The organism is Yaniella soli (assembly GCF_054782375.1).
Genome location: NZ_BAAGSP010000003.1, coordinates 113,746 through 171,416, shown reverse-complemented (window position 1 = coordinate 171,416; position 57,671 = coordinate 113,746). Strand labels below are relative to the sequence as shown.

54 protein-coding genes and 1 tRNA gene (2 of these 55 only partly in view) are annotated in these 57,671 nt (G+C 57.9%); 39 read left to right on the top strand and 16 right to left on the bottom strand.

Annotated features, from left to right (window positions below; genetic code table 11):
- From ACYVJT_RS02810 to ACYVJT_RS02765, 10 genes are all read left to right on the top strand, one after another.
- Window positions 1–465 carry the final stretch of a Dyp-type peroxidase gene (locus tag ACYVJT_RS02810; RefSeq protein WP_343958266.1) on the top strand. It extends 882 nt beyond the left edge of the window, so the window shows 465 of its 1,347 coding nt (coding positions 883–1,347); its start codon lies off the left edge, out of view; the stop codon is at window positions 463–465.
- A 17-nt stretch (window positions 466–482) separates the two neighbouring features.
- Complete coding sequence (locus tag ACYVJT_RS02805) at window positions 483–2,597, top strand: bifunctional copper resistance protein CopD/cytochrome c oxidase assembly protein (RefSeq protein ID WP_343958264.1); 2,115 nt, start codon at window positions 483–485, stop codon at window positions 2,595–2,597.
- Window positions 2,581–3,378, top strand: a complete 798-nt coding sequence (locus ACYVJT_RS02800; RefSeq protein WP_343958262.1) for a hypothetical protein — start codon at window positions 2,581–2,583, stop codon at window positions 3,376–3,378. Before ACYVJT_RS02805 ends, ACYVJT_RS02800 begins: the two co-directional genes overlap by 17 nt.
- A gap of 32 nt (window positions 3,379–3,410) precedes the next feature.
- The gene (locus tag ACYVJT_RS02795) at window positions 3,411–4,223 is read left to right on the top strand and encodes a metallophosphoesterase family protein (RefSeq protein WP_343958260.1); all 813 of its coding nucleotides are present in this window, start codon (window positions 3,411–3,413) and stop codon (window positions 4,221–4,223) included.
- Between the two features lie 4 nt (window positions 4,224–4,227).
- Window positions 4,228–4,857, top strand: coding sequence for an endonuclease III domain-containing protein (locus tag ACYVJT_RS02790; RefSeq protein WP_343958258.1), 630 nt, complete (start codon window positions 4,228–4,230; stop codon window positions 4,855–4,857).
- 105 nt (window positions 4,858–4,962) lie between these two features.
- A complete protein-coding gene (locus tag ACYVJT_RS02785; RefSeq protein ID WP_343958256.1) occupies window positions 4,963–6,474 on the top strand; it encodes a phytoene desaturase family protein in 1,512 nt (503 codons plus the stop codon).
- 24 nt (window positions 6,475–6,498) lie between these two features.
- Window positions 6,499–7,071, top strand: coding sequence for a hypothetical protein (locus ACYVJT_RS02780; RefSeq protein ID WP_343958254.1), 573 nt, complete (start codon window positions 6,499–6,501; stop codon window positions 7,069–7,071).
- A complete protein-coding gene (locus tag ACYVJT_RS02775) occupies window positions 7,068–7,946 on the top strand; it encodes an HTTM domain-containing protein (protein ID WP_343958252.1) in 879 nt (292 codons plus the stop codon). The genes ACYVJT_RS02780 and ACYVJT_RS02775 overlap by 4 nt, the downstream gene beginning before the upstream one ends.
- Window positions 7,947–8,120: 174 nt before the next feature.
- Complete coding sequence (locus ACYVJT_RS02770) at window positions 8,121–9,290, top strand: P-loop NTPase family protein (RefSeq protein WP_343958250.1); 1,170 nt, start codon at window positions 8,121–8,123, stop codon at window positions 9,288–9,290.
- Complete coding sequence (locus ACYVJT_RS02765) at window positions 9,281–11,026, top strand: ABC transporter transmembrane domain-containing protein (RefSeq protein ID WP_343958248.1); 1,746 nt, start codon at window positions 9,281–9,283, stop codon at window positions 11,024–11,026. Before ACYVJT_RS02770 ends, ACYVJT_RS02765 begins: the two co-directional genes overlap by 10 nt.
- On the opposite strand, the gene ACYVJT_RS02760 is transcribed toward ACYVJT_RS02765, so the two are convergent.
- Window positions 11,027–11,097, bottom strand: a tRNA-Gly gene (locus ACYVJT_RS02760).
- A gap of 171 nt (window positions 11,098–11,268) precedes the next feature.
- On the opposite strand from ACYVJT_RS02760, the gene ACYVJT_RS02755 reads away from it, so the two are divergent.
- A complete protein-coding gene (locus tag ACYVJT_RS02755) occupies window positions 11,269–13,314 on the top strand; it encodes an NHL domain-containing thioredoxin family protein (protein WP_343958246.1) in 2,046 nt (681 codons plus the stop codon).
- Between the two features lie 80 nt (window positions 13,315–13,394).
- Window positions 13,395–13,799, top strand: a complete 405-nt coding sequence (locus tag ACYVJT_RS02750; RefSeq protein WP_343958244.1) for a flavodoxin domain-containing protein — start codon at window positions 13,395–13,397, stop codon at window positions 13,797–13,799.
- Here the strand turns inward: ACYVJT_RS02750 and ACYVJT_RS02745 are convergent, their stop codons facing one another.
- Window positions 13,800–14,876: a hypothetical protein gene (locus tag ACYVJT_RS02745; RefSeq protein ID WP_343958242.1), complete on the bottom strand. Its 1,077-nt coding sequence runs from the start codon at window positions 14,874–14,876 to the stop codon at window positions 13,800–13,802.
- Between the two features lie 31 nt (window positions 14,877–14,907).
- Window positions 14,908–15,882, bottom strand: a complete 975-nt coding sequence (locus tag ACYVJT_RS02740; RefSeq protein WP_343958240.1) for an AEC family transporter — start codon at window positions 15,880–15,882, stop codon at window positions 14,908–14,910.
- Between the two features lie 59 nt (window positions 15,883–15,941).
- Here ACYVJT_RS02740 and ACYVJT_RS02735 point away from each other — a divergent pair, with 59 nt between their 5' ends.
- From ACYVJT_RS02735 to ACYVJT_RS02675, 13 genes are all read left to right on the top strand, one after another.
- Complete coding sequence (locus tag ACYVJT_RS02735) at window positions 15,942–16,136, top strand: hypothetical protein (RefSeq protein ID WP_343958238.1); 195 nt, start codon at window positions 15,942–15,944, stop codon at window positions 16,134–16,136.
- A 198-nt stretch (window positions 16,137–16,334) separates the two neighbouring features.
- Window positions 16,335–16,559 (top strand): hypothetical protein, encoded by a 225-nt coding sequence (locus ACYVJT_RS02730; RefSeq protein ID WP_343958236.1) that lies wholly within the window; start codon window positions 16,335–16,337, stop codon window positions 16,557–16,559.
- Window positions 16,560–16,679: 120 nt separating this feature from the next.
- Window positions 16,680–17,306, top strand: coding sequence for an SDR family NAD(P)-dependent oxidoreductase (locus tag ACYVJT_RS02725; protein WP_343958234.1), 627 nt, complete (start codon window positions 16,680–16,682; stop codon window positions 17,304–17,306).
- 40 nt (window positions 17,307–17,346) lie between these two features.
- Window positions 17,347–17,712: a hypothetical protein gene (locus ACYVJT_RS02720; protein ID WP_343958232.1), complete on the top strand. Its 366-nt coding sequence runs from the start codon at window positions 17,347–17,349 to the stop codon at window positions 17,710–17,712.
- A gap of 74 nt (window positions 17,713–17,786) precedes the next feature.
- Window positions 17,787–18,368 (top strand): dCTP deaminase, encoded by a 582-nt coding sequence (dcd, locus tag ACYVJT_RS02715; RefSeq protein WP_343958230.1) that lies wholly within the window; start codon window positions 17,787–17,789, stop codon window positions 18,366–18,368.
- A gap of 402 nt (window positions 18,369–18,770) precedes the next feature.
- Window positions 18,771–21,920, top strand: a complete 3,150-nt coding sequence (locus ACYVJT_RS02710; protein WP_343958228.1) for a Na+/H+ antiporter subunit A — start codon at window positions 18,771–18,773, stop codon at window positions 21,918–21,920.
- Window positions 21,910–22,416: a Na(+)/H(+) antiporter subunit C gene (locus ACYVJT_RS02705; RefSeq protein ID WP_343958226.1), complete on the top strand. Its 507-nt coding sequence runs from the start codon at window positions 21,910–21,912 to the stop codon at window positions 22,414–22,416. Before ACYVJT_RS02710 ends, ACYVJT_RS02705 begins: the two co-directional genes overlap by 11 nt.
- Before the next feature lie 5 nt (window positions 22,417–22,421).
- Window positions 22,422–24,083: a Na+/H+ antiporter subunit D gene (locus tag ACYVJT_RS02700; protein WP_343958290.1), complete on the top strand. Its 1,662-nt coding sequence runs from the start codon at window positions 22,422–22,424 to the stop codon at window positions 24,081–24,083.
- On the top strand, window positions 24,080–24,748 hold the full coding sequence (locus ACYVJT_RS02695) for a Na+/H+ antiporter subunit E (protein ID WP_343958224.1): 669 nt from the start codon (window positions 24,080–24,082) through the stop codon (window positions 24,746–24,748). Before ACYVJT_RS02700 ends, ACYVJT_RS02695 begins: the two co-directional genes overlap by 4 nt.
- Window positions 24,745–25,065 carry an MrpF/PhaF family protein gene (locus ACYVJT_RS02690; RefSeq protein ID WP_343958222.1) on the top strand — a complete coding sequence of 107 codons (321 nt, stop codon included), beginning with the start codon at window positions 24,745–24,747 and terminating at the stop codon, window positions 25,063–25,065. The genes ACYVJT_RS02695 and ACYVJT_RS02690 overlap by 4 nt, the downstream gene beginning before the upstream one ends.
- Window positions 25,062–25,463 carry a monovalent cation/H(+) antiporter subunit G gene (gene mnhG, locus ACYVJT_RS02685; protein WP_343958220.1) on the top strand — a complete coding sequence of 134 codons (402 nt, stop codon included), beginning with the start codon at window positions 25,062–25,064 and terminating at the stop codon, window positions 25,461–25,463. Before ACYVJT_RS02690 ends, mnhG begins: the two co-directional genes overlap by 4 nt.
- Window positions 25,464–25,480: 17 nt before the next feature.
- On the top strand, window positions 25,481–25,888 hold the full coding sequence (locus tag ACYVJT_RS02680; RefSeq protein ID WP_343958218.1) for a hypothetical protein: 408 nt from the start codon (window positions 25,481–25,483) through the stop codon (window positions 25,886–25,888).
- Window positions 25,889–25,933: 45 nt separating this feature from the next.
- A complete protein-coding gene (locus tag ACYVJT_RS02675; protein WP_343958216.1) occupies window positions 25,934–26,476 on the top strand; it encodes a mycothiol transferase in 543 nt (180 codons plus the stop codon).
- A 13-nt stretch (window positions 26,477–26,489) separates the two neighbouring features.
- On the opposite strand, the gene ACYVJT_RS02670 is transcribed toward ACYVJT_RS02675, so the two are convergent.
- Together ACYVJT_RS02670 and ACYVJT_RS02665 are read right to left on the bottom strand one after the other, a co-directional pair.
- Entirely contained in the window at window positions 26,490–27,308 is an 819-nt protein-coding gene (locus tag ACYVJT_RS02670) for an SDR family NAD(P)-dependent oxidoreductase (protein ID WP_343958214.1), read from the bottom strand.
- A gap of 4 nt (window positions 27,309–27,312) precedes the next feature.
- Complete coding sequence (locus ACYVJT_RS02665; protein WP_343958212.1) at window positions 27,313–28,017, bottom strand: mismatch-specific DNA-glycosylase; 705 nt, start codon at window positions 28,015–28,017, stop codon at window positions 27,313–27,315.
- Window positions 28,018–28,068: 51 nt separating this feature from the next.
- Here ACYVJT_RS02665 and ACYVJT_RS02660 point away from each other — a divergent pair, with 51 nt between their 5' ends.
- On the top strand, window positions 28,069–28,806 hold the full coding sequence (locus ACYVJT_RS02660; protein ID WP_343958210.1) for an aminoacyl-tRNA hydrolase: 738 nt from the start codon (window positions 28,069–28,071) through the stop codon (window positions 28,804–28,806).
- A gap of 11 nt (window positions 28,807–28,817) precedes the next feature.
- On the opposite strand, the gene ACYVJT_RS02655 is transcribed toward ACYVJT_RS02660, so the two are convergent.
- Both ACYVJT_RS02655 and ACYVJT_RS02650 read right to left on the bottom strand, forming a co-directional pair.
- A complete protein-coding gene (locus ACYVJT_RS02655) occupies window positions 28,818–29,096 on the bottom strand; it encodes a DUF4235 domain-containing protein (RefSeq protein ID WP_343958208.1) in 279 nt (92 codons plus the stop codon).
- 33 nt (window positions 29,097–29,129) lie between these two features.
- The gene (locus tag ACYVJT_RS02650; RefSeq protein ID WP_343958206.1) at window positions 29,130–31,730 is read right to left on the bottom strand and encodes an MMPL family transporter; all 2,601 of its coding nucleotides are present in this window, start codon (window positions 31,728–31,730) and stop codon (window positions 29,130–29,132) included.
- A gap of 142 nt (window positions 31,731–31,872) precedes the next feature.
- Here ACYVJT_RS02650 and cls point away from each other — a divergent pair, with 142 nt between their 5' ends.
- Window positions 31,873–33,372, top strand: coding sequence for a cardiolipin synthase (gene cls, locus ACYVJT_RS02645; RefSeq protein ID WP_343958204.1), 1,500 nt, complete (start codon window positions 31,873–31,875; stop codon window positions 33,370–33,372).
- 22 nt (window positions 33,373–33,394) lie between these two features.
- Here the strand turns inward: cls and ACYVJT_RS02640 are convergent, their stop codons facing one another.
- Window positions 33,395–34,030 carry a nucleoside/nucleotide kinase family protein gene (locus ACYVJT_RS02640; RefSeq protein ID WP_343958202.1) on the bottom strand — a complete coding sequence of 212 codons (636 nt, stop codon included), beginning with the start codon at window positions 34,028–34,030 and terminating at the stop codon, window positions 33,395–33,397.
- Window positions 34,031–34,270: 240 nt separating this feature from the next.
- Here ACYVJT_RS02640 and dnaK point away from each other — a divergent pair, with 240 nt between their 5' ends.
- From dnaK to ACYVJT_RS02610, 6 genes are all read left to right on the top strand, one after another.
- Window positions 34,271–36,124: a molecular chaperone DnaK gene (gene dnaK, locus ACYVJT_RS02635; RefSeq protein WP_343958200.1), complete on the top strand. Its 1,854-nt coding sequence runs from the start codon at window positions 34,271–34,273 to the stop codon at window positions 36,122–36,124.
- An 83-nt stretch (window positions 36,125–36,207) separates the two neighbouring features.
- The gene (locus ACYVJT_RS02630) at window positions 36,208–36,876 is read left to right on the top strand and encodes a nucleotide exchange factor GrpE (protein WP_425579879.1); all 669 of its coding nucleotides are present in this window, start codon (window positions 36,208–36,210) and stop codon (window positions 36,874–36,876) included.
- A 15-nt stretch (window positions 36,877–36,891) separates the two neighbouring features.
- Window positions 36,892–37,839: a DnaJ C-terminal domain-containing protein gene (locus tag ACYVJT_RS02625; RefSeq protein ID WP_343958196.1), complete on the top strand. Its 948-nt coding sequence runs from the start codon at window positions 36,892–36,894 to the stop codon at window positions 37,837–37,839.
- Window positions 37,839–38,375, top strand: coding sequence for a heat shock protein transcriptional repressor HspR (locus ACYVJT_RS02620; RefSeq protein ID WP_343958194.1), 537 nt, complete (start codon window positions 37,839–37,841; stop codon window positions 38,373–38,375). Before ACYVJT_RS02625 ends, ACYVJT_RS02620 begins: the two co-directional genes overlap by 1 nt.
- Window positions 38,376–38,473: 98 nt before the next feature.
- A complete protein-coding gene (locus ACYVJT_RS02615; RefSeq protein WP_343958192.1) occupies window positions 38,474–39,856 on the top strand; it encodes a GntP family permease in 1,383 nt (460 codons plus the stop codon).
- Window positions 39,853–40,965 carry a glycerate kinase family protein gene (locus tag ACYVJT_RS02610; RefSeq protein ID WP_343958190.1) on the top strand — a complete coding sequence of 371 codons (1,113 nt, stop codon included), beginning with the start codon at window positions 39,853–39,855 and terminating at the stop codon, window positions 40,963–40,965. Before ACYVJT_RS02615 ends, ACYVJT_RS02610 begins: the two co-directional genes overlap by 4 nt.
- Here the strand turns inward: ACYVJT_RS02610 and trmB are convergent.
- Window positions 40,962–41,906: a tRNA (guanosine(46)-N7)-methyltransferase TrmB gene (gene trmB / locus ACYVJT_RS02605; RefSeq protein ID WP_343958188.1), complete on the bottom strand. Its 945-nt coding sequence runs from the start codon at window positions 41,904–41,906 to the stop codon at window positions 40,962–40,964. The genes ACYVJT_RS02610 and trmB overlap by 4 nt on opposite strands.
- A 243-nt stretch (window positions 41,907–42,149) precedes the next feature.
- On the opposite strand from trmB, the gene ACYVJT_RS02600 reads away from it, so the two are divergent.
- The gene (locus tag ACYVJT_RS02600; protein WP_343958186.1) at window positions 42,150–42,755 is read left to right on the top strand and encodes a hypothetical protein; all 606 of its coding nucleotides are present in this window, start codon (window positions 42,150–42,152) and stop codon (window positions 42,753–42,755) included.
- Between the two features lie 54 nt (window positions 42,756–42,809).
- Here the strand turns inward: ACYVJT_RS02600 and ACYVJT_RS02595 are convergent, their stop codons facing one another.
- On the bottom strand, window positions 42,810–44,129 hold the full coding sequence (locus ACYVJT_RS02595; RefSeq protein ID WP_343958184.1) for a YihY/virulence factor BrkB family protein: 1,320 nt from the start codon (window positions 44,127–44,129) through the stop codon (window positions 42,810–42,812).
- Between the two features lie 132 nt (window positions 44,130–44,261).
- Between ACYVJT_RS02595 and ACYVJT_RS02590 the strand changes: the two genes are divergently transcribed.
- Window positions 44,262–45,086 (top strand): hypothetical protein, encoded by an 825-nt coding sequence (locus tag ACYVJT_RS02590; protein WP_343958182.1) that lies wholly within the window; start codon window positions 44,262–44,264, stop codon window positions 45,084–45,086.
- A gap of 114 nt (window positions 45,087–45,200) precedes the next feature.
- A complete protein-coding gene (clpB, locus tag ACYVJT_RS02585) occupies window positions 45,201–47,861 on the top strand; it encodes an ATP-dependent chaperone ClpB (protein ID WP_343958180.1) in 2,661 nt (886 codons plus the stop codon).
- A 75-nt stretch (window positions 47,862–47,936) separates the two neighbouring features.
- Here the strand turns inward: clpB and ACYVJT_RS02580 are convergent, their stop codons facing one another.
- Window positions 47,937–48,722, bottom strand: coding sequence for a hypothetical protein (locus tag ACYVJT_RS02580; RefSeq protein WP_343958178.1), 786 nt, complete (start codon window positions 48,720–48,722; stop codon window positions 47,937–47,939).
- Between the two features lie 269 nt (window positions 48,723–48,991).
- Between ACYVJT_RS02580 and ACYVJT_RS02575 the strand changes: the two genes are divergently transcribed.
- Together ACYVJT_RS02575 and ACYVJT_RS02570 are read left to right on the top strand one after the other, a co-directional pair.
- Window positions 48,992–49,198 (top strand): DUF3073 family protein, encoded by a 207-nt coding sequence (locus ACYVJT_RS02575; protein WP_343958176.1) that lies wholly within the window; start codon window positions 48,992–48,994, stop codon window positions 49,196–49,198.
- Between the two features lie 50 nt (window positions 49,199–49,248).
- Window positions 49,249–50,253, top strand: coding sequence for a Sir2 family NAD-dependent protein deacetylase (locus tag ACYVJT_RS02570; RefSeq protein ID WP_343958174.1), 1,005 nt, complete (start codon window positions 49,249–49,251; stop codon window positions 50,251–50,253).
- A 2-nt stretch (window positions 50,254–50,255) separates the two neighbouring features.
- Here the strand turns inward: ACYVJT_RS02570 and ACYVJT_RS02565 are convergent, their stop codons facing one another.
- Window positions 50,256–52,385, bottom strand: coding sequence for an HNH endonuclease signature motif containing protein (locus ACYVJT_RS02565; RefSeq protein WP_343958172.1), 2,130 nt, complete (start codon window positions 52,383–52,385; stop codon window positions 50,256–50,258).
- Between the two features lie 284 nt (window positions 52,386–52,669).
- Between ACYVJT_RS02565 and ACYVJT_RS02560 the strand changes: the two genes are divergently transcribed.
- Complete coding sequence (locus ACYVJT_RS02560; protein ID WP_343958170.1) at window positions 52,670–54,277, top strand: AMP-binding protein; 1,608 nt, start codon at window positions 52,670–52,672, stop codon at window positions 54,275–54,277.
- Here the strand turns inward: ACYVJT_RS02560 and ACYVJT_RS02555 are convergent.
- The 4 genes in view from ACYVJT_RS02555 to ACYVJT_RS02540 are tightly spaced (at most 22 nt apart) and all read right to left on the bottom strand, a layout consistent with a single transcriptional unit that may run on beyond the window.
- Complete coding sequence (locus ACYVJT_RS02555; protein ID WP_343958168.1) at window positions 54,274–55,053, bottom strand: enoyl-CoA hydratase; 780 nt, start codon at window positions 55,051–55,053, stop codon at window positions 54,274–54,276. The two genes, ACYVJT_RS02560 and ACYVJT_RS02555, sit on opposite strands and share 4 nt — an antisense overlap.
- Before the next feature lie 22 nt (window positions 55,054–55,075).
- Window positions 55,076–56,215 (bottom strand): phosphoribosylformylglycinamidine cyclo-ligase, encoded by a 1,140-nt coding sequence (gene purM / locus ACYVJT_RS02550; protein WP_343958166.1) that lies wholly within the window; start codon window positions 56,213–56,215, stop codon window positions 55,076–55,078.
- A gap of 1 nt (window position 56,216) precedes the next feature.
- Window positions 56,217–57,638, bottom strand: a complete 1,422-nt coding sequence (gene purF / locus ACYVJT_RS02545; RefSeq protein ID WP_343958164.1) for an amidophosphoribosyltransferase — start codon at window positions 57,636–57,638, stop codon at window positions 56,217–56,219.
- A 3-nt stretch (window positions 57,639–57,641) separates the two neighbouring features.
- Window positions 57,642–57,671 carry the final stretch of a hypothetical protein gene (locus ACYVJT_RS02540; RefSeq protein WP_343958162.1) on the bottom strand. The gene runs 408 nt beyond the window's last position, so the window shows 30 of its 438 coding nt (coding positions 409–438); its start codon lies off the right edge, out of view — the gene reads right to left on this strand; the stop codon is at window positions 57,642–57,644.

Here is a 57,671-nt window from a genome sequence, read left to right as displayed (position 1 = left end):
GCGATGAACGTTGATGAGTGGGATGAATTGGATCGTCCTGCGCAGGAGGATGTCATTGGACGAAAACTTGGTTCTGGTGCACCATTAACGGGTCAGAATGAGCATGATGAACCAGATTTTGAGGCCATCGGTCCTGCCGGTTTTCCAGTGATCTCCGATATTTCACATATCCGCCGTGCACGAACGAGTGACTCGGACGAGGCCATGATTCGGCGCAGTTACAACTATGATGAAGAACCGTCGAGTTCGGGCAACGAACTCTATGGTCAAACTGGGATCTCTGAAACCGGACTGATCTTCGTTGCGTTCCAATGCGACGTTGACCAGCAATACATCCCGGTACAAGATCGGCTCGCCGAATCTGACCACCTCAACCTGTGGACCATACCCGTTGGTTCCGCAGTATTTGCTATCCCTCCTGGTTGCCAAGAGGGTGGCTTTATCGGCGAAGAACTCTTCGCCTGATTGTTCAAGGAGCACCGTTGACGAAAACCGATAAACAAACCACACCTGCACCGAATTGGCTTTGGCCCGTCTCGGTGATCACCGGCGTGGTGGTTTTGATCGTCATCGGTATCCAATCGGGCGTCACCGGGGTCCAAGAACTCTCGGATCCCGGTGCACTGACCCGTTGGGCCCTGCCCGCGACGAAATCCATTCACAACATGGCCTGGGCGTTGACCTTCGGTGCGCTCATGTTTGCAGCGATTATATTGCCGCGTTGGACAAAAATGCCACGTCGCGGGAAACAAGCCGCCGACGACGCTGAAGAACACCCGGCGTACACTCGTAGCGTTAAAATCGCCAGCGTTTCAGCCGTCATCTGGACCCTTAGCGCGCTGGCTCAAATAGTTTTCACCTATTCTGATATAGCCGGTATGCCCGTCAACGTATCTGATGGTTTCTCGGACGGCCTGCTCGACTACGTGCTGGCCATCGCGGTTGGTCGCGCCTGGTTCTGGATGACCATCATTGCCGCCGTCGTGACGAGCCTAATTTTTGCTTTCCGTTCCACGACCGGCATGGCATGGGGTGCAGGACTCACCCTTGTCGGGGTGATTCCGTTAGCGCTGGTGTCTCATGACTCAGGCGGTGATGATCACTTCGCCGCAGTGAACTCCATTGGATTACACCTCCTAGGTGTGCTGTTGTGGATTGGCGGGCTGGTGCTGTTGGCTATGCTTGCCCCGACACTCACCGGCACGGCACAGCTGAAATCGAAGGCACAACAGAACAATACGCAACCATTGGTCTATACGGTCTTGAGCCGCTACTCTGCCGTCGCGGGTATTGCCATCGTCCTGGTGGCCGCATCAGGTATCGCCAACGCTGCCATTCGCATTGAAAGTCTCGATGACCTGTTGGTCCCGTATGGTCAATTGATCGTGCTGAAATCGGTGTTGACCATCGTGTTGGGGCTCATCGGTTTGGCACACCGAGCCCGTGTTATTCCAAGGTTGAAGACTGGTACAACCCAACCACCACAAAATGCTCGGAAAATACTGTGGCGGCTGATTGCCGTCGAAGTAGTGGTTATGGCGGCCGTCATGGTCACCGCCGTGCTGCTGGCCAATTCGGACCCACCGGTACCAGAAGAAATCCCGCCCGACGCCAGCCCGGCACGGATTACCACCCAATACGAGCTGCCACCCGAACTTACCGCTATCCGGTGGATCACCGAATGGCGATTCAACTGGCTCTGGATAGCGATCGTCATCTTTTTGGCGATCTGGTATCTGCGTGCCATCAAAAAACTGGCCGACCGCGGCGATAAATGGCCGATCAACAGGACGATCTTCTTCTTCATTGGCCTGGTCATTTTGTTGTGGGACACCTCGAGTGCACCAGCCATGTATGGGCTGGTACTCTTCTCGGCCCACATGGCCAATCACATGATTCTGACCATGTTGATACCCATCTTCTTGGTGCTGGGTGCCCCCATCACGTTGGCCATGCGCAGTATGCCGTCTCGCAAGGACGGGACGAAGGGCCCACGGGAATACATGTTGATCCTGTTGCAGTCCAAGTTCGCCAAGGTGGTCACAAACCCGATTTTCGCCGCTGTCAACTTCGCAGGCTCCCTGGTGATCTTCTACTTCACACCAGTCTTCGAGTTTGCGTTGAGCTATCACATCGGGCACGAGTGGATGAATACCCACTTCTTGCTGACCGGGTTCATCTTCGCTTCCGTGATGATCGGCATCGACCCGCTGCCCAATAGGCCAGCCTATCCATTGCGCCTGATCATACTGATCGCCACCATGGTCTTCCACGCGTTCATCGCTATTTCGCTGACCGGCGGAGAGTCCTTATTGCTTGCCGACTGGTTTTCATCCATCGGTAGAGACTGGGGTCCGTCGGCTCTAGAAGACCAACAACTTGGTGGTTTGATTATGTGGGGGACCGGTGAGTTCCCAACCGTGGGCATGGCCCTGATCGTACTGTACCGGTGGCGCCAAGACGACATGCAACGTACCAAACGTCGCGATGAACGCGTCGATCGGCTCGGCGATACAGACCTAGACGAACTCAACGACTACTTCGCACGCATGGCCGCCACCGAACAGGAGCCCGCTTCGCATGATCAAAACGGCTAGACTCACCACAACACTCGCCGTCGTCACGGTAGCTGTCCTGGGGCTCAGTGCCTGCGCGAACGACGATGAACCAGCAGCCAACGGGCAGAACAATCAGCTGGAACAGCTCATGGCCACCGACGCGAGCGGCGACCAGCGCGCCGCCGGTGGGGCGACCTCAATGGCAATGGAACTAGGTTTTGACCAAGTCCAGTCGGCCTCGGATGACGAGCTTGCCAGTGTTCGTGACAATGCCGAAGAGCGCGCTGGGACCGCAGACGATATGACGGTGGATCCACAATCCTGCGCAGCCCCGATTGCCGAACTGGATTGGTCGCCCATTCTCGCGAGCTCAGAGTCGATGACTCGCGTCGATTTTGGCACCTCGAACTTCATGGGTGCCGGCAGCATTGAAGTCGCCGGCATCACCGAAGAAACTGGCGGATCGGCACAAGCCGCAGACGAAGTGGCAGCCCACCAGCAGGCAGTCGAGGAAATCACAACCAACTGCAACGACATCACCATGATGTTGGCAGACGATTCTGAGCCGGACTGGGCAGAACTGGAATACACGTTCACCGCCGAGTCCGTCGAGACCGAAGCTGGTTCGGGCCTGCTATGGCAGCGCTATCCAACCGAAGATCCCGATAGCGGTCAGTCAACCACTGCCCTGACGCTGATGACCGAACACGAAGGCTACGTGCTCATGGTGGCCTTCATCGGCGGGGAAGAAATCGCGGACGAAGAATTCACCGACATTACCGAAGCGATCCTTTCATCGGCTACCGCGCAACTGGACTAAGGACGGGCTAAGCCGCCCGTTAGGATGAAAGCATGACCAAACCGTCTCCTACGCTACGACTCATCCAGCTCTCAGACCTACACCTCGTGGAAGAAGGCAAACTCCTACGCAAGGTGATGGACACTCCCACTCGCATGCGCGAAGCTCTGGACCAAATGCTCACGTTTGATCCGGCGGCCATTATTGTGTCGGGAGATATCGGACAGCGCAACCACTATGTGCACGATGACGCTGCCGCATACTTTGGTCACTTTCAAGATCAACTCGGTATTCCGTTCATTGCGGTGGGCGGCAATCATGATCCCATCGGTGGTGTCGGTACCGCATATAATCCGGCCAAAATCGCGCAGGGGCCCGAACTGTGCGACACCGTCCATGACGTCCAAGGACTCCGCATTATCGGCGTGGATTCCCACGGAGTAGGCCGCAACTACGGGCATCTGACGCATGAACAACGCCAATGGGTTGGTGACATGCTCGTTGAACCCGCCGAACACGGCACCCTGTTGATCAGCCATCATCCGCCCATCCCCGCGACCACGGTGTCGCAACGTGGATCGGGCCTCCAAGAAGCCGATAAGCTCTACGACGTGATCAAAGACAGCGACGTGCGGGCTATTTTATCCGGGCACTATCATCACCAAATTGCGGGTTCACTCGGGCATATTCCTGTGTGGGTGTCCGGGGCTGCCTCGTATAACTTCAACCTGTTCTCGGAGGCTGAGACATTGCAGGGGATGAACGACGGCTGGGCCACCATCGTCGATGTCTACCCCGAGACCGTAACCTTCTCCTCGGTCATCTTTACGGCCCGTGAAGAGGTGTTCACCAAACCCGTTGGCTAGTACCGTGGTCCCATCATTTCGTCAGCTCTACCAGCTCCTCGATGACGCCATTGATCCCGGCACATGGTGGCCAGCTGACTCGGATTTTGAAATTGGGATCGGCGCGATACTGACCCAAAATACCGCCTGGGTCAACGTGGCACAGGCGATCGCTGCGCTGCATGCCCACAACGTGTTGAATCCGGCAGCAATTGCCGATATCGACCCGGCGGAGCTCAAAATCCTGATTCGACCAGCGGGGTTTATGAATGCCAAAGCCACCTACGTGAAAAACTACGCCGCCTGGTTTATGGCTCATCACCAAGCGGCCGAAACTTTCTCGACACACCAGCTTCGTTCCAGCCTGCTGGCGGTCAAAGGTATCGGGCCGGAAACAGCCGATGACATGCTGCTCTACATCTACGATCGGCCGATGTTCATTTGGGACACCTACGCGCACCGGATGCTCACCGCGGCGGGATATGATCCGCCCACAGGATATGAAGCCATGCGACGTCGGCTGACCGCCACTATGCAGGAAGCGGACTTTACCTCGGCAGAACAACAGCGGTTCCACGGGCTCATTGTTGAGGCAGGCAAGCACGCAACCGCAGTCGGCGGCTGGGAACATTACTGGCAGCGGCTGCGGAAGTAAGCACACTCGGTCGATGATTCTCATCGCTGACTCATGGACGGCTCATGTTCCTCTCATCTGGATCAACAACGATGGGAAATATCACCCCAGACAAAGGAATGCAGCATGACCAGTCGACCACGTGCAACCCAGCGAGCCCGGCGTGCCATCGTGGTGGGATCGGGACCAAATGGTTTGACCGCGGCCGCGTTGCTTGCGCGTGATGGTTGGCAAGTCGACGTGTATGAACGCAACGCGCAGCCCGGAGGAGCGGCAGCATCCGCGCCCACGCTCGGTTCGGGCACGATCGTCGACCTGGGAGCAGCCGGACACCCATTTGGTGTGGCCAGCCCCGTGTTTCGAGATCTGGACCTGAGCGCTCATGGAATGGAATGGGTGCATAGTGAAGTGCCGATGGCCCACCCGCTGCCACATGGTGAAGCTGCCGTCTTGCACAGCGACCTCGAAACGACGGCCGAGGGTCTGGGACAAGACGCCAACCGTTGGCGTCGTATGCACCAGTACATGACACGCCACATCGATGAGCACCTGGAAAATATTCTGGCACCCATGCTCCGGTTCCCACCGCACCCGCTGCGGCTCGCCCAATTCGGACCACCGGCCCTGACACCAGCCTCCTGGCTGTCCAAGACACTCTTCGGTACGGAAGCGGCGCGGGCACTGTTTCTAGGGTCAGCTGCACATGCGATCGTGCCCTTATCGCAACCCTTCACGAGCGCATTCGGTCTGCTCTTTGGCGCCTTGGGCATGACCAGGGGTTGGCCTGCCGTACGAGGCGGGACCGGCCAAATCGTCCAAGCACTGCTGTCGGTGTTGCACTCATACGGTGGAGGACTCCACCTGAATCATGAAGTCACCGACGTGGCCGAACTGCCGCGTGCCGATGCGGTCATCTTGAACCTCACCCCGGCACAAGTGCTGCGGGTGACACCACAGGCGTCTGCGACCGATCGTATGCTGACGCCCTCGACACGTCGCCGGTTCGGCAAGTGGCGCTACGGTACTGCCGCCTACAAAGTAGATTTCCTCCTGGACGGTCCTATCCCGTGGACGAATCCGGCCGTCGCCACCGCTGGCACCGTGCATGTTGCCGGTAGCAGCAGAGAACTCGTGCAGGCCTCGGCCGATGTAGCCAGCGGAACAATGCCGCGCTACCCATTTGTGATGGTGTGCCAACAACAGGCAGCCGATCCGACACGGGCCACCGGAGAGGCTGACGGCAAGACCGTGGTGTGGGCCTACGCGCACGTACCGCACAGATATCAAGAGTGTGCACCGGGCGAGATCGCACAGTTGATCATGCACCAAATCGAACGCTTCGCTCCGGGTTTTCAAGCGCGAATCCGAAAGCAGGTCCACACTCCACCGACTGCATTAGAACACTGGAACCCCAATCTGATCGGAGGAGATATCGCCGGTGGTGCCATGACCGGTACACAAACTCTGCTTCGTCCAGGAATGACCTTGGACCCCTATCGACTCTCGGCCGCCGCAGGCACCGCCTCTGACAGACCACGGTTATACCTCGCATCATCCTCGACGCCACCCGGTGCAGGAGTGCACGGCATGCCAGGGGCATGGGCGGCGCAGGCGGTGAGTCGTGATTTTGCTGATTGACAGTCACAACAGAAGGTAAGCACCATGTCCGCTCCGCTCTCACATCTCAAGTCTCTTCTTCCCAAACGTGTCCCGCCCGTCACGGCAGGCGATCTTTGGGCTGTTGCCGGCTATGCTGCGTTTGCCGGTGTCCTGTTCTCACCGCTGCGTCACTACGTTGGTAGCCCCAAGCAGGTGAAACGCACCAAATTTGCCCAGGACTCGTTTCCGATATCTACCTATCCGATGTTCTCAGTCGATCGCAAAGGTCGAGTGACGGTGCCACACGTTGTGGGGATCACCGCCGATGAGCAGCGTGTTCCGCTGCATTACCGCCACTACGGCACCGGTGGACTCAATCAAGTGCGAAAACAGATTGCCCGCGGGGTGCGACGTGGCGATGCCGCAGACATTGCGCAACGCTATGCAGATTCTCTCGCGGCAACAGCGCGCCGTCGGGAAGCCAATATCGTGCGAGTGCTTGTCGTGCGCAGCAGGTTTCAGTTTGACCAGTACTTTTCTCACGACGCGCACGTCAAATTACCTGATCACGAAACAGTCCGCGCCCAGTGCCAGGTGGGCGGAACAGCTGAACTGCTCCAGGAGAAACCATCATGAAATCCCTCAACATTTTGCACCGCGTCGTTGACACCTTGAGGCCTGCTGCTCCGCCGAGCCGGCCGGCCGTGCTGCGGTTGGGAACCGGCGCGTTTACGGTATGGAACAACCTGCGACGCCGTGCCATGTTCCACAAACTGAATGCACAACACGAGACGGCGTTTGACCCGGTTGGCCCGGTGCGAGTTTTGCGTCGCCCGCTGCCGCCTCGAGTGGCGAATGCACTCTTCGACGCCGCTCAGGTGACCAACATGTTGACGACCTTGGGGGTCGCTCATCGCGTCACCGGGCCGGTCAATGCAGTCTTGCAGTTATGGACATTAAGTTACAGAAATTCGTGGGGCATGATTTTTCATCACGACAACATGGCATTGCTGCACCAGATGGTACTCGGTGTCACTCGTAGTGCGGATGCACTGTCCGTGGATGCCCTGGTACGTGAGAACACGCTGTGGCCGCGGCGTGTGGATCGGGCATACGGTGGTATTGCCTCGGCAATGAATGTCGCGACGTGTTCGGTGTATTTCATCTCCGGGGTCGCAAAAGTTCGGAGCCCACAAGGATGGAAGTGGGCGAGCGGCAACACGCTACGTGACCAAATTGCCGCCGATGCGATACGCAAAGAAGTCTTCGGCACCAAGGCCCCCGATAAGGCCCACGACTTATACAACGCCAGAGGGTTCTTCACGCTGGCCGGCGTCGGCGCACTGGCCATCGAACTCGGTTCGCCACTTTCTATGGTCCACAGACGCTGTGGGCAAGTCTTTTCGATCGCGGCATGGGGCATGCATATTGGTATCCGCTACATCATGGGCATCAAATTCCCATACAACACCTCCGGAGTCTCATATTTGCCGTATTTCCCGGTACGGTAAGGATTTTTTCATGAATTTTAGGTGAATTTCTCTGGCCGAGAACCGACGAGAAACCGCGTCATGTGGCCGATCACTCACGCTGGATGAGAACCTTCTCATGGAACCGTCATGTTGACCTCATCATGACTTGTTGAGCTGTACTTACTTGAACACGACGTATGAAAGGTCCACATTATGACTACCGTATCTGTGACTCCAGACACCGCCACCATTTCTGCAATGTCAGCAGTCGTCGATCAAGATACCTCGCTGAGACCGTCAACGATTCTCAAAACGAGCGTGCCGCCGCGGGTGCAGGCTTCTTACACGACCCGTCACGTTGGCGCTGCGTTCGATGAGCGACCTGCGGATTTTCATCTGCTGACCGGTCGCACCGTCGTGCCACGCAGTGGTGATGTGGTCATTGCACGCGTGACCGAGATTCTGAACCATAAGCGGGTAGAAACTCCAGAATCACGCAAAGCCATCCTGTTTGAGGGTGCGCTGATCATGCTTGCCTACGGCAACCGTTACGCGGCCGACCAGTTCTTAGCTCACGTACCGGATTCGCTTGAGCCATGCCACCTCGTGGCCGCCGGCGGCATTGCTGGCACGGTGACACAGGCGCACGAAAAGATGGACGACCCCACGATCATCGAACCGATCGGACTGTTGGCCGATCGGGATGGCGTCGTCAACATCGCCCACTACGCCCCGCATCACACCCCGGATCAGTCGGCTACGGTGCCAGCCCCTACCGCTAGGCAAGATCGACCAGAAGTGATTGCTGTGTTGGGCACCGCCATGAACTCGGGAAAATCCACGGTGATGGCGTGCCTCATCAACGGACTGACCCAATCCGGACGTCGCGTCAGTGCCGGAAAGATCACCGGTACCGGTGCGGGCAATGATCCGATGATTTATCACGATGCCGGTGCCAACCGCGTGCTGGATTTCACCGATTTCGGGTACCCCACGACCTTCCAGCTGAAGATGAGCGAGCTGCGGGCCCTGACCATCGGGCTGGTCGAGGAACTCTCCCAAGCCGATACCGACGTCGTCGTAGTTGAAATTGCCGACGGCATATACCAGGAAGAAACGGCACAACTGCTACGCGACGCGACCTTCCAGGGCACCATCGATCAGGTCGCGTTTGCTGCGTCCGACGCGCTGGGAGCGCGGGCCGGTGTCCAGGAGCTTCAGGCTGCCGGACTGCACGTCTCGGTGGCCTCTGGTGTGATGACTTCGTCCCCGCTGGCCACCCTTGAAGCTCGTGGGGTGCTGGGGTCGGTGCCGGTCATTCCAACCTATGACCTCACCTGTGACGAGCAGGCCACAGCACTGTTGGTGCGCTCATGTCAGTAACCACCCCAACTCAGACCATGCACACGAACCAGCAAGCCGAGAAGACCACGAAGAAACCACAGGAGAAACCGGTACGCATGCCCAAGGTATGGCGTGGCCGTCGTCGGTTGCTGCTGTTGGGATTAGTCGGCCTCGGCATCGTCCAAGCCGTGTTGGCACTTGTGATGGCTTTGACCGTGGATGCACTCTTGTCGGGGCTTCCGACGGCGAATGCCAGCCCACAGCTGGCACCACCCTGGGCCACGATGCTGGGGCTGGCCGCAGCCGTCATCGGGATCGGCGCAGCCCGCTGGATAGAACGCATCGTCGCCGAAGATCTCGGCCAAGACTACGTGTACGAGCAGCGTCGTCGCCTCATCACAGCCGCTCTACATAACATCGGGAACCGGTCGCTCGGCGTGGTCGTCACGCGTGCTTCCAATGACCTGACAGCGGTGCGCAACTGGATTGCCCAGGGCCTGGTGCCCATGCTGACCGGACTGCCGTTGGTCGTCGTCGTGGTCACCGTCTTGGGTTTCATCAACTGGCCCATCGCGATCGCGGTTGCCGTGCCGCTAGTCGTCACCGCAGTGGCGATGCCTTTTCTCGCGCGGATTGCACACAATCGGGCCCGCAAGGTCCGGCGCTATCGTGGCCGCATGTCGGCTCGCATTGCGGATGCCGTCCAAGCCGGTGAATCTGTTCAAGTGGCAGGAGCCGTCCGACGCGAGCTCAATGCCGTCGACCGCGACTCTTCGCGTGTGGTAGGTGCCTCCGTCAAGCGCGCTCGCATTACCGGGCTGATTCGTGCCTTGACGGTGACGGCGGCGAGCCTGTGTACCGCCGCGGTGGTGTTTCTTGCTGTGCTGGGGATCATCGACGTCGCCGGCGTAGCATCGATTATGACGCTGCTCGGTGTCATGGCCACCCCGATGAGCGATCTGGGACGAGTTGTTGAGTATCGACAAAATTACCGCGCTGCTTGGCGCATCCTGGCGCCTATTTTTCAGTCGGCCACGCAGGTCCAGCGTGCGGTCCGTGCCAAAGAGCGCGCCTGGAAAAACGAACACACCCCGCAAGATGCCGACGACACGGCAGCACCGTCGCATCCCGCTGAAGGCGTGGTCATCGAAAACCTCACCGTCGACCACACTGCCATGCCAGACTTGCATGCGCGTGCCGGTGAACGCATTCTGTTGGACTCTGCCGACCCGAACCGGATCAACGGCGTGCTCAAGGCCGTGCTAGTCGATGGGATCAACCCGCTGGAATCAGACCACGACGATGGGCCTGTTGTCGTCATTGACGGCACGGAATATGGGGCAGCTCCGGCTTCTTTGCGCCGCGAACTGGTCGGCATGGCATCGGTTCGACAACCGTTAGAACGTGGGTCGGTCCAGCGTCTTGTGTCCTACCGGTTGCCCAACACGTCCGTCGAAGATGCCAAAGCCATATTGCATCGAGTCGGACTCAGTCCGGTGTTGTATTTACATCACAAGGGTCTGAAAACCTTGTTGAAAAATGACGGGGAACCGTGGTCCAGAGCCGAGGTTGCCCTCCTCAAACTGGCCCGGGCACTGTTAGGCACTCCACCGTTATTGGTATTAGAAAATATTGATGCCGCACTTGATGAAGACGGGCTGGCTACGCTGCGTCGAATACTTTCCGATTATCCCGGGACCGTCTTGTTTTCGTCGTTCACCCCGGAGCGTCTCTTTGCCGATGCAGAAATACGACGCTGGAGCTTAGATCAGTAGAGCGGGTGACGGGAATCGAACCCGCGTATCTTGCTTGGGAAGCAAGCGCTCTACCATTGAGCTACACCCGCGCACCGACGACTGGAATTGTCCTATCGTTGACGGCACAAGGAATATCTTAACACTAGCCGGGTGTTCTAGGCGTGATTCTGACAATTCGGGCGATTTGCCCAAAGTGAAAGTGACTACTCTGTGTGACGTAATTCCTTGCGTTCATCCGGGGATAGGGAAGAATACTAGGCATGACTTCGGCACCATCGACACAACGTATCCGCGCTTCTGAACTGGTCGGCGAGACCTGGTTCAATATCGGCGATAAAGACCTGAGCCTCAAAGATCTTCGCGGCAAGATCGTCATTCTCGATTTCTGGGCGTTTTGCTGCGTCAACTGCTTGCACGTGCTCGATGAACTGCGACCGCTTGAAGAACAGTATTCTGATGTGCTGGTGACCGTAGGCGTGCACTCACCGAAATTTGAGTATGAAGCTGAAACTTCAGCCGTCGCCGCAGCCATTGAGTGTTACGACATTGCGCACCCGGTCATTAACGATCCGGAACTGATCACCTGGCAGGCCTACACGGCGCGGGCCTGGCCAACCCTGGTGGTCGTGGATCCAGAGGGCTACATCGTTGCCCACCTCACCGGTGAAGGCCACGTCTCCGGACTCTACTCGTTGGTCGACCAGCTGGTCGAAGAGCACGAAGCCAAAGGCACACTACACCGGGGCGAAGGTCCCTACGTCGCACCCGAACCGGTAGCTCGCGACCTAAAATTCCCCGCCAAAGCGATCGCATTGGGCTCCAGGGGGAGCCAGGAGAGCACGTTCTTGGTGGCGGACACCGGCCATCACCGATTGGTCGAAGTCGCCGATGACCTCGAAACTGTCATACAAACCATTGGTGGCAACGGCAGCGGCAACGCGATATCGGCTGAGACCGGCCAAGCTGAGCCCGACTCGATTTCGGTTCGCGGCTACGCCGATGGCGGCCGTGAGATTGCGCTGTTCAACGAGCCCCACGGTCTGGCACTTTTGCCGGCGGACGTTGCAGCACAAGCCGGTTACGACGTGTTGATCGCGGACGCGGTCAATCACCGTTTGCGGGCAGTGAACCTCACAACCGGTGGCGTCTCCACTGTTGCCGGTAACGGTATTCAACGCCTGATTGATTCAGAGCGTGTCCAAGACGAAACTGGACAGTCTGACGTCGTGGATCTTGGACCATTTGCAGCAGGCGCTTTGGAAACCTCGCTGTCCACCCCGTGGGATGTGCAGTACTCGGAAGCTGAAGGTGTCGCGATCATTGCGATGGCCGGCACCCACCAGCTGTTCTCCTATGACCCCGTGACCAAAGATCTTGCGGTCTATGCTGGCACAGCGCTCGAGGGCCTGGTCGATGGGCCAGCCGATGAAGCCTGGTTCGCCCAGTCCTCTGGCCTGTCCGTGGATGCAGAGGGCACCTTGTGGGTCGCCGATGCCGAAACGTCTGCGGTGCGCTACGTGGTTCCATCCACCAAAACCGATTCGAAGGAACCCGAGGTCGGCACCGTCATCGGTACCGGTCTGTTCGATTTTGGTTTCCGCGATGGGACCCCCGACGATGCCCGCCTGCAGCACCCGCTGGGCGTCACCAACCTGCCTGACGGTTCGGTGCTGATCGCTGACACCTATAACCATGCCATCCGTCGTTGGGCTCCCGACACAGTGAACCCCGACGGCACCACCAAAGCGGCCGAAGTCACCACCGTGGCACGAGATATTCAGGAGCCCTCCGACATCCTCGTCGAAACAGACGCTGATGGCCACGCCGTGTCCATCGTCGTAGTGGAAACGAACGCCCACCAGCTGATCCGCATCAACGTGCCGGAGAAGTTCCTCCACGTCGATGAAGGGGCCAAACAAGCACAGCGTCCCGCAACCAAACTGGTGGTCGGCGATGTGCCGATCAATATTTCATTTGCCGCCCCCAAGGGCCAGAAGCTCGATGACCGGTGGGGCGATCCAACGCAGCTGACCATCTCCTCGACACCAGAACATCTCTTGTTGGAAGGTGAAGGGCGTGACACCGGTCTGACCCGCCAATTGCGGTTGAACCCAGACGTGACGGAGGGTGTGCTGCATGTGACCGCGCGGGCCGCTGCGTGCGACGGTGAGCATGGCCAACCCATTCCAGATTCGGCGGCGTGCCACCTGTATCAGCAAGACTGGGGTATCCCGGTCACCCTGCATGCCGACGCTTTCGATGGCGCGCATACCACCCTGGATTTGGATTTGCGCGGCATCCACTAGATCAGCACTCAACAGCAGACGCCGATCGGGATAGACTGGGCACACGAACGTGTTGTCTATCCCGATCGGATTTGTGTTTCATGGCCACCCTCATCGCCCACAGCGCTGAAGCCTCAACGGTACGCTTCGCCAAACAACTGGCAGAAACCTTGGGGGACCATCGCGGGGTCACAACCGCCACAGAAGACTTCTCACGCGCAGGACGCTACGTCGATTCGGTAGAGGCCGTTGTGGTGGTAGCACCGGCAGGAGAACCGCACTTCCACCGTGGCGCCCGGAATTTTATGGCAGCACACTATGCTGATTTTGCTGGGAAATCCTTATTCATCGCAGCGCTGGGGACCAAAGATCAGCTCAGCACCTCCGAGCTCACCGCGATGGACGCGTTCAGCCCGCGCGACACCGCATATTTCCGCACAGATGACCTCGATGAAACCGCGCTGACCGAGTGGGTCACATTGATCACTACACGTGGCGCAGCCTAACTACTGCCAGTTCGGGGCCACCCGAAGATTTTCAGGTGTCAGCTCCAAGTCTGCCGACATCTCGAAAACTTCTTCGTACTCGGTTGCCGACTGTTCTCCCGAGCCAATATCAATCTCCTGAGCGTCCAATACGGCCGTTGCCATAATCCAATCGATTTCAGGCTCTGAACCGTTCCAAGAGTACTCAACATCGGGCACATCAAGGGACCACGAGACTGAATTTGGGACGACCCGGTTGGCGGTTTCATAGCCGAATGGACAACCCGCCGGTTTCAACACCGTTTGTTCTGTGCAACGCTCCAGCTGCTGTTGCACCTCTTGGGTAATCGCCTCATCAACCGCAGGGGTCAGCTCCACGTCGAAACTGAATTCCGCACTCGCCCCGGCTGCCAAAAGATCAGTGACGGCATAGTGCTGAGGTGCAGTAGCTTCGAGATAGGTGCCCTGATATTCCAGTTCAATCAATGACGGTGCAAAGGCTGCCAAAGTTGCCGGTTCGTCGCCCTCCCCTAAAAGCGGGGTGGACTGGCCATGCACCTGTGCCACGGGCGCATCCGCTGTAGCATCGGCCGGCATCGGCTCTGGAGCCAGCTCAACCTGCTGCAACGGCATCGGATGCATTTCCCACTCATTGAAAAATAGCCACGATGTCGAAACGTTATCGACGACGAGCGAGGTAGCCCGCGTGTTGTCCTCGGCATCTGTGTACCGAATTTCTACCACCTGCTGGGTGAGCTCGTCGTCCCGGTAACTTTCCGGGACATCGGCATCGACAGCTACAATCTCGGCGTCTTCGAGAAATGCTGTGGACGCGGCGAGACCATCGCCGTCCAGAAGCACCGTCGAGATGCTCGCGGGGGCGTCCTCGGACAGATATCCCTGGGAAAGTGCCAAGGCAGTTTCACCTTCCCCGGCACGCAGGGCCTCCACGTAGTCTTCGACCGCCGACTCAGCGTTATAAATCAGCGAGTTGAGGAGTGTGATCACCACGCCGGCCACTACGAGTACCCCAGCGATGATGATTCCCCAAAAGCCCGGTCGCTGGACAACCGACCGTATACCAGAAGTTTTGGGCACCGTTCATTCCTTCGACAAAGAGACAACGTTCCTAAGCTAGCAGACCCGCCACGGCAATCATGGCGGGGATAGCCAGAATAGTGGTGACAAATACGGTGTCCCGCGACACAATCAGGCCCGAGTTGTACCGTGATGCGGCCACGAACACGTTTTGAGCGGTTGGTAGTGAGGCCAAGACCGTGGCCACGAGCACGCCATTGGCATCGAGCTGGAAGACAAAAGCAGCCAACAGCCATGCGACAAGTGGATGAATGATCAGTTTGACGGCTGAGGCAAGCACGGTGTCCCGGCGGCGACCCTGCCGCTTATCCAATGGTTTGGATCCGACCAGCGAGATGCCGAACGCCATCAGCATCGCTGGGATGGCGGCACCGGCGATCAACGTGATCGATTCGTCCAGAGGCTCCCAGAGTTGCCAGCCGGTCAGGGAAAAGACCAGGCCGAAGGCAGAACCGATGATCAAGGGGTTGCGTAGGATTGTCGAAATAATCCGGCCAAGACTGCGCCAAAATCCCGGGCGCACAACTTTTGTCTCTGACAGTCCCTCACGGTTTTCTTTGGCTGTTTGGCTGTCCATCACGAATACGTAGATCGGCGTGTAGATCGCGAGTTGAAACAGAATGACCGGTGCCGCATAGCTTGCGTGACCCAGCACGTAGGCGGCTATGGGGAGCCCAAGATTGGCGGAGTTCATCAACGAGGCAGACAACGCAGCAATCATGCGTTCGGAACCTTTGCGCTTGGTCTGTAGAAAACGCGCAAGCAACAGGTAGACGACGGCCGCCACTCCGGCAGACAGTGCCGCAATCCATAGTTGTGGCCCGAGGACAACGAAGACATCACTGTCTGAAAGCGTGTTGAAGAGGAGCGCCGGGGACGCGACGAAGAATGCCACGCGAGACAGCACCGGTTGAGCGTTTTTGCCAAGTACATCGGTTCTTCCGACCCCGTAGCCGACGGCAATGATCAGCCAAATGATGAAGAAACCCGACAGTACTTGTGCCACTGGTGCCTTTCTGCAGTATATTTACACGTCACACGCTATTCGTTCAAGGGAAGGAAGCAATGGCTGAGCCACCGCGCGGACGAACCACAATATGGTTGCTGTCTGGAATGCTAGCTGTACTTGGTGCCAGCATTGCGCTCCTCGCCACAATGGAATACTTTACTGCAACCCTTGTGATGGTAGGTCTCGCTGCGCTGGTGACGGTGGGGCTAGGAATCGTGCTGAGTCGTCGTGAGAACCATGACCGATCATGATGATGTTGCGTAATTCATCGCACAGAAACCGCGGAATATCGCGCGTGTTTAGCTAAGCATAACCAATTAGCGCATGCGGTTCATTCGCTAATTTGGCAAGCCCAAGTTGCCTAGACGGCACCACCTGGTCGGGGTAAATTATGAGTAATTCAAAAAACAGTTTGGATTAAGTCATTCAAGTATCGGGAGGGAACAGCTTTGATAAACATCCAGCATAAGAACGCAATTGTTGGCGCACTGGTCGCTGTCGTCGCCGTCCTGTCTGCGTTGGTCATCGTCGCCTCAGTTACGCAGATGTACGCGCTCACCGTTGGTCTCATCGTTGCTCAATTGGCAAGCCTAGGCGCCGTAGCCTACGTATCGACGAAGACGCGTGAACAGAATAATGAGCTGTTCTGCGCGAGCTTGACAGTGACGAAGTAGCGGGCCACTTCGCCCCGGACCGCAAAACAGAAAAGTTTTCGCCCCTAGTGTTGAGTTTCAGCACTAGGGGCTTGGTATTCTTAGAAGCAGCCGGAATTTTCGGAAACGAAAGGGTTGCCCATGTCGAACAAGACAGAAGAAGCGCTCATCATACTTGGCGGAACAGGAAATCTTGGCCAGGAAGTTCTGCCCATACTGGCTGATGCCGGATACCATCTCGTCGTATTTACCCGCTCTGAAATATCGGGTGCACCATTTGAGCATCCCAATGTGACTGTCACGCGTGGCTCATTAGACGACCCGGATTTTATCGATTCTATGGTCAGTACAGCACTACAGCATGCGGACAGATTGCGTGGGGCGCTCTTTCTGAACGGTGGTTTCGGGATGGACAACGGCATCGGCGCGGATGGCTTTACCGAACAACTCCGGCAGCTACTCGAAAAAAACGTGTACCCAACGACAAAAGTCTTATCCCGCGTGCTTCCACACTGGGCCACCAATGGTGGTGGACGAGTCGTGCTGACGTCCGCGACCGTCGTCGAAAAACGCTTTGTAAAGGGCGGCGCGTATGCGACATCGAAGATGGCCGTCGATAGTTTAGCCCGACAAATTCAACGCGAATACGATCCAGAAGTCGTCGACGTGCACGTGTTGCGACCGAAGTTCATTGGCGAGAAACCCGGGCAAGATGCACCTGCGGACCTTGCTCAAGAGATGTTAGAAGCGGTCCAGCGCGAACCATAAGACTGGTGCGCTGGCTCACTGTCCCAGGAGGGGATCGAGTATGGCAAGGACACTGACGGCATCGGAACGCCAGCTCATTAGCGCCATGATGACCAGCGCCAAAGCAACAGACCCGGGCCAGTTCGAAGATCAACAGGCGTGGTATCAGTGGCGCCAAGAACTTCATGAGGGCCTTGACCGCATTACCGTTGGGGCACCGTGTGGCTGCGGGAAATGTCCTTCCGTGCAGCTGCTCGTGGACGGCCAGGCGGTTCCACCGGGAGCGTCTCAAGTGATTCTGGAGGCTTTCATCTCGGAGGGGATCGTGATGTTGTTTGTTGATGACGGGAAGCCGTCGTACCTCGAGGTTGCTCCGAACTTGGATAGCGCGGTCGAGCTGCCGGATGAAAGTGCACTCATTTTCTAGCTGCGTGCAGATTGCATGCCGTGGCGACTCGCCACAATCGCCGCGCAAGGGTTTTTGTAGGCTAGCGTTAACTTGTGCTTTTATCGGATCGTGATATTAAAGAATCATTGGAGTCGGGGCGGATCGGCCTGGATCCATTGGATGTATCTATGGTGCAGCCGGCCAGCGTCGACGTGCGCTTGGATCGTTTTTTCCGACTCTTTGACAACCATAACTACCCGTTCATTGACCCCTCTCAGGATCAATCCGGTCTCACCAGAATGGTTGACGTCGAGCCCGATCAGCCGTTTGTTCTGCACCCCGGTGAGTTCGTGCTGGGGTCGACCTACGAACAAGTGACGCTGGCAGATGATGTGGCAGCACGTTTGGAAGGGAAATCCTCTCTTGGTCGTTTAGGTTTGCTCACTCACTCGACAGCAGGCTTTATTGACCCGGGATTCTCAGGTCACATCACTCTGGAACTGTCCAATATGTCGACGCTGCCCATCAAATTGTGGCCCGGATCCAAAATTGGTCAAATGGCCTTTTTCACGCTGACCTCGCCGTCCGAACATCCTTACGGCACCGGGCCGAATTTGAACCGCTACCAAAACCAGCGCGGACCAACAGCGTCGAAATCCCACTTGAATTTTCACCGTTCAATGATCGACCGTTAAATTTGTTGCGCTGATAACAGAACCGGCGTTATTGTCGCCACAAAACGCAATGCCGTTGCCCTAAACCTTTGCTTGCAGACGTGGTGGGACTCCATGAAGCCCTATGCGATTCTTGCGCAGTTCCGCGATATTGCAGGGCACGTTTCTCTGATGGATCCTACGTATGCTGTGCTGCTTAGGCAGGAAACGCCGGCTAAAAGATCGAAGGACATTCAGAAACATAACGGTGATTAACGCAATGTTCTTTCTCAGGGTAGCGATGGATAAACCAAACTACATCCTATGAAACTTAACTTAAGTGTGAGAAGCTGCGTTATTGGATTGTCACAAGACTGTGCAGACGCCCACTTTCACTATGTACAGTTAAGCAGGTGACCGTCCCCTAGAACTGCGGAGGCAACCGTGCTAATTGTGCTGCTTGCACTATTCTTGGTTGCACTCGTCGCCCCAGTAATTATTGAAAGAACCGGACGGTCCGGTTTCTTGATTCTTGCGGCAGTTCCGGCCGCTGGTTTCGTGTGGTTAGCTGCTCAACTACCGAAGGTTCTTGCCTCGGAAGAGCTCTTAGCTTCGGGAGCCGCTGGGGACCGTCAAGATTCTGTTTTGGTACAAACCTGGGACTGGATTCCCCGGCTCGGCGTACAACTATCATTCCGACTCGACACACTCAGTGCATTTATGGGGCTGATCGTGTTGGGCGTCGGGGCCGCTGTGCTCGTCTATTGCGCCCGCTATTTCTTAGCCGATGAACGTCGCCTCGGGACATTCGGTGCCCAGTTCCTTGCCTTTGCCGGTGCCATGTTTGGTCTGGTGGTCACCGATGATTTGATGGTGCTCTTCGTTTTCTGGGAGATCACCACGATCCTGTCGTTTTTGATGATCGGCTATCAGGCGCACCGTGTCTATGCCCGTCGGTCGGCTACAACTGCATTGATTGTGACCACGTTCGGTGGGTTGGCCATGCTGATCGGGCTGGTGATGCTCGGGCATGCAGCGGGTACTTATCGGCTGTCTGAAATTATTGCGCAGGGCAGCGAGCTACTCACCGGAGAATTCGCCGGGTCCTATATGACCTGGGCAATCGGACTTGTCCTACTGGGCGCCATCACGAAATCAGCGCAAGTGCCCTTCCACTTCTGGTTGCCAGCAGCCATGGCTGCGCCGACTCCAGTTTCGGCCTACTTGCACGCCGCTGCGATGGTCAAAGCCGGCGTCTACTTGGTCGCGCGCTTTGCGCCAGCATTCGCTGGGGAAACGATTTGGCACATCATGGTGTTGGGCGTTGGTATGTGGACCATGCTGGTGGGCGGCTGGCGTGCACTGCGACAGACCGACATCAAACTCATACTCGCCTACGGCACGGTGTCGCAGCTTGGTTTCTTGATGATTGCCAACGGGCTGGGTACGGTCAACGGTGCCATCGCCGGACTGGCCATGCTGTTGGCACACTCCCTGTTCAAAGCGCCGCTGTTTATGGTGGTCGGTGCAATCGACAAAATCACCGGCACCCGCGATCTCAACAAACTCTCCGGACTGCGAAAATCACACGCCGCATTATTCTGGATTGCGGCGATTTCATCACTCTCGATGGCCGGTGTCCCGCCGCTGTTCGGTTTTGTTGCGAAAGAAACCGTGTTGCAGGCTTCGCTGGATTGGGCCACTTGGCGCAGCGAAGGCCACATCACCGGTGCTCTTGTCGAACAACCGACGTTCTGGGGAGCTGTATGGAGCTGGGCGCCACTGGTGGTCGTCGTCCTCGGGTCCATCCTGACGGTGGCCTACACTGCGCGGTTTATGTGGGCCTCCTTTGCAGAAAAGAAGCGTCAGACCGACGACGGCCTCGTCACGATGCCGCAAACTCGTGCCCTGCGCGGTTTCGGACGCGTCGGCATGATGCCAGCTGCCCTGTTGGCTGCGGCAGGCGTAATCGCTGCACTGGTGCCGGGCTGGGTCGGGGAACTCCCGTTTGCCTTCGGACAAACTTTCACACCTGTTGGCGGTGAAGAAGCGGCTCCACTTGCCCTATGGCACGGTTTCAGCCTTGTACTCGGTCTGTCCATGGTGATCATCGTGGGTGGTCTGTTGCTGTTCACTGCCAAAGCCCGCATTAGTCAAGCTCAGCAGAATGTTCCACATTGGATCGATGCGGCGAAAATCTATCGGTCGACCATGGCGAAACTCGATGACTTTGCGGTTTGGGTCACGGGTCGTACCCAGCGCGGTGACTTGTCGTTCTACCTCTACATCATCTTGGCCATGACGGTCCTCGCACCGATTTCGGTGCTGTTGTTCCCCACCAACGCCGATGAGTCGACGATTTCGCTACCCAATGCCGCCTTCTTTGGCGACTGGATGCTGAGCGGACATCCGGTGTTCTTACTGCTTGCCGTGGTCATGATCCTGGCAGCTATCGGAGCAATCCGGGCCAAACGGCGCTTCTGGGCCGTCCTATTAGTCTCAACTACCGGTTATGGTCTCGCCACGATCTTCGCATTTCAAGGCTCCCCGGATCTTGCGCTGACGCAGGTCCTCGTGGAATCAGTGTTGACCGTAGCTATGGTGCTGGGTCTTCGTGTCTTGCCGCCCAACATTCCAAGAATGCAAAAGAAGACCGACAACCAGTGGGCGCGTGCGCTCCTGGCCATTGGTTTCGGTCTGACGATGATGTGGGTTGCAGCCACAGTCATGGCGTCCAGGATGGCCGAACCCATCTCGATAGATATGCCCGATCTGTCCTATAACGAAGGTGGCGGTACCAATATCGTCAACGTCACCCTGGTCGATATGCGTGCCTGGGACACCTTCGGCGAGATCACGGTGTTGGCAGCCGTGGCAACCGGTATTGCATCGTTGGTCTTCATCGCAGAACGCGATCGTGGACGCAGACCGATCTCGGATATTGCCTCGGGGACCGTTGGACGTTATCACGTCGCTGAATCTGCAATGAATGCCTCTGAAGTCAAGAGCTTTGCGAACTTCTTCAAAGCAGACCGTCAACCGTGGATCGTTGCCGGTGCAACCATGGCACCGGAACGCCGTTCCATTATTTTTGAAGTGATTACTCGACTGATCTTCCATGCCATTATCCTGGTGTCGTTGTACCTGCTCATTGCAGGTCACAACCTGCCAGGTGGCGGTTTTGCGGGTGGCCTGTTGGCTGGGATCGCCTTTGCTATTCGGTACCTCACCGGTGGTCGCTACGAATTGGAACAGTCGGTCAATGTGCCCGCCGGGATCGTCTTGGGTTCTGGCTTGGCCATTGCCGCGATTGCAGGGGTAGTCCCGCTGTTTTTTGGCGGGCAGGTATTCCAGGCCTACGACGTGGAAGTCCTCTTGCCACTGTTTGGCCACGTGCACTTCGCCTCTGCGATGGTGTTCGACGTCGGGGTCTATCTGGTCGTCATTGGCCTGGTCTTGGACGTCTTGCGTTCGCTGGGCTCCGAGGTTGATAGCCGTCACGAAATCGAAACGCGTAATCGGGTCGAAGCAGAACAGCGCATGACTGCCGCTCGGGCAAGTGCTCAAACCCCGGGAGGTCACAGTGACGATTGATGCAGTGCTCTTAGTCATCATGGGCGCGATGTTCGCTGTGGCCGTCTATTTGCTGATGGACCGTACGCTCACGCGGATCATGTTTGGGCTCATGCTGTTTACCAACGGGGCGAACCTGTTGCTGATCATCATGGCCGGTCCGGCTGGGCTGCCACCCATTGTGCGTGATGGGGTAGCCGATGACGAATACTTCGACCCATTGCCCCAAGCGTTGACCCTGACGTCGATCGTGATCAGCTTCGCCGTCACCGCATTCCTACTGGCCCTGATCTATCGATCCTGGGTGCTGGCACGCCGTGATGAAGTGCAAGTCGATATTGAAGATATCCAGGTTGCAGAACAGCCTGCCTACGACGCCGAAGATGACGCGGAGCTCGCGGAAGAAGAATCCGAGTTCCTCGAAGACCACGAAGACCCCAATATCGACTATGAACTAACGACCCAAGACGATCCCACGGTCCGCCCACAAGATCCGAAAGAAGGTGACCGTCGGTGAATGATATCTCAGCCGTGACGCTGGCCCCACTGTCGGTGCTGCTACCCATTCTGGGTGCGGCTATCGCCTTCACCCTCGTGCGTCGCCCCGTGAGTCAGGTCGCCGTGACCTTGACCACGCTGGTAGCCACGATGGCGCTGGAAATTTGGTTGCTGGTCGACGTCTGGATCAACGGGGGAGCCGAGGCCGTCTTACTCGGCGGCTGGGAAGCACCCATTGCCATCACCTTGGTGGTCGACCGATTCTCAGCCATCATGCTGGTGGTCTCATCGGCGGTCGTCTTATCGGTGATGCTCTACGCATCCGCCCAAGGCATCGGTGACGACGAATCACCGCAACAACCGGTTTCCATTTTTCACCCGACCTTCCTGATCTTGACCGCGGGAGTCTCCAACGCGTTCTTGGCCGGCGACCTGTTCAACCTCTACGTTGGATTCGAAATCTTATTGACGGCCTCCTACGTGCTGCTCACCATCGGTGGCACCGGCCCCCGAGTGCGCGCCGGGGTGACCTATGTGGTGGTCTCGGTTGTCTCATCGGTTATCTTCCTGGTGGCCATCGCCATGATTTACGGGGCCACGGGTACCGTCAACATGGCGGATCTCGCGATGAAATTAGGCGATCTTGATCCAGATCTGCAACAACTGTTGCACCTGATGCTGTTGGTCGGTTTCGGTATTAAAGCAGCGGTGTTCCCGCTGTCATTCTGGCTGCCGGATTCCTATCCGACGGCACCCGCGCCTGTAACTGCGGTCTTTGCTGGCTTGCTCACGAAGGTTGGTGTATACGCCATCGTGCGCACCGAGACCCTGCTGTTCCCGGGGGATCGCGTCAACACGCTGTTATTGGTCGTTGCTGGGTTGACGATGATCGTGGGCATACTCGGCGCCCTGGTGCAGTTTGACATTAAACGTGTGCTGTCGTTTACGCTGGTTTCCCACATCGGCTACATGATCTTTGGTGCCAGCGTGGCCAACCAGATTGGTCTGACCGCCACCGTTTTCTATATCGTCCACCACATCACCATCCAAACTGCGCTGTTCTTGGTGACGGGACTCATCGAATATCGAACCGGTTCGGCCAATATTGAGCGACTGGGTTCGATGGCGAAAATTTCCCCGCTGGTGGCGGTGCTGTTCATCATCCCTGCGCTGAACCTCGGGGGTATCCCACCGTTTTCTGGTTTCCTCGGCAAAGTCGGGCTCATCGAGGGCGGCGTCATCAATGGCACACCGCTGGCGTGGGTGTTGGTGGCTGCCTCGATCATCACGTCATTATTGACGCTGTTGGTTATGATTCGTATTTGGACTCGCGTATTCTGGCGGCCAATTGAGGATGCCGAAGATCCGGCGATGCGCGGTACCGAAGAAGCCGAGCGGGTTGAGGCCGGCAGAAAACCGCTACGCACCGATTCCCCCGGTTTGGTCATGCCGACTATTGCACTGGTCACCGTGGGCGTCGCGCTCACTGTGGTGGCCGGACCGCTGTATGATTTCGCAGACAAAGCAGCCAACGATCTGATTCACCGCACCCCGTACATCGAGGCTGTCCTCGGCGAAGAAGCCGCCCAGGAAGCTCAGCGTGAAGCAGATGTACTCGAGGACTGGGGTATTTCGGGTTCCGATGGAGCCGGAACGAATCAGGGCTCGGAAGGAGGTTCGGGGTGAGTAACGAACCGCAACAACCGCGTCGAGAATCCGACCATCGTCCGTCGGCCATTGAAGACAAGCGTTCCCGTCTTTCGCAGTGGCCGATGATTCTCATGCTCACATTTGTGTGGGTCGCCTTATGGCAAGACCTGACATTAGGCACCATCGTACTGGGCGTAATTTTTAGTACCCTGGTGATGCTGTTGCTCCCGCTACCACCGGTGCCCTTCACGGGCCGTGTCAATATTCTGCACAGTTTTACCTTCGTATTGTTCTTCCTGTGGAAGATCACTGCTGCCACCTGGGATGTGGCCAAAAAGGCGGCTGTCCCGGGGCCGAAAGTCATCAACTCGGTGGTCGCAGTCAAATTGCGAACTCAAGACGACCTGTTGCTGACACTGGTTGGTCACGTGTATGCGCTGATCCCGGGATCGCTTGTGATTGATGTGGACCGGCCGTCATCGACGTTATTTCTCCATGTCATCGACAGACCGGATGAAGCATCGGCCGAAGCATTTCGTGCCGAATCGTTGGATATTGAAGCACGCATGATCCGCGCGTTTGGTTCAGCACGAGACTACGAGCTGGTCAGGGCAGAAGATCAGGCCCAGGATGGCGTGGTCCGTCGCCACTCGGAGATCGCACGACTCGAAGAAGATGAGCAGCAGGAGATAGGTTCATGAGTGTACTGGAGCTTGCCGGCTGGATCAGCCTATTCTTTGTCGCCGTGGGCGTGCTGGGTGCACTGTACCGGATTGTGCGCGGCCCAGCCCTGCTTGACCGTGCGATTGCGGTGGACGTCGTACTCATCGCGTTGTCGTCAGGTCTCACCGTGTGGATGGCACTTGCGGGACAACCCGACTACATCATGATCGTGGTCGTGGCATCGCTCATCGGGTTTATCTCCTCGGCGACGCTGGCACGGTTCACCGTTGAAGGCGCACAAGCCAACCAGTCAGAACCCGAACCAAAGCAAGGCCCCGGTGGTGCACGCTCATGACCATCACATTTGACTCCTGGACCGAAATCGTTGCGGCCATCCTGTTGGTACTGGGCACCTCGCTGACGGCAGTGGCCGGCTTCGGTCTGCTGCGTTACCCGGACGTATTATCCCGCATGCACGCAGCCACCAAACCCCAGGTGTTAGGGCTGCTTTTGGCATTAGCCGGACTCGGCGTGGCTCTAGAAACCTGGGCGGTGATCCCGGTGCTGATCGTTGCGTGGTTGGTGCAACTGATGACAGCACCGGTCTCGGCGCACCTCGTGGGGCGGGCGACGTATCGTTCGCATCACCTCGCGCCCGAAACAATCGCGGTGGACGATTTGGCGAAGGCCATTGAAGTTCAAGACCGGCTGGATGCCGAGCAAGAATACAACGACAACCCACGCCCGAAATAAGGCTGTAGGCTACTCCCATGGCCTGGACTCAAGCTCGACAAACATTCATCGATGCCAGACTGCGCAACCCTCAGAGCCTCCCGGCGCCCGTGAGCCTTCCCGAGCGCGTCGTTGGATCCGACGAAACCGTCTACGAATACTTGATCTGCACCGAAAAAGCCAGTTATTTCCCGGTGCTGGTGGTGACCAACCGAGGCATCGTCTACACCGAATACAAGACGATTCGCGGCTGGCGAGTAGCCGAACACGTGCCGGCCCAAGCGGTTGCCGGAGCCGCGTACGAGAAACGCTGGATCACCGGCAGGATCCATGTCTATCAGCACGACGGTGGCGGTTTCAGCGTGAAGACACGGCTCGGCGAGGAGAACGTTGAATGGGCAATGCACCTCGTCGACCTGATGAACCGATTATCTACAGCGCGGTGACTGCAGCCCTTGCACTCTGCCTGGTCACGGGTGCAGGGTTGACGTATGGATGCTATAGATATTTTGGAAGACCTGGTACAACGCCCGATGCAAGCCCTCGACTATTTTTGGGATGAGCTGGATCCGAGCCAGCTCAATAGTCATCCGGGTGGACACCCGAACTCGATTGCGTGGCTGCTGTGGCACACCGCCCGTGAAACGGATGCACAGATCGCACCGCTGGCAGGACATGACCAACTGTGGACAGTGGAGAACTTCGACTCCCGTTTCGGGCTGTCGGAGGTTGACCTGGGTATGGCCGATGTCGGTCTTGGACAGTCACCAGACGATGCGCGCGGCGTGACCGTTGAAGAGACTCAGCAAGGCAAAGACTTGTTGCGGGACTACCTTGAAGCCGTCTATGCGAAGACGGCCAGTTGGATTGCAATGCTGAGCGATGATGACCTTGACCGGGTCATCGACAATGATTGGGATCCACCGGTCACCGTTGGCGTACGCATCATCAGTGTGATCGATGACGCCGCACAACATATCGGTCAGGCGGCCTATGTGGCGGGAACCGTCGAGCTCCACGACCTGACATCCTAACCGATTACCGGTTTCAGAGCTGCACGCCGGTCAGCTCCTCAGTCAGCTTCCACAAACGTTGCTGAACGTCTGGGTCATAGGCTTGCGGATGGGCCTCGGCACGCTGTTGACCGGAAAAATACTGACCGGTTACTGATTCCAGGGCTTCAGACTCGATCAGATGCAGGACGGCATCGACCCCGGTCGCAAGGTCATCGACGGTGTGCCCGTAGCCCTCTTCAACCATCCGGGTCGGCATCAGCGTCGCGGGGTGCAGACTGTTGACGGTCACGACCTCGGCCGGCAGCTTATTGGCCAGGAAGAATCCCGTGGCGATCATGACAAATTTACTCTGTCCGTACGCGCGATCACCGGTGTAGTTGTGCTCAACCTGGGGGTCTTCAAAATCCAGGGGCTGTTGGGCACCGGAGGCGACATTGACGATGCGACTCGGTGCGCCCGTTTCAAGCAGCGGGAGGAGCCGCAGCGACAGGACGAAGGGTGCCAGATGGTTGACGGCGGTGCGCAGTTCGAAACCATCCGCTGATTCCTGGCGGGTGTCGGTGGCACCCTTGCCGATGCCGGCGTTGTTCACTAGCACGTCGAGATGATCGGTGAGTTCAAAGACCTTGTCGACCAGGTCATGGACTTGGGAGAGCTCATCCAATTCGGCGGTCACCAGCTCGATGCTGGCCTTCGCTGAGGACAACTCGGTGGCAAGCTCGTTGAGGCGCTCGGCGTCGCGCCCGTGCAGGATGAGCCTACCGGGCCGCTGGGCTACAGACTCTGCAACAGCGCGGCCGAGGCCACTGGTGGCTCCGGTGATCAGCACGGTACGGTCAGTGGTCTCCATGGGTTCACTCCTTGGTTGTTCGTGGATCGTTGCGGGTCTGCTGGTCGGTGGCACTCGAGGCCCAGACGGCTTGCCATTTTTCGGCAAGTGAGCTGACCGATTCGTGGGCGTTCAGCCCGCTGGGATCTGGCACGACCCACAGTTGGGTATCTTCGGGCCACCCGGCTATGTCGTGGGTATCTTGGACGCCGAGTTTGGCTTTGGGCTGCTCGAACGCGGTGCGAAACGCGGTGATTCCGGTAAAGGCGGCCGCGTGTGGACGCAGCATCCGAACCCGGGTGATGAGGTGGGAACGCCCGGCGCGCAATTCATCGCGGCTGAGCTCATCGGCGCGCGAGGAGGGTCGGGAGACGATATTGGTAATGCCGACGCCTCGTGTCGCGAGCATGTACTCATCGGCCCGGCTGAGGCCATTGGAATCGTTCACCAGCCCATCGGTGATTCCGGCCTCGTACAGTGACTTCCAGAATCGGTTGCCGGGGCGCGCGAAGGGTGCTTGCACGGCTGCCGCCCACGGGCTGGGGTTTGTGCCGACGATGAGCAGCCGCAAAAAGTGGGCGTTTTCTTCATCGGTGGGGTAGGGCAGGACATCATCGAGCTGCAGTCCGGTGGCCGCGGCTTCTGCCAGGTCGGTTTTGGTCGGACGGGCCTCGCCTAACGGGGACCTTCGCCGCCAGGGTTGCCAGTCGGGTGGAAGGTGGATCGACATATCTCCACCCTAGGATATTCAGTGCTGCAGGTGGTGACTAGAGTCGAGGTCATGAGTGAGCACCCTGAAAAAATGACTGATACAACTGCCCGCGCGACGGTGTCCCATCCGGATCATTCAGATCATGCGGATCCGTGGGCGATGCAATTGGTGATACGTCGCAATAAGCAGGACCCGGCGAGCCATATTGCGGTGCTTGAGGCTGCCGGGGCATCTGTGGTGAGGCTACTCGATGATCAACGAGTCACAGCCCATGACGGGCAGTGGGCGCAGGCTGTTGCGCATTGGCGTGCCGGCTGGATTCGTAAGGTTGCTCGGCGTGCGGAGAATAAACGCTGGGATGACGTACAGGCTCTGCCCGGTGTCAACGCTGGTTCCGAAAATGCGGAGGTCCGGGCTTTTGTCCCGGGCCCGTTGGCCCCCTTGCCACCCGAACTCAAAAAATTACAGGTTGGTGGCACAGAGTTCCCGCGCTTGCAGGAATCAGCACACCACGACGCGGTGGTCACCGTTGAGGTCACGCCTGAGGTGGAGCTTTCCACCGGCAAGGCTGCTGCCCAAGTGGGCCATGCGGCACAGCTGGCCTACGAACAGCTTATCCAGCGCGTCGCGGACAGGGACGCCACCGCGTTACAAGTCCTGACGTCGTGGCGTCATGACGACTTCCGCATTCGGGTGGCGGCCCCATCACTGACAGCATGGCGCGAAACAGATCGACCGGTGCGTGTCGTGGACGCGGGACTCACCGAAGTGGCCGGTGCCACCGAAACGTCACGAGCCTACTGGTGATCGTGGCGGGCTTAGACCTCGGCCTTGCCAAGTTGCTGAGCGTTCTTGTTTCCGGTCTTCTTCATGGCTTTGGAAACCGCGCGCTGGGAACCGATTTCTAGCAGTGCGGTCACGCCCGCTGAAATGGTCGTGAAGGCGACGAACTGCAGCATGGTGGCGTCATCGTCTTCGGCGTTTGGCGCATATTTGCCGGTGGTGCCTTCCCACACTTTTTCGACGACCTTGGCCCCGAGGTAGCCGGCCCCCATGGAGACACCGGTACGGAGCAACTTCTGGATGATGTTATTCATAGTTCTGCCTTTCTCGACTGTGCTGATTCAAGCTTAGACGTTCTGGTTGGTTGTTGTAACGGACGAATCGGTGGAAGTCTTGATTCGTGTTTCATCGGGCGCGTCCAACTCGGCAAGCTTGGCGCCTTCCACGTCCACATCGGGCAGGATCCGATCCAACCACTTTGGCATATACCAGGCATGACGCCCCAGCAGGTGCATGAGCGCGGGCACCATGAGCATACGCACGAGGAAGGCGTCGAAGAGCACACCGATGGCAAGGCCAAAGCCAATGGGTCGGATGTAGGGGTCATCTGCGTAGATGAACCCGCCGAACACCGAGACCATGATGATGGCTGCCGCAGCGACGACGGCACGGCCCTGAACGAATCCTTGCTGTACGGCCAAGCGAGCCTCCGTGCCGTGGGCATAGGCCTCGCGCATACCCGAGGAGATGAAGAGCTGGTAGTCCATGGCCAGTCCAAAGAGCACGCCGATCATGATGGTGGGCAGAAACGAGAGCACCGGTGCTGGATTGTGGACCATGAAGGCTTCGCCAAGCCAACCCCACTGGTAGATAGCGACGACGGCGCCCATGGCAGCGCCCACGGACAGGACAAATCCTCCCGAGGCAATCACTGGCACCACCAGCGAGCGGAACACCAACACCATGATCAGTAAGGACAGACCAACGACGACCGCCAGATACAGTGGCAGCACATCGGCGAGTGCACTGGAGACGTCGATGGTGCCGGTCGCGTGTCCGGCCAGGGCCAAGTTGGTGACCTCGCCGGCGGGATCAAGCCCCCGGAGATCATGCACCAGGTTGACGGTGGATTCGTGGTTGGCGTCCTCGATCGGAATGACCTGGAACATGGTGATGTCGCCGGCTTCGTTTTCGCCCACGGGCACCACATGGTCCACATTGTCCAGGGCAGCTAATTGCTCGGCTTGTTGAACGGTGGTCTCCAGGAGCGCTTCTTCGGAGAGGTCTGCTGGAATGTCGGCCACCGCGACGATCGGGGCGTTGGTGCCGGGGCCAAAGTGTTCAGCTTGAGCGGCGTGTGCCTGATATTCGGTGGTGTCCGGGGCTTGAGCTGACCCGTCGGGGATGCCAAGGCGCATTGAGAACACCGGAATGGCAATGATCGCCAACACAGCAATCGAGGCGATCGCCGTGAGCACCGCGCGGGTGCTGGACATGGCTTTGACCTGGCGTTTCGGCTGTGTCCGCAGCTGACGGTCGGCCAGTGTGAGGCGTTCGCGTTTGGCCAGCGCACGGCGTCCCAACAGTGACAGCATGGCCGGGGTCAAGGTGATGGCGACCAGTACAGCAACCACGACGACGAACCCGCCGACGGTTCCCATGAGGCCCAAGAATGGGATACCTGTGAGATTCAAAGCCAGCAGTGCGATGACGACGGTTGACCCCGCAAACACCACGGCGTTGCCCGATGTCCCGTTTGCCATGGCGATGGAGTGGTGCAGGGGTATGCCCGCTTTGAGTTGGGTTCGGTGTCGGTGGACGATGAACAGGGCATAGTCGATCCCGACGGCCAGTCCTAGCATGACGCCTAATACTGGGGTCACCGAGTTCATTTCGACCACCGAGGAGAAGGCCAGGGCGACCAGGGCGCCCACCCCAACGCCGACCAGCGCATTGATGAGCGGCAACCCGGCGGTAATCAGTGTGCCAAGCATGATGACCAGGACGATCGCCGCGACAACAAGGCCCACGACTTCGGCCCAGCCGAGCACTTCGGGTACTGCCATCGAGAGCTCTTGTGAAGGCAGTACTTCGACACCCTCGATGCTGCGGTCGGTCAGTTCGGAAACCACGGCTTCGCGGACGGTAGTGTCGACGGCCATGGCTTGGTCTTCAAACTGCACAGTTCCCACGGCAGCAGAACCATCATCTGAGACGACCGAGTAGTCATTGGTGGTTTCCAGTAAGCGGTCACCGAGGTCCAACAGGGTTTGGCCCTCTTCGATTTCGGCTGCGCCTGCTTCAGCGTCGGCCTGTTCTGTTTCCAGCTCTTCGCGGCCCTGGGCGAGCTCTTCACGTGCGGCGTCGAGTTGGTTTTGTTGGGCAGCGAACTGTTCTTCAGCTGCCGCTTGTGGCATACCTGAAGCCACAGCTTGTTCAATCCCTGCGTCAAGTTGTGCTTGGGCAGCGTCCAGTTCTTGCTCGGCGCTGTCGAGCTCTGCTTCGGCGGACTCAAATTGCTCGGGTGCGGCCTCGAGCTGTTCACGAGCATCGCTGAGTTCTTGGCGGCCGTCGGTGAGCTGTTCTTGCTGATCGACCATTTCGGCATCGGCCGCGAAGGGATCGACGGCGTCGGCGACGCCGTCAACATTTTGGGTCGATTCAAGCACGTCGACGATGGCGTCGCGTTGCTCACCGGTGAACTCAGATCCGTCTTCGGTCTGGAAGACCACATTGCCGGTGCCACGGGCAGCATCGGGGAACTCTTCTTCGAGACGGTCAGTCGTTTGGGCTGTGGGCGTGCCGGGGATCTCCACGGTGGAGACGAGTGTCCCGCCAAACGTGAGGAAGGACCCCGCGGCGATAGCCAGCAGGACAAGCCATGTAAACAACACTGCGAAAGGTCGTTTGGCGGAACGCAGCCCGAGTCGATAAAGAAGCTTTGCCATGATCATCCTTGAAAATGAACGGTCCTCTCGGGCCAACGCTGACCCAATGTAACTGTAGTTCACGGAGGCTCAGACCGTAAATTTTTGTTTGAAGTTTGTGATGCTGCCAGCGGCTCTGTCGCGGTGCTCTAGACTGTGGAACATGGTTTGGACGGTGGCTGATTTCGCGGATTTTCCGTTTTGGGCGAGGGTGCTCTTTATTACCGCTGATATGGCGATTCGGATTGCGCTGTTGGGCATCGTTCCTGGGAACCGGCGTCCGGCGGTCGCGATGGCGTGGCTGCTGATCATTTTCTTCCTGCCGATCCCCGGACTGTTGCTCTTCTTGTTACTCGGGTCGTTCCGGTTGGGCGGGCAGCGGCGTTCGCGCCAGGTCGCGGTGAATTCGGAGCTGCGACGCGCCACCGGGCACTTGGATCTGCCCGACCAGGTTGGTGCGGCACCGGATTACGTCGGTGCCAATACCAGGTTGACCCGTCGACTGACCGGTTTTCCTATTCTGGACGGCAACACATTCGAGTATCTGACGGATTATCGGCTGACGTTTCACAAGATGGCAGACGATATTGACCGCGCACAGCATTACGTCAACGTGATGTTTTACATCATCGGCACCGATCCGAAGGGCCGGCAGGGCTACGCCGATCTCGTCTTGGACGCGATGGCGCGGGCCGTGAAGCGTGGCGTCACCGTCCGACTGATTTTTGACCATATCGGCACGGCTCGGGTAAATGGCTATCGCGAGCTGCTGCGGCGTTTGGAAGCAGACGGTATCGAGTATTACCGTTCGCTGCCGGTGCGTCCGTGGCGCGGTCAGTACCAGCGGCCAGATCTGCGCAACCACCGCAAAATGGTGATTATTGACGGTCTGGTGGGCTACAGCGGTTCGATTAATTTAATTGAGCCGGGCTATAAGCGTTCCTCGGCGCACCGTTTGGCGCGCAACTGGCAGGATATGATGGCGCGCATGGCGGGACCGTCGGTGGCTTCCTTGGACGTGGTGTTTGCAACCGATTGGTTTTCCGAAACCGGGCGGCAGTTGCAACAAGAGTTGCGCGGCGTGACGGAATCCGAAATTGACAACCACGAGGGCCCCGCGGCGCAAATTATTCCGTCGGGCCCGGGCTTTTCGCAGGAGAATAACCTGCGCGCATTTAACCACCTGTTTTATTCGGCAATGGAGACGATTCGGGTTGTCACGCCGTATTTGGTGCCCGACGATACAATGCTCTATGCGCTTACGAGTGCGGCTCAGCGCGGGGTGCGCGTCGAAGTCTTGGTGGTGCGCCGTGCCGATCAGGTCGCGGTGCAGCACGCCCAGCAGTCTTATTATGAGGCCCTTTTGCGTGCTGGGGTACACATTTATCGGTACCCGGATCCAGATGTTTTACACGCCAAGTTGTTTACTATCGACGACGATGTTGGTGTGTTCGGCTCATCGAATATGGACATGCGGTCGTTTTCGCTCAACTTGGAAGTGTCGGTGATGGTCGTGGGTTCCGAAGAAGTCGCCAAACTCGATGGCATCATCGATATGTACCAGAGTCAATGCGAGCATCTGATGCTCAGAGACTGGTTGGCCAGGCCGCGGCACAAGCGGTGGTTGGATAACGTCTTCCGGTTGACCTCGGCGTTGCAGTAACTCCCGCGTGCCATGGTCTGGGTTACGGCTCCAATGGACCGCGTTGTGGGCCGTCATCAAGGGTTTTGCCAGAGTTCAGCATCGCTGTCACAACCGCCAGAGCCGACGTATGGTGGCGCTCGTCTGGTTCATTGGCGACGAGTACGAGGTCGGCCGCATCGTAAATTTGATCGGTGTCGAGCATTTGGCGTTCTTGGGCTGCCCAATTGTCCCACTGCTCGATGTAGTCGTCGCCGTCGCGCCCCATGGCTCGGTCATAACGCACCTCGTCTGGGACGCGCAGCCAGATCAGCACGTCCAACAGCTTCCGATTTGCTCGGACTCCCGCGCCGACACCTTCACAGAGGATGACCTCGGTCGGTTCGGTGGACACGGTTGCGCCCGGTGCTCCGTCGTTGCCGTGAGTGGAATGCCAGTCCCACGTTTGGTAGGTGGCCGTTTCGCCTGCCGCTAACTTTGGTAGCACCTCGTGACTGAAGAGTTCGATGCCTGCCTGTAGACCATTCCAGCCTCGGTAGAGATCCTCGAGTCGCAGGACAGTGACGTCATGGTGTTCGGAGAGGCTTTCGGCGAGCACGGTTGATAGGACGGTTTTGCCGGAGCCAGACCGGCCGTCGATGCCAATGATCAGTGGGTGTGCGGAGGAGTAACGTGACATGACTCAATGCTAGCGACAAACGCTTCCACGCGGGGCGAGATGGTGTTTTGTGTAGTCAGCATCACAATCTGGTCGCCTCGAAGTCGGAATAAATATCCGAGTCGCAGCGCTGTACTAGACAGAAGAAAAGTTGAGTCAGCATCGCTCATGTTTATTTGACAGCGGCTCAACATATATGGCACCTTGAGTGTAGATAGCTCAAGGAGCTAACAAGAGAAGTTTTAGCGAAAGGATTTACGTATGTCACGTGCTGTAGGTATTGACTTGGGCACCACCAACTCGGTTGTTGCCGTTCTGGAAGGTGGCGACCCAACGGTTATCGCCAACGCCGAAGGTGCACGCACCACGCCATCGGTCGTTGCATTCGCCAAAGGTGAGGACGGCGAAGTCCTGACCGGTGATATTGCTAAGCGTCAGGCCGTCAATAACCCAGAGCGCACCATCTCCTCGGTGAAGCGCCATATGGGTACCGACTGGAAAATAGAAGTTGACGAGAAGTCATACACCGCCCAGGAAATTTCCGCTCGCATCTTGATGAAACTCAAGCACGATGCTGAAGAATACCTCGGCGAAGACGTCACCGATGCAGTGATCACGGTACCGGCTTACTTCAATGACGCTGAGCGTCAGGCCACCAAAGAGGCCGGCGAAATCGCGGGACTGAATGTTTCCCGCATTATCAACGAACCAACCTCGGCCGCCCTGGCTTATGGTCTGGAACGCGGTAAAGAAGACGAAACGATTCTCGTCTTCGACCTCGGTGGCGGTACCTTCGACGTTTCGCTGCTGGAAGTTGGTAAGGACGACGACGATTTCTCGACCATTCAGGTGCGCTCCACGGCCGGTGACAACCGTCTGGGTGGCGACGACTGGGATCAGGCTATCGTCAATTGGCTGCTGGAACAGGCCAAGGCTTCCGGTGCCGACCTTTCCAAGGACAAAATTGCGCTGAAGCGTCTGCACGAAGCCGCTGAGCAGGCCAAGAAGGAACTGTCTTCGGCAACCTCAACCAATATTTCCCTGCAGTACCTGTCCGTCACCGAAGATGGTCCGGTGCACTTGGATGAGCACCTGTCGCGCGCCAAGTTTGAGGACATGACCTCGGATCTGCTGGATCGCACCCGTCGTCCATTCGAAGACGTCATTAAAGAAGCTGGTGTTTCGGTTTCTGACATTGACCACGTTGTGCTCGTGGGCGGTTCGACTCGTATGCCTGCCGTGTCCGAACTGGTCGAAAAAATGGCCGGCGGTAAAGAGCCTAATAAGGGTGTCAACCCGGACGAGGTTGTCTCCGTGGGCGCTGCCATTCAGGCCGGCGTGTTGGCCGGTGAGCGCAAGGACGTGCTGCTGATTGACGTCACCCCGTTGTCCTTGGGTATCGAAACCAAGGGCGGTGTCATGGCCAAGCTGATTGAGCGCAACACGGCTATCCCAACCAAGCGTTCCGAAACCTTTACCACCGCCGATGACAACCAGCCATCCGTGGATATCCAGGTATTCCAAGGGGAGCGCGAATTCACCGCGGATAACAAGCCACTGGGGAACTTCCAGTTGACCGGTATTGCGCCTGCGCCTCGCGGTATGCCACAGATTGAAGTCACCTTCGACATTGACGCCAACGGTATCGTCCACGTTTCTGCAAAGGACGGCTCGACCGGTACTGAACAGTCAATGACCATCACCGGCGGTACCTCGCTATCAGATGAGGACATCGACCGCATGGTCAAGGATGCCGAAGCGCACGCTGAAGAAGACAAGAAGCGTCGTGAAGCCGCAGAGGCCCGCAACGCCGCTGAAACTACTGCCTTCTCGGTAGACAAACTCCTCAAAGAGAACGACGAGAAACTGCCAGGGGACGTCAAAACTGAGGTCCAGGCAGATGTCGATGCACTCAAGGAAGCCCTTGAGAAGCAGGACAACGACGAGGAAGTCCAGGCCGCATTCGACAAACTGCAGCAGTCCCAAACCAAGATCGGTGAAGCCCTCTACGCACAGTCCGAACAGGACGGCGCAGCAGCTGATGCCGCGCAAGAGGACGAAGACATCGTTGATGCTGAAGTCATTGACGAAGACGAAGAAGACGCCAAGAAATAGCCTTCACGTCCACTTCAATAGTTCACTACCGAGGCCGGCCGGTTTCCGGCCGGCCTCGGTGTTTTCTTGACAGGAGTTATACAATGACCGATCAGCCGAATCATGAAGAACACGAAGACCCGATCCGTTTCACCGATAAACGTCGCATAGACCCAGAAACCGGAGAACTCCGCGACCAGGACCAGCAGGTAGCCGACGAAGCCGAGGCACCTGAGGATGCTGCGGACGCCTCGGACCACGCAGACCCACTGTCCCAGGTTGAAGACATTCTCAATTCTGCACCCACAGACGCCGACGAAGAGCCCGAGACCGAAGCCGCATCAGCCGGTGATGAAGCCGCGGCGCTGCGCGAAGATCTGCAACGCCTGCAGGCCGAGTTCGTGAACTATCGTCGTCGTGTTGAACGCGACCGTCACGTGGCCAAAGATAACGCGAACTTTTCGATGCTCGATTCGATGCTCCCGGTGCTTGACGACATCGATGCCGCCGATAAAGCAGGCGATCTCGATGGTCCGTTCGCTGCCATCGCACGGAAGCTCATCGAAACGCTCGAGGGCATTGGGCTCGTCAAGCATGATGGTGCCGCCCTGGTTGGCGAACCATTTGATCCGACCCACCACGAAGCTATGCTGCGTCAGCCATCGACCGAGATTGCCGAAGAGCACATTGTGCAAGTGTTCCGTAATGGCTACCTGTACAACGACCGGGTCTTGCGCGCTGCACAGGTGATGGTTTCTGCCGGTGACGAGTAAGAGAGAGGAGGTTCCATGGCCTCACAAGATTGGCTAGAAAAAGATTTCTACGCCACGTTAGGCGTCAGCAAGGATGCCAGTGCCGAAGAGATCAAAAAGGCATACCGAAAACTCGCTCGTACGTATCACCCCGACGCAAACCCGAACGACGAAGCTGCCGAACAACGTTTCAAAGAGATTACAGAAGCTAATACTGTCCTGTCCGACCCTGAGCAGCGACAAGAATACGATCAGTTGCGTGCCATGGGGTCCGGGGCGCGATTCACTGGTGCCGGCCCGGGTCGACAGCAAGGCGGTTTCGAAGATATCTTTTCGGGTCTCTTCGGCCAGGCCGGTGGTGGTCGACAAGGCGGGTTCGGCGATATGTTCGGAGGCTTCGGTGGGGGCCAAGGCTTCGGTGGTGGTTTCCAACAGCCGCCGACCAAAGGTGCGAACATCAAGGGGGCCGTCACCATCAGTTTTGCTGACTCGATTCGTGGCACGACCACGCACGTCAGTACAAGCTATGGTGCGGTCAACGAGGTGCGTATCCCGGCAGGTGTGAAAGACGGCCAAACCGTGCGCGCGAAAGGCAAAGGCCAACAGGGCACCGGTGGACGAGGCGACCTCATGGTTAAAGTCTCGGTCACCAAACATCCGCTGTTCGAACGCGACGGTGACAATATTCGCGTTGCGGTGCCAATATCTTTCGACGAGGCGGTACTCGGTACTACGATCGAAGTACCAACACTAGAGAGCTCCGTGAAGATCGGTGTTCCCGCCGGGTCATCGTCAGGCCGTGTTTTACGGTTGCGCGGCCGAGGTGTGAAAGCTTCGAAGCGTGCCGGTGACCTGCTCGTGGAACTTGTCATTGAGGTGCCCGAAGAGCTTACCGATGAGGCGAAAGCTGCGGTCGAGGCATATCAGGCGGCAACCGAAGACTTCGATCCACGGGCCGAACTGGCACAGAAAGCTAGGTTGTAATGGTCCACCGTCACCAACACGATCCCATCTACGTCATTTCGGTGGCGGCCCAGCTCGCCGATATGCACCCCCAAACCCTGCGGCAATATGACCGCATGGGGCTGGTGGTGCCGACGCGGCAAGCCGGAGGCCAACGCCGGTATTCAGCCGAAGACGTTCGACTACTGCGTCGGGTTCAGGGATTGTCGCGGGACGGTGTATCGCTCGAGGGCATCCGTCGTATCGTGGAATTGGAAGTCGAAGTCGACCAACTCCGCGATACGGTGGGTGAGCTCGTCGACCAGATTGCGGTGATGCGCTCTCACGTCTCATTCTCGAGAACCTTTACTGCCGGATCCACGGGCGTCACCACAAACATTCACGGACCCAGCGCATCCGACCCGTCTGACGATTTCGAAGCGCACGGGCTGCATCGCGAACAGCGACGCCGTCAACGATTCGACCGCCGACGTGTCGAAGAAGCCGTCATGTTCGCACTCGAGCAGTCAAAACCGCGCTACGCGCTGAATCAACCGAGGTTCGCCCTGCCCCGATAACGAGACACACAGGCCCCTGCTGCAGACGTACTGTTCACTGGCGGCGATCGTGCTTATGATGGACGTCGTATACGTTCTCAGCGATTCGGAGGCATGCCGTGGGCGGTCTTGGATTACTCATAACCTTTTTCATCGCCATCGTGGTGATGATTTTGATGATTTCAAAGTGGCGGGTCCACCCGTTCTTGGCAATTTTGTCCATTGCGTTGGCACTGGGACTTATCGGAGGTATTCCGCTCACCGACCAGGGCGAGGAAACACCCGGCATCGCCACCGTCATCGGAGACGGCTTTTCCGGCATCTTTACGTCCATCGGTATCGTCATCATCTTGGGCGCGCTCATCGGGCTCATTTTGGAAAAGACCGGTGGCGGCTTTCAAATGGCCGATGCGTTGGTCAACACCGTTGGCAAACGCTTCCCGGTCCTGGCCACCCAGCTGATGGGTTTCGTTGTCTCGATTGCGGTGTTCTGTGACTCAGGGTTCGTCGTGTTAAACCCTATTCGTCGTGCACTGGTGCGCCGAACGGCGACGGCGTCGGCATCGATGACCGTAGCGCTGGCGTCGGGACTGTACATTTCACACGTCTTTGTTCCACCAACCCCCGGACCGATTGCAGCAGCCACCACATTGGGGTTGGAAGACAACCTCATTTTGGTCATCGGGATGGGGCTGCTGGTGTCTATTCCGGCGCTGATCGTCGCGTATTTCATGTCGTCGTGGTTGGGTAAACGGGTCACCACCCCGGAAGACCAAGAGATGACCTCCGACGATGTGGAAGCCGAATACGAAGCCTTACGGGCCTCCTACGGTCGGTTACCGGGCAAGTTGTTGTCGTTTTTGCCGATCCTGGTGCCGATTCTAGCAATGGCGATCGGCTCGGTCGTCACGATGGCCGGCTGGCAGGGCTTTAGCGCTGAACTCTTCGAATTCTTCGGCATCCCGGTCATCGCGTTGACGCTGGGCCTGCTCATGGCACTGATCTTATTGGGTCTACAGCGTCGCATGTCCGAACTGCTCGACGTCACAGAAGATACGCTGCGTGTGACCGGCCCGATCTTGTTCATCACGGGTGCGGGGAGTGCCCTGGGCACGGTCATTGCTGCAACTCCGCTCATTGACTACATCACCGAGATTGCGCCTGGTTTCGCCTCGATCGGTCTATTCTTCCCGTTCATCGTCTCGGCGATTCTCAAAACCGCACAGGGTTCGTCGACCGTCGCCCTGGTAACCACGGCCGGTATCGTGGCACCGTTGCTGAGCACGCTGGGATTGGAAAGCGACATCGAAGTAGCCCTGGCGGTCATGGCGATCGCCGCTGGTGCCATGACGGTTTCTCACGCGAACGACTCCTATTTCTGGGTGGTGACGCGCTTCGGTAACCTCACCGTACAAGAGGGGTATCGCACCCACACAGTGACGACGGGTGTCATGGGCGTGACCTCCATCATTTGCATCTGGGTTCTGGGGCTCTTTGTATGACCGCACGTGATTTGAATATCGTCTTGGTGCCGGACTCTTTCAAGGGGTCGCTGAATTCCGTGCAAGTGGCTGAGGCTTTGAGCAAGGGACTGCGGCGTGCTGCACCCGATGCCGAAATTTGTGCGATCCCGATGGCAGATGGCGGCGAAGGTACCGTGGACGCGCTGATTGCAGCTGCCAATGGCAGTCACCATACCCTCGAGGTGACGGGCCCAGAACACAAGCCGGTGACCGCCGCGTACGGCCTCATTGAGGACGGTGCGGTAGTTGAAATGGCTGCTGCCGCGGGGCTGCCGTTGACCGAGCACCCGAACCCTGAAACCACAACCACCTATGGGGTTGGGGAGCTCATCGCCGCCCTGGCTGATCGGCGGCTCACGATTGGCGCCGGCGGATCGGCGACCAACGATCTGGGGTGTGGGGCAGCCGCTGCGTGCGGCGTGACATTCTTGGACGATGCCGGTACGAGTTTTATCCCGACCGGGGCGACCCTGGGCCGCATCGCTCGGATCGACACTTCTGCGATGCTGGGGGCCATCGATATCACCGTGATGACCGATATCGACAACCCGTTATTGGGCGACGCAGGGGCCGCAGCGGTTTTCGCACCCCAAAAGGGTGCCGATACGCCAATGGTACACCGGCTCGAAGCCGGTGCGGCGCATGCTGCCGACATCATCGCCCGTGACGTAGGTGTCGACGTCACCGAGCTTGTGGGCGGGGGAGCCGCGGGTGGTTTTGCCGCGGGCATGCACGCCTTCTTTGGTGCCACGTTGCAACCTGGTATCGATGCGATCCTTGACGCTGTGGATTTTGATGCGCGGGCGCGATCCGCCGATCTCATTGTCACCGGCGAAGGGCAACTGGATGGACAGTCGCTCGCTGGCAAGGTGCCCGTCGGGGTAGCCCGTCGTACGGACAAACCAGTGATCGCAATTGTCGGTTCCATTGGTGACGGCGCCCAGGCTTGTTACGACCACGGGATTACCGCGATCTATGGGATCACGCCGAGACCACAGGGCTTAGCATCCGCGCTCGCAAATACCGCACAGAACCTGGCAGACACCGCAGAAAACGTGTTGCGCACGTGGTTGGCAGCGGCTGGCTAGTCTGTGCGCTGGTAGGTCAGGTCGAAAATGTATCGTCCGGCGCGCTGGGCTTTGGCCTCAAAACTGGTGACCGGCCGGGTTTCGAAGCGCGGCGCCCACCCACCGATCGCATCGAGTGCTTCAGCTTCGGACAGGGGCGTTCCGTCATCGGTGCCGTGCAAGCGCGCCAGCGTCAACGGTGACGTCTTACCGGCCAGTCGAGAAGGGTGCAGATTTTTGAATGCTGGATGAGCGTCCAAGGTGTCACGCATTTGCATCGCGTAATGTGACCAGTCGGTGGCCAGCCGGATGAGCCCGCCGATTTGCAGCACCCGGGCCACGCGGTCTAAGAATTTTGGCTGGATGAGGCGACGCTTGTGGTATCGGGTCTTGGGCCAGGGGTCGGAGAAGAAAACCCAGACTTCCGCGGCGGCATGTTCTGGCACCATATGGTCCAGCACCTCGGGGGCGTTGGCCTCCACCATGCGAATGTTGGTGACGTTTTCGGAATCTACGCGATCCAAGAGTTTGGCCAGCCCAGGGCGATACACTTCGACGGCCAAAAAGTTCTTGTCGGGGTGGGCTGTTGCGCCGGCGAATGTCGACTCGCCGTGCCCCACACCAATATCGATGATGAGCGGGGCGTCGTGGCCCCAGGTTTCAGTAATATTCAGTTGCGATTGTGGTGCCACCGATGTTTGGCCGAACAACCGCGACACCGGCAATATGGTGGTGCCGGTGTGGTCTTGCCACAGGCGCTGCCGGTTCGCCGACATCGCCAGTTCGCGCCGTACGAACGAAACCGGAGCATCACGGACAATCTTGACGCCATCGCGGGTCTCGACTTTTTGATATCCCGCTGGCACCGGTTGCGTAGCCGACGGTTGACCGGTCGGGTCGTCACCGCTCGGTGGCTGTGTGCTCGAGTGCTCGGGCGCGTCGTGGTGGTTGTGTGCAGGCATAAAATCAGAAACGTTTCGGGGTCGGACGGCGTGGTCACCCGTCGGCAGGAGGCCACAACGGGCGTGGTGGTGCACCGCCATCGTAATCCACTGGCGCTCAGCGCCACGAATTCCGTGTCGGTTTCGGAAGGTTACCCGCGGCAATTCTTGGTGTGGAGTTTTGTAGCGCTCCTCGAACGTATTGGAATTGGCGTTGAAAGTATTACAGTTAAGGACGACGAGTCCCGAATGGAAGGAAGACTTATGAGCTTGGCTCAGTTGCCGATACGTTTGACCACCGGTGCGTTCGTGCTGAACTCCGGTATCTCAAAGCTTAGTCTCTCGGAAGAAGAGGCTGAAGGACTGCAGCAGATGGCGTCGAATGGCGTGCCGATGCTTGCTGACATGTCGCCCGCAGCATTCCGCCGGTTCATTGCCTTCACCGAAATTGGTGTCGGCGCTGCACAGCTGATCCCAAAAGTTCCGGGCTGGTTGTCTGGTTCGGCACTGACTGCGTTTTCTGCCGGTATGCTCAACATGTACTTGAACACTCCGGGCATGACCCAAGAAGACGGCGTGCGTCCCACGCAGGATGGCACCGCGGTTGCCAAAGACGTGTGGATGCTCGGCGCTGGTGCGTCCATGATCGTGGATTCACTGCTCAACACCACATCGCGCCGCAAGAAGTCTGCGAAGCGTCGTGTGGAAAAGATTCACGAGGCAAAAGACCAGAAGGTCGAAGCAATTCACGATGCACGGGACGAACAGCACAAAGCTCTCGAAACCGCGCGTGAAGCTGCGAAGGAAGAGCGGAAGGCTGCGCGCAAGGCTGCCCGTACCGCACGCAAAGAGGCCAATAAAGCCGCCTAGGTTTGCGGCGGTTCACAGTCCAATATTTTCATATGTTCAGACCCGACTACCGCGTTAATCGGGCTCGTATTCTCCGCGATATGCCGCGTCGTCGGCGGTGTCATACCGTACCGATGATGGCGGTGCGACCGCGTGGAAAGGGGCACCGGTTGATGGTGGGTAGTCGGGTTCTCGTATTGCCCACAACGATTCGGCTTCGGTCAACTGAGGGGTTTTGGGTGTTGTGACCGGTTGGTCGTCGTGATAGTTGTCCACAATGATGCCCGAGATGCGGCGCCGATTTTCAGTTTCGGCATCCAGCAGGCGCAGTACCCAGGTGTGCTCGGTGGCCAGCTGCAATTCGTCCCCGGCCGCATACCCCGACGCGAGCTGTTTGGCGCGCAAGATTTCGGCGTCCCAGGCGGCTGCCGCCAACATCACGATGAAGGCAAGCCAGATCAGCAGGATGACATAGAGGATGCCGTTGACCGTGAAGAACGCCTGTTCAAACATGGCCACGTGATCGAGTAACCAACCGGTAAAAGCAATTGCGGCAAACAGAATGATGACGGTGACGGCCGCGCCCGAGGAGATGATCCGGTACCGGGGCCGGCGCACATTGGGGCCGCGATAAAACGCTTGCGATACCAGGAAAATGAGCACTAACAGAATCAGCGGCCATTTGAGGATGTTCCAGGTGGCGATCGCTTCTTGGGTCAGTCCGAGCACTTCACCCAGGCGGACCGAGAAGTCGCCGCCCAGGATGATCAGTAATAGCAAGAGTAGGGACGCAACCATGAGCACCAAGGTTTCGACGAATACGACAAACCGAAAGTAAATGAAGGGGCGCCCTTCGCGGGTATCGTAAATGCGGTTCATCGCCCGATGAAAAGCCGCCACGACGTTGGATGCTGAATACAGCGACCCGATCAGGCCCAGCACGAGTGGGGTGATGCCACCGGGTGTATCGATGAGTCGAAAGAGTGTGTTGGCTACGGTGGAGGCCTCGAGTGCCGGTACGAGGTCGTTGACCAGCCCGGCGATCGTCCAAATGGTTTCCTCTGTGAAGTCCACTAGTGCCACGATGGATCCCAGCGCGATGAGTCCGGGCAGTAGTGAGAGCATCAAGTAGAACGTCATGGTGGCCGCCACATCCCACACTTGCATGGCGATGGCGCGTCCCCAGGTGCGACGAATGACGAACCACCAGGTGGGACGCGGACGCTGATAGGTTCTTGGCGGGCGCTGCCGCGTGAGCTTGGTGATGGCTGTTGTGGCCGCACGCTTGGCCGTCGAACGTCGTCGTCTGGTGTCCGAGTCCGCCGTTGGGTTTGGCTGCGCGGCGGCATCCGACGTCGGGGGCGTGCGCGGTGGGTCAGCGGCGGAGTGAGACATGCCTCCGAGCTTAGCTGCTCGTACACCAGGTTTGAGGGTAGCTGGATGCTTCGCGGTGACTCTGGCGGCCCTGCACGGTGCAAATGTTGCATTCAAGATGAGAACTCACGGTATCGTAGAGGTGTGATGGTAGTGAAACGAAAAGCTATACGGTTTGCGGCACTGGTTGCTGCCGGTGGGATGCTGCTGGCAGGCTGCACGGACCAGGGCGCTGAGCAACCGGAAGCTTCACCGAGCGAGGAAGCTGCGACGTCGGCGTCTCCTTCCGCGCCCGAGGTGGATTTAGAACAGTATGCGGCTGCCTTGGTGTCGGACGTCGAGCTGATGGGTGTTGCAGGTGACCCGCCGGTTGAGGGGTTCGTGGATGACCCAGTTTCGATGTACTTGACGCTCAGTGATTTTTCCCCGTCGGGCACCTGTGAAGAGCTCCTCGATGAGTTGAATTCCTACACGGCCCCGGCGGTTGCTGGCGTGTCGGCGCACTTCGTCAAGGAAGTGCCCTCTGACGCTGCTACGGATGGCGCTGCCACGGATGGTCAGTCTCCTGAGGCATCCGAAGCGAACACGCAGACCATGATCTTCGAGACGCGGACCTCTGAAGAACCCATGTCGATCTATCGCGAAATCCCGAATGCTTGCGAAACGTTGAGTTCGGACGAGGTTGAAGGCGCAGAAGCAGAATTCACCAAAGTTCCGGGTCTCGATGCCATCCACCTAGAAATTTCTGACGGGGACGGCTCCGAATCGATGGCGGTCGGGGGGTCTTCGGTTAACGGTCGGTACCACATGTACATGACGGCCGAGCAGGTTTCGATTGAAGAGGCCGAAGAAATGTTTGGCGCCCAGGCCGAGAAGCTGCAGGAAACCTTCGAGGACGAAGCTTCTGCCGAGCCAAGTGAGACCACAAGCGAGAGTCCGACCGAAGCGACTTCTGCTGCCGAACCGTCCGGCAGTTAATGTTTTCCACAGCGTTGCTGAATGTGGGAATATTTCCTATCCAAACGGGGTTGAGTTAACTAGACTCAAGTTTAGGTTTTGGATTCCCGGGAACCCCGGGAGTAAGGAGTATTGATGAATTCGCAATTCACTACCAAGTCGCAAGAGGCGCTATCTGCCGCGGCGATGAATGCCTCCACGGCGGGTAACCCGCAGATCGAGCCCGCACATGTGCTCAAAGCCCTGATGGACCAGCGCGAATCAGTTGCCGTGGCCGTATTGAAGGCCGCCGATGTCGCCCCCGATACCGTCTCGACACAAGCCTCGAGCCAGATAGCAGCCCTACCGAAAGTCTCGGGCTCCTCGGTGGCTGAAGCACAGCTTTCGCGCGCAGGGTTGGCTGTGATCTCGGCTGCCCAAACCCGAGCACAAGAACACCAGGATCAGTTTGTTTCGACCGAGCACCTCCTGCTCGGTTTGGCCGCCGATAGCGGTGACACCGGGCGCAGCCTGCGTGAAGCCGGGGCGACGGTCGATGCGTTGAACGTGGCAATGCAATCGGTGCGGGGTGATGCGAAAGTGACGTCGCCGGACCCAGAAGGCACCTTCCAATCGTTGGAACAGTATGGCACCGATCTGACCGAAGTTGCGGCATCCGGCAAACTTGACCCAGTGATCGGACGTGATGCCGAAGTCCGTCGCGTCATCCAGGTGCTGTCGCGTCGAACGAAAAACAACCCCGTGCTCATCGGTGAACCGGGCGTCGGCAAGACGGCCGTCGTCGAAGGGTTGGCGCAACGCATTGTGGCCGGTGACGTGCCCGAGTCGCTGCGTGGCAAACGGCTCATCTCGCTGGATCTTGGCGCGATGGTTGCGGGTGCGAAGTATCGTGGCGAATTCGAGGAGCGTCTCAAAGCAGTCCTGGAAGAAATCGCTGCGGCCGAGGGTGAAGTTGTCACATTTATCGATGAACTGCACACCGTGGTGGGCGCAGGTGCTGCCGAGGGTTCCATGGATGCGGGTAACATGCTCAAACCGATGCTGGCGCGTGGCGAGCTCCGGTTAATCGGGGCAACGACCCTGGACGAGTTCCGTGAGAATATTGAAAAGGATCCTGCTCTGGAGCGTCGTTTCCAGCAGGTTTTCGTCGGTGAACCGTCCGTGGACGACAGCATCGCTATTCTGCGTGGGCTAAAAGAACGTTACGAGGCCCATCACAAGGTTGCGATTGCTGATGCGGCCTTAGTTGCGGCTGCGAGTTTATCGAATCGGTATATTCCTGGCCGACGGTTACCTGATAAGGCCATCGATTTGATGGACGAAGCGGCATCCCGGTTGCGGATGGAAATTGATTCTGCGCCGGAGGCGGTGGATAAACTACGACGTGCCGCTGACCGGTTGACGATGGAAGAGCTCGCGCTGCAAGGCGAAACCGATGCTGCTTCGGTGGAACGTTTGGCCGCCCTGCGTGCCGAACTTGCCGACACCAAAGAGGAACTTGCCGGCATGACCGCAAAGTGGGAAGCCGAGAAGGCGTCCCTGAATAAAGCCGGAGACTTGAGGGTGGCGTTAGACGAGTTGCGTTCGAGTGCCGAGAGGGCACAACGCGATGGCGATCTGGCCGAAGCTTCACGGATTCTCTACGGTGAGATCCCAGAAGTCGAAAAGGATCTGGCCGCGGCGGAGGCAGCTGATCAAACCGTCACGAGTGACGAAATGCCGATGGTGTCCGAGCAGGTTTCCGCTCAGGATATTGCTGAAGTCATCGAAGCCTGGACTGGTATCCCTGCCGGCCGCATGCTGTCGAGTGAACAAGAAAAGCTGTTGTACATGGAAGACGAGATCGGTGCCCGACTGATCGGCCAACGCCCAGCGGTTGAAGCCGTCTCCGATGCAGTGCGCCGATCGCGGGCAGGCATTGCTGATCCGGATCGTCCGATCGGATCGTTCCTGTTCCTAGGCCCAACCGGCGTGGGTAAAACTGAGTTGGCGAAATCGCTGGCTGAGTTCCTATTTGACGATGACCGGGCGATGGTTCGTCTCGACATGTCCGAGTATTCGGAGAAACATTCGGTGGCACGACTTGTCGGGTCGCCTCCCGGATATGTTGGATATGACGAGGGTGGCCAGTTGACCGAAGCAGTGCGCCGTCGCCCGTATTCGGTTATCTTGCTCGACGAGGTCGAAAAGGCTCACCCGGAAATCTTCGACATCCTGCTCCAAGTGCTTGATGATGGCCGATTGACTGATGGACAAGGCCACACCGTGGATTTCCGCAACACGATTTTGATCCTGACGTCCAACCTTGGCTCAGAGTTCCTCGTAGACCCGGCTCTTGAAGCACAGGACAAACATGCCAGGGTGGACGCCGCCGTGCGTGCTGCGTTCAAACCAGAGTTCTTGAACCGGTTGGATGACACGATCCAATTTGAGCCGTTGACTACCGAAGATCTCGTCAAGATTGTGGATCTGCAGATAGAACAGCTGGCCCAGCGTCTTTCTGAACGACGGTTACAGCTTGACGTGGCCCCCGCAGCTGCCGAGTGGTTGGCGAGGGTCGGTTATGATCCGGCATATGGCGCCCGTCCGCTACGCCGCTTAGTGCAACGTGAGATTGGCGATACGTTGGCCAAGGAGATCTTGGCCCAGCGCGTCAAAGATGGGGACACGGTAACCGTCGATGCTGATGGCGACGGCATCCGTTTGGGAACCCAGCATGCTGATGGTTCGCACAATACCATCGGCTCTGCTCAAGCCTCCGGCAGTGCTGATGGCGCTGTGATTTCCGATTCGTAAACTATCAACCTAGGGTGCTCGTACCTCAGCACTCGAGAGTCCGCAGCACTTCAGGGCTGCTATCAGCTGTGGAAGTTATGACGCGTCGTCGGTGGTTTCCTCATCGGCGGCGGTCTCTTCCGCGGTTGCGTCGTCTGTGGTGTCTTGAGTGTCTTCCGGGGCAGCCTCGACGGCTTCATCAGCGGTTTGGATTGGATCTTCGGACTGTTCTTGTTCGGAACGCTGATCGTCGACGGCTGGTTCCTCAACCAAAGATTCTGTGAAGTTCGTTTCATCATTAGTGGAAACGACGCAGTCGATGCGACGATCCGCATCATTTTCCCAGGTGTACTGGGAAGGGCGTGAGGTGTTGATTGAGTATGTGGTCTGCGTGTTCTCCAACAGTGGGATATCCGCACAGAAGGCCTCTGAAGATTCAAGAAGTTCGTCTTCGCCTGGGTAGGACATATCTGTCGAGTACACCTGACGTCCTACGAGCTGCGCGTTGTGGGGCGTGGAACACTCGACAATGTCGGCTGGTTCGCCCGCATCGGTGTAATCGGCGAGACAATCGCCCGGCAAAAAGTTCTCGGGGGACACGTTCGCGGCGATGATGCCATCCAAGCCAGGGGAGGGGTTACGGGTTGTTGTTTCTTCGGGGCTCTCTGCGTTCTGCTCCGAGTCGGAAGAGCTGAAGCTGTAGACAAAGAACATGACGATCGCCAGCACCACGACGAGCACGGATAAGAAAATTATCCATGAATTCCGTCGTGAACGGCGCTCTTGGCGTTGCCGTAGTTGGCGACGCGTCGGCGCCGAGCGTTCTTCAGCTGACAGCGGAGGCTCGGACTCCGTGTTTGGCTGGTCGTCGGCTGGTGTCATGCCGGTCCATCATCCTTCCTGGCAGCAGTCAGTATCGATTGCGTCCCCACTCGCTGAGAGCACCGCGCCCGAGTTCCTGCTAGTTATTAGCTGATCCTAGAGCGTAAGCCCCGGTTATACCAGACATATTTTAGCCGCAAAGGGGCGAACTCTACTCAAACATGTTAACCTGGTTATCACGAACCATTACGCAAAAGAGACCTCGGCGACAATGTGGGCCTTATATTGTCGCTTTTGGGGGCACAGAGACCGCGAAGGGGGTCACGCTCATGGGGCGCGGCCGTCAAAAGGCAAAGGCAACCCGTCAGGCACGGGACATGAAGTACTTCTCGCCAGCTACCGACTTGGCAGCATTGGAGCGAGAGCTATCCGCCGAGAAACCAGATAGAGCAGCAGACAACGAGTACGCCGAACACGCGGACACCTATGACGTCTACGATGACGATGGGTACGACGAGGACTCTTCGTATTCGTAGGGCTGCTTGTCGCAGGGTTTCCCTAACATTTGAAAGATCGGCACGGTGAGATGACAGGATCATCTGACCGGCCGATTTCTTTCGAGACCTCTTCTCTTGCTGAGGATCACCCAACATACGCAACGCACCAGGCGGCACTGCGTTCCGTGCAGCGCGTTATCGAGACTCGCGCGCCCTATCAAAACGTTGAAGTCGCGTCGACTGGACTCGGTCAGCTGCTGAAGCTTAACCCTGTCATTCTGACTGGTGCTGGTATGTCCACAGATTCCGGGATTCCTGACTATCGGGGTCCGGAAGGTTCGCTGCGCCATTCGCGGCCTATGACATACCAAGAATTCTTGCACGATGACGCGGCACGACAGCGTTATTGGGCGCGTTCATTTGTCGGTTGGCAGCACCTCAACGACGCGTCCCCGCATACCGGTCATGAAATCATTGCCCGATGGAATGCAGCCGGTCTCATTGCAGGTGTCGTGACGCAAAATGTTGATGGTCTGCATCAGCGCAGCCAACGTGCAGCTGATTCGGAAGCCGGCTCCGCGTCGTCCTCGGGACCGGTCATTGCTTTGCACGGTTCGATGGATGAGATCGAATGCTTGGTGTGCGGGGTCAAGGAGCAGCGTGAAGCATTCGGCCAACGCCTACAACAAGCGAATCAGGAAGTTGCTGAGCACTGGAACGTGACTCAGGACAACATTAACCCCGACGGTGACGCCCGAATTCCACAGCAGTGGGTTGATGAATTCACCATGGTTAGGTGTCTGAATTGTGGCTCCACAAAGTTGAAACCTACGGTGGTGTACTTCGGCGAAATCGTTCCACAACAACGCAAACGCGCCATTCAAGACTTGCTAGAAAACTCCGGTGCATTGATCGTCGTTGGGTCGTCGTTGGCAGTGATGAGTGGTTATCGTATGCTGCTGGAGACTGATCGTGCGCGGAAACCTATTGGTGTGATCAATCGTGGCCCCACGCGGGGAGAAGAGCGTGCAACGTTCCGCTGGCGTGCCGGGGTCAAAGAAGCTCTCGAATGGCTCGACGCGGAAACGTTCTAGCATCATGCGTGCCAATATATGTTGCGGTATCGAGTCTGAGTGGGATCCTGACTCGTCGGGAGACTGCAAGATGGTAGTCCATCTTGTTCCATGTGCAGTACGATCAACTCCTGATGTACGGCCTTGTGATGACTCCGACAGACCAAACCAGCATTCGCCAACGACGTGGGTCCGTCCTGACTCCACGGTTGTAGGTGGTGAGGCTCGCACCATGACGCCGGGCGAGGACAGCCAGGCACGATACAGCCACGATCCCGAACGTGCAAAGCCCTTCTGATGGCAGGTGGGAAAAGTCGTTGGGCTCTTCCGGCGTCCAATGGCTGCGATGCGGTACCTAAGACCATGGGGACGATCTTCTGTGTACAGGCTTGTTGACGAGCTAACCCGAAATCGATCTGAACATTTCCCGGTGACCCGTGGGGCGTCGGCAAGCTGCGCTCTTGGTGTTTGAGACGCTCTGCAATCTTGGCGAGTTCTGACGTGTAGTCAGTCTCACTTGGATCCCCAGGGTCTGGTAGTGAATCGGGCGATCGACCTATCAGGTCACGCAGAGAGATCTCGACAATGAGCTCAAGATTGGGACGTAATAGCTGGTATCCGTCAGGAACATACGCGGCCAAAGGGTCGGATGAATTTTTCGAATGTTGTTGCTCGATATGTTGCAGCTCCGGAGCACTGGGCGGCTCGTGATCCACACCGAGAATATCTGCCACGACTTCTGAGTGTTCCGCTGCTTTTTGCAACGCTGTGTCGCGCCGTCGTTGTTCCTCATCGGTAGCATGCGGGTCGTAGGTCTTGTGCAGAATAAGCCCCGAGGACAGGAAATCCATAAGCGTATGGAGCCATCGTTCGGCTCTCGTTTGGCCATCGAATAACTGTCCAATACCGTAATCGATATCCTCCGGCGTAATGCGTGAATCACCTGCAACTTCCTCGGTTGACTTTTCATTTCCGTCAGCCGGGTGCTTGCCGGTGCCCTTGGCCTCCTCGTGGGCTTGTGCCCGCATCGTGGAGGTGACTGAATCGAGTTTCGTGGCAAATTCTCGCATGGCGTTGAGCTGCAACAACTCCTCGTCATCGACGATCGCCGTGACCTTGTGCAAACTGTCACCAACCTGACCGTCATAGAACAGGCCCTTTTCGTGTTTCATTTGGTCGTCAGTCAGCGGCTTCTTCGGTCCGACCAGAGCATTCGTAACAGCTTCACTGCAGGCTTTGGCATATCGGCTGAACGTATACGGATCATTTCGCCCCGCGTGATACACAAAATTCTTCTCGTGCTCTTGCACTAAATCATCGGCTGCAGTTTCATCACCACCAGCCCGACGATAGGCCTGCCGGATTTCAGAAAGTTTTTCGTCAGCGGTCGTCGCGGACGCAAATGGGATGCGTCCCCGCGCTAAATGTTCGGCTACCCGTGGTGTCTTGAGTTTACGCCGACGGTATTCCATGTCGGGCCACAGTGACGCCGCCGCGGTGATCCGCTTATCAACAGTACTGAACGTGGCCCGTAAAAGGCTTGCCACGTATGAGGTCGCGGCAGCCAGGGGAGTCTTTTCGCGACTCTGTCCGGGGATCTTCACTTCGCCATGTGACCGACACAGATGCTGCACAAGATCTGCCGTGGCACGAATGTTGACGGTTTCTGCCAGGCGTGCATTTTCTTCGCGAATTTGCGCATATTCCGATAGTGACAGTTTCGCCGGTGGCGTGGCGTCCTCGGCCCGAGCATGATCGTTACCAGTCTGCTGCGAGTCCGTGAAGCCGTGTTGTGAAGGGTCTAAAGGCGCAAACAACTCTGAGTGGTCACTCGTCGTCAGAAGCTCTTGTTGACATAGGGTGACCTGTGTTTGCAGTGCCTCAAGTTCAGCTGGATTCAGGGATCTCAGTATAGAGCCAAGCTGCTGGTCCACAGATTCGTGTGCAGCATGCATGACGTTGGAGGTTTGTTGGTGAAAGGGTAATACGTCCTCCCAGGATTTGAACGCTGGCTTGTGATTGCTCTGATACTCAGGGTCGGTCTTGGTTTCGTCGGCATACACGTCGGCGTACAAGGCGCCAGCCAGTAAGTTGGCTGACGCGCGTGGTGCAGAGCCAATAGCAGATCCGGATGATGGGATTGCAGACGACATCGGGTCACCTCCTTCCAAGTGGTCGTTCCACTTTCGCTGAGAGGTCGCCGCTCATGGGCACAGCTAGAGCAAACTGTGGAAAAACCCGGCACATCTACGGCAGTGTGGAAAACCTGCGCTGCCCGTTTGTCGTGCACATAGTATGAGAGCGCGTCATGCGGTATCGGTGATGCGTTGTGAAGAAGGCAGCGACATTCGGGTGCCCAGGGTTTCGAATTCAGCTGCCCTAGGTAAACTGGATTCGATCGAACTGTGTACCATGACATTCAAAGGAAGGTCGATCCGTGACTCCAACTAACGCAACCACGACACCGCCGGCCAGCTATGAACCGCTGACCCCGCTGGCCTTCTTGGGGCGGAGTGCCGCTACGTTCCCAGAACGGGAAGCCGTCATTTATGGCACGCGACGTTCCACCTATGCACAGTTTGAATCCGAAGTGCAGCAGCTTGCGCGGGCGCTGTCGAAAAGCATCAAACCCGGACAAGTCGTGAGTTTCGTAGCTCCCAATACTCCAGAAATGCTGGCCGCGCACTACGCGGTTCCACTCATTGGTGCGGTACTGAACCCGCTCAATCCTCGTCTGGCAGGCCGAGAGTTCAGCTACATTTTTGAGCACGCAGAGTCTGAAATCGTGTTCGTCGACTCAGAAGTCGCTGACATTGTATCCAGCGCCGCTGCTGGAATGAAGAATCCGCCGGCAGTCATCGAACTTGTCGACAATGAATTTGGTGTCCAGCCGACCGGGGACTTGCCCACATACACAGATTTTATGGCGGCAGCACCCGAGCAGACATCCGAGAACACGTTTACCTATGATGTCGCCGATGAACTCGGTGCTATCACGCTGAACTACACTTCGGGGACTACGGGCCCGCCCAAAGGTGTCTTGTACACGCATCGGGGAGCCTACCTGTCAGCACAGGCCAACGCCCAGCATTATCAGCTTGACGGCTCCTCCAAGTACCTGTGGACGTTGCCAATGTTCCACTGTAATGGCTGGACCATGACGTGGGGCGTCACAGCAACTGCCTCCACACACGTCTGTCTGCGCGCGGTGCGCCAGGACGCCATCTGGGATGCGTTTGATCACGAAAGCATCACGCATCTGTGCGGCGCTCCAATTGTGGCGGCATCTATCATTGAAGCTGACCGAGCCCACCCAATGGGGCATCCCGTCCGCCTGATTACAGCCGCCTCCGCCCCGCCACCCTCGGTGATCGAAGGCCTCGAAAAGCTCAGCATTACCCCGATCCACGTGTACGGTCTCACGGAAACCTATGGTCCAGCAACCATCAATGAACCTCACGAACATTGGGCATCCCTGTCCGTAACTGAACGCGCTCGCATGCTGGCCCGCCAGGGCGTGCCGATGTTGCAAAACTCGCAAGCTGCCATTGTGGACTCCGAGGGGAACCAGCTCCCTGCCGACGGTGAAACCCAGGGCGAAGTGGTCATCCGAGGCAACGGTGTCATGGCTGGCTACTACAAGAACCCTGAAGCTACCGAGGAATCCTTTGCGGGAGGCTGGTTCCACACCGGTGATATCGGTGTACAACACCCAGACGGTTACATCCAGTTGATGGATCGCCTCAAGGACATCATCATTTCGGGCGGCGAGAACATTTCCTCCATTGAAGTTGAAGGCGTCTTGCACTCGCATCCGGCAGTTTCAGATGTTGCCGTGATCGGTGCCCCAGACGACCGATGGGGCGAACGGCCCGTCGCCTACGTTGTTGTCAACGGCGACGTCACCTCCGATGCGCTGCGCGAACACTGCCGCGCCGAACTCGCCGGGTTCAAAGTCCCTGACGCGTTTCACCTGATCGAAGAGCTCCCGCGTTCTTCAACCGGTAAAATCCGGAAAACCGAGCTTCGCGCGATGGCTGACTAGTCCTGGTCGTGCCGCCAGACGGGATCGCGCTTTTCTAAGAATGCGTCGATTCCTTCTTGGGCATCGTACAGAGAGGCATTGGCTGTCATGACCTCGGACATTTTCTCGTAGGCTTCGACGGTGCCGAGGTCGAGTTGTTCATAGAACGCCTGCTTGCCGATGGCCACGGTGGCCGCTGATGCGCTCGCAACCTGGTTCGCTAGCGCGACGACCTCGGTGTCCAAGTCCTCGTCGGCAACAACATGGGACACGAGCCCGTGCGCCAAAGCGGTATCGGCGGAAAGTTGCTCGCCCGTCAATAACATCCGCATGGCCATTTTTCGGCCGACCGCCCGACTCACCGCAACCATGGGGGTGGAACAGAAGAGGCCGATCCGAACGCCCGGCGTGGCAAACCGGGCGGTTTCAGCTGCTATGGCCAAATCACAAGTCGCAACCAGTTGGCATCCCGCAGCAGTAGCCAAACCTTGCACTTTGGCAATCACCGGTTGAGGAATGCGCTGGATGGTCAGCATCAACTGGGTACAGACGTCGAACAGTTCACGATGGGTGCTCTCATCAGCACCATGAATTTCGGCCAGATCATGGCCGGCCGAAAACACCTTCCCCACGGAGGCCAGGATGACGACGTGCACATCGCTACGCTGCCCAACCTCATGGAACGTTTCGGTCAACTCGCGCATCGCGGCCAACGATAACGCACCCATCTTGGCCGGGTTATCTAGCGTGACGGTCGCTATAGTGCCGGCAACGTCAAGTCTCACGTAAGCTGTCATCGCTGTCCCCTTGGTCCGGAAATTACTGAGCGTAGGCGCCGTGCAGCAGCACTCCACCGCCGTCGACACCCTTTGCGCCTTGGATAAAGTCGTCACCGGCGGCAGCGGCGTCCTGAGTCAGTGCGCCAACGGTACCGATCTGCCACGATGTCATCGAGTTGGCATTGAGCCACGTGAGTGCAGAATCGGCGGATTCGGGTGCTACAACAGCGACCATTCCCACGCCCAAGTTCAACGTCCGTTCCAGATCGGCTTGCGGTACCTGGCCGGCCTCGGCCATCACCGAAAAGACCGGGGGCAGCGCCCAGGTTGAGCGGTCGATGGTGGCCATTGTGCCTTGTGGCAGCACACGGGCAAGGTTCGCCGCCAAACCTCCGCCGGTGACATGCGAGAAGCCACGTAGTGCAAACTTGCCGTCACCGTTGAGTTCGTCGATAAGGTTCAAGCAGGTTTGGGTATAAATTCGGGTCGGTTCCAGGAGTTCCTCACCCAGGCTGCGCCCGAATTCCTCGATGTGCTGGTCCCAACTCCAGTCGCGCGACGTAACGATCGACCGGAGCAACGAAAACCCGTTGGAATGTGCACCCGATGATTCCATGGCAATGACGACGTCACCCTTTCGAACCCGCTCGGGCCCCAGGATCTCATTGCCTTCCACGACGCCTGTGACCGCACCGGCCACGTCATACTCCTCGGGCGCCAGTAAGCCCGGGTGTTCTGCTGTTTCGCCACCGATCAGGGCGGTGTCGGCGAGTTTGCACCCGTTGGCAATGCCTCGGACGATATCGGCGACGCGTTCGGCCACCACTTTTCCGGTGGCAATGTAATCGGTCATGAATAAGGGTTTGGCGCCCACGACGACAATGTCATCCACAACCATGCCGACCAGATCCTGACCGATGGTGTCGTGAATGTCCATGGCCTGGGCAATCGCAACCTTGGTACCAACCCCGTCCGTTGAGGTGGTCAACACCGGGCGACGGTAACTCGTCAGCGGGGTCGCGTCCCACATGCCCGCGAATCCACCGAACCCACCGAGTACACGGCCGCTATGCGTTGCCGTAACAGCCGACTTCATCAGCTCAACGGCATCGTCACCGGCCTGCACATCGACACCAGCATCAGCGTAGGTGAGTGGTTTGCCCAAGTTGTTGTCAGTCACGTTATTTCCTGTCTGTGGTCAGCTGGGGGACATCGGTGGGGTAGTTACCCGAGAAACATGCGGTGCACAACGTGTCCTCGTCCTGCTGGGTGGCGGCAATCGTCCCCTCCAGCGATATATAGGCGAGTGTGTCTGCCCCAATAGAAGAACGTATTTCTTCGATGCCGGCACCCGTGGCAATCAACTCGGCCCGGGTCGCGAAGTCGATACCGTAAAAACACGGCCATTGCACGGGCGGAGACGAAATTTTCACGTGCACTTCACGTGCGCCGGCGGCCCGCAGCATAGCCACAACCTGACGCTGTGTGTTGCCTCGCACGATGGAATCATCAACGACGATCACGGATTTGCCGGCGACCACCGAGGGCTGCACGTTGAGTTTTAGCCGGATGCCCAGCTGACGCAAGGTCTGGGAGGGCTTGATGAACGTGCGGCCCACATAGGAATTCTTCACGAAGCCGTGGCCCAGCGGTATCCCAGATTCCTCGGCGTAACCGATGGCAGCCGGCGTCCCCGAATCAGGTACGGGCACCACGACGTCGGCCTCGGCGGTGTTTTCCTGGGCCAACTGTCGACCCATTTCCAACCGTGATTCGTAGACGCTGCGCCCGTTAATTGATGCATCAGGTCGGGCGACGTAGACGTACTCAAAAATGCAGCGTGCTAATTTCGACGCGGCAAACCGTGTTGAACGCACACCGTCGTCATCAATCGCAATCATTTCCCCGGGGGCAACCTCGCGAATAAACGTGGCGCCGGTCGTGGCCAGCGCAGCCTGCTCGGAGGCTACGACCCAACCGTTCGCCAACCGACCTAATACCAGCGGACGGAACCCATGGGGATCACGCAGCGCATAGAGCGTGTTCTCTGACATCATCACGATGGAAAACGCGCCCTCAAGTTTGGCGAAGACTTCCGGTGCGGTGTCTTCGAGCGAGTTACCGTTTTGGCCGTGCAGCAGTGTGGTAATAAGCGCGGTATCGGTGTCATTGCCCTGGGCGAGTTCACCGGAGTCAACCTCGCCGTAGCGGTGCGCGATGAGCTCCTTGATCTCCGTGCGGTTTGTCAGTGCACCGTTCATCCCCAGCGCGACCGTAGCGTCGTCGGCGGTGGCACCAAGTGTCGGTTGGGCAAAGTTCCAGTTATCGGCACCGACTGCCCCGTATCGGTTGTGGCCAATCGCGATGTGCCCCGTCAGTGAGGACAGCGTGGCTTCGTCGAACACCTGAGAGACGAGCCCGAGGTCTTTATAGACTGAAATCCGGTGCCCAGCTGATGCGGCAATACCTGCGGCTTCCTGGCCTCGGTGCTGTAGTGAGAACAAGCCGTAATAGGTAAGTTTGGAGACTTCTTCGCCGGGTGCCCACACGCCGAATACGCCGCAGGCATCTTTGGGTGAGTCGTCCAAAAAGTTTTTGATCATAAACTATTTCCGTTTGATTCGTTTGTCGGCTTT

Coding starts and splice junctions, on each gene's coding strand:
- ACYVJT_RS02800 (WP_343958262.1), top strand. CDS start 2,581: ATGATCAAAACGGCTAGACTCACCACAACACTCGCCGTCGTCACGGTA.
- ACYVJT_RS02795 (WP_343958260.1), top strand. CDS start 3,411: ATGACCAAACCGTCTCCTACGCTACGACTCATCCAGCTCTCAGACCTA.
- ACYVJT_RS02785 (WP_343958256.1), top strand. CDS start 4,963: ATGACCAGTCGACCACGTGCAACCCAGCGAGCCCGGCGTGCCATCGTG.
- ACYVJT_RS02780 (WP_343958254.1), top strand. CDS start 6,499: ATGTCCGCTCCGCTCTCACATCTCAAGTCTCTTCTTCCCAAACGTGTC.
- ACYVJT_RS02775 (WP_343958252.1), top strand. CDS start 7,068: ATGAAATCCCTCAACATTTTGCACCGCGTCGTTGACACCTTGAGGCCT.
- ACYVJT_RS02770 (WP_343958250.1), top strand. CDS start 8,121: ATGACTACCGTATCTGTGACTCCAGACACCGCCACCATTTCTGCAATG.
- ACYVJT_RS02765 (WP_343958248.1), top strand. CDS start 9,281: ATGTCAGTAACCACCCCAACTCAGACCATGCACACGAACCAGCAAGCC.
- ACYVJT_RS02755 (WP_343958246.1), top strand. CDS start 11,269: ATGACTTCGGCACCATCGACACAACGTATCCGCGCTTCTGAACTGGTC.
- ACYVJT_RS02750 (WP_343958244.1), top strand. CDS start 13,395: ATGGCCACCCTCATCGCCCACAGCGCTGAAGCCTCAACGGTACGCTTC.
- ACYVJT_RS02735 (WP_343958238.1), top strand. CDS start 15,942: ATGGCTGAGCCACCGCGCGGACGAACCACAATATGGTTGCTGTCTGGA.
- ACYVJT_RS02725 (WP_343958234.1), top strand. CDS start 16,680: ATGTCGAACAAGACAGAAGAAGCGCTCATCATACTTGGCGGAACAGGA.
- ACYVJT_RS02720 (WP_343958232.1), top strand. CDS start 17,347: ATGGCAAGGACACTGACGGCATCGGAACGCCAGCTCATTAGCGCCATG.
- ACYVJT_RS02690 (WP_343958222.1), top strand. CDS start 24,745: ATGAGTGTACTGGAGCTTGCCGGCTGGATCAGCCTATTCTTTGTCGCC.
- mnhG (WP_343958220.1), top strand. CDS start 25,062: ATGACCATCACATTTGACTCCTGGACCGAAATCGTTGCGGCCATCCTG.
- ACYVJT_RS02680 (WP_343958218.1), top strand. CDS start 25,481: ATGGCCTGGACTCAAGCTCGACAAACATTCATCGATGCCAGACTGCGC.
- ACYVJT_RS02675 (WP_343958216.1), top strand. CDS start 25,934: ATGGATGCTATAGATATTTTGGAAGACCTGGTACAACGCCCGATGCAA.
- ACYVJT_RS02670 (WP_343958214.1), bottom strand. CDS start 27,308: ATGGAGACCACTGACCGTACCGTGCTGATCACCGGAGCCACCAGTGGC.
- ACYVJT_RS02665 (WP_343958212.1), bottom strand. CDS start 28,017: ATGTCGATCCACCTTCCACCCGACTGGCAACCCTGGCGGCGAAGGTCC.
- ACYVJT_RS02660 (WP_343958210.1), top strand. CDS start 28,069: ATGAGTGAGCACCCTGAAAAAATGACTGATACAACTGCCCGCGCGACG.
- ACYVJT_RS02655 (WP_343958208.1), bottom strand. CDS start 29,096: ATGAATAACATCATCCAGAAGTTGCTCCGTACCGGTGTCTCCATGGGG.
- ACYVJT_RS02650 (WP_343958206.1), bottom strand. CDS start 31,730: ATGGCAAAGCTTCTTTATCGACTCGGGCTGCGTTCCGCCAAACGACCT.
- cls (WP_343958204.1), top strand. CDS start 31,873: ATGGTTTGGACGGTGGCTGATTTCGCGGATTTTCCGTTTTGGGCGAGG.
- ACYVJT_RS02640 (WP_343958202.1), bottom strand. CDS start 34,030: ATGTCACGTTACTCCTCCGCACACCCACTGATCATTGGCATCGACGGC.
- dnaK (WP_343958200.1), top strand. CDS start 34,271: ATGTCACGTGCTGTAGGTATTGACTTGGGCACCACCAACTCGGTTGTT.
- ACYVJT_RS02630 (WP_425579879.1), top strand. CDS start 36,208: ATGACCGATCAGCCGAATCATGAAGAACACGAAGACCCGATCCGTTTC.
- ACYVJT_RS02625 (WP_343958196.1), top strand. CDS start 36,892: ATGGCCTCACAAGATTGGCTAGAAAAAGATTTCTACGCCACGTTAGGC.
- ACYVJT_RS02620 (WP_343958194.1), top strand. CDS start 37,839: ATGGTCCACCGTCACCAACACGATCCCATCTACGTCATTTCGGTGGCG.
- ACYVJT_RS02610 (WP_343958190.1), top strand. CDS start 39,853: ATGACCGCACGTGATTTGAATATCGTCTTGGTGCCGGACTCTTTCAAG.
- trmB (WP_343958188.1), bottom strand. CDS start 41,906: ATGCCTGCACACAACCACCACGACGCGCCCGAGCACTCGAGCACACAG.
- ACYVJT_RS02600 (WP_343958186.1), top strand. CDS start 42,150: ATGAGCTTGGCTCAGTTGCCGATACGTTTGACCACCGGTGCGTTCGTG.
- ACYVJT_RS02595 (WP_343958184.1), bottom strand. CDS start 44,129: ATGTCTCACTCCGCCGCTGACCCACCGCGCACGCCCCCGACGTCGGAT.
- clpB (WP_343958180.1), top strand. CDS start 45,201: ATGAATTCGCAATTCACTACCAAGTCGCAAGAGGCGCTATCTGCCGCG.
- ACYVJT_RS02580 (WP_343958178.1), bottom strand. CDS start 48,722: ATGACACCAGCCGACGACCAGCCAAACACGGAGTCCGAGCCTCCGCTG.
- ACYVJT_RS02575 (WP_343958176.1), top strand. CDS start 48,992: ATGGGGCGCGGCCGTCAAAAGGCAAAGGCAACCCGTCAGGCACGGGAC.
- ACYVJT_RS02570 (WP_343958174.1), top strand. CDS start 49,249: ATGACAGGATCATCTGACCGGCCGATTTCTTTCGAGACCTCTTCTCTT.
- ACYVJT_RS02565 (WP_343958172.1), bottom strand. CDS start 52,385: ATGTCGTCTGCAATCCCATCATCCGGATCTGCTATTGGCTCTGCACCA.
- ACYVJT_RS02555 (WP_343958168.1), bottom strand. CDS start 55,053: ATGACAGCTTACGTGAGACTTGACGTTGCCGGCACTATAGCGACCGTC.
- purF (WP_343958164.1), bottom strand. CDS start 57,638: ATGATCAAAAACTTTTTGGACGACTCACCCAAAGATGCCTGCGGCGTA.